Below are 55,566 nucleotides of genomic sequence, written 5' to 3'. Positions count from 1 at the left end.
TCTGTACCCGTCGGGCAAACGTTTTCTGTAGACGCGGGATCTGCGCCGGGACGAACCCGTCAACCTGAATCCAGTCCGCCAGGCTGGTCAGTACCAGGTCGGCTTTCATGAATGTGTCTTCAGCCTGCTGGGCCATGGCGCGGGTGAGGTTCGAAGACGCCACTTCGGCCACCGCCAGATCGTGCCGGCGCGATTGCTCCAGTTGCAGATAAAGCAAACCGCACAGGCACAGACACACCACGACAATAAACAGCACCGCCGCCTTGCGCAGGGGTAACCGTTTCAAATTGACGCCACTGGCGTCGCGCGGGTCGTCACCGGAGATAGGCAAAAGCTCGTCCTGCAAGGGTAAGGCATGGGCGAAGGCCCAAAACCCTTAATGTTTGCGAGCTTAGTCTACGGGATGGTGCGGGGCAATTGTCCTTTGGGCAGGCGTCGCATTGCACTGCGCAAATGTGCTTGAGCACTTTCTGCATCTCCCAGGCGCATTTGTTCGTAGGCACGTTGCGCAACGGCGGGAGGCACTGGCTTGAGATCGCGCTGGGTCGCCATCGCCATCAATTGCACCTGGGCGGCGCGTTCCAGGTAATACAGATCATCCCAGGCTTCGGCGATGGTCGGCCCTGCGACGATCACGCCGTGGTTCTTCAAAAACAGGACGTCGGCATTGCCCATGACGCTGGCAATCCGGTCACCTTCGGACTCATCGAGGGCCAGGCCGTTGTAATCCTCGTCCACCGCCGTACGCCCGTAGAATTTCAACGCTGTTTGCCCCAGCCACAATAGCGGCGGGCCTTGCAGCAAACACAACGCCGTGGCGTGGGGCATGTGCGTGTGGAACGCCACTTTGACCCTCGGCAGCAGTTTGTGCAGGCGCGCATGGATGTAAAACGCGGTCGCCTCGGGCTGGCCTTCGCCGGCCACGACGTTGCCGTGGAAGTCGCAGACCAACAGGTTGTCCGCAGTGACTTCTGCAAACGCGTAGCCGTAGGGGTTCACGAAAAACAGATCATCGCGCCCCGGCACCATGGCGGAAAAGTGATTGCAGATCCCCTCCTCCAGCCCATGCAGTGCCGCCAGTTGAAAGCACGCCGCCAATTCCGAGCGCGCCGTGATGACAGCCGGCAAGTCCAGGTTCAGGTCGGTGTAACGGGCGGAACGGGAACCGCCTGCAAGAGTGTGTGCCATGGCAATGACTCCGGGGTTTACCAGCCAAGGGATTCGAACAAGGGCAGGACTTGATCCAGCGTGCTCAATATCGCATCGGGTTGATAGTCGGGCAGCAATTGGCGACCGGTGCCGCGGTCGATCCACACGCAGCGAAAATGCATATCGCGCGCGGCGGTGTGGTCCAGCGTCGGGCTCGCGCAGATGTGCACCACCTGATCACGACTGACGCCCAGCTGCGCGTGAGCGTAGTCGAACAACCGCGGATCGGGCTTGTAGGCACCGGCCTGCTGGGCGGTGATGACCCGATCGATGTGGCCACCGAGTTGCGCCACATTGCCGGCGATGATGTCGTCATCGGTGTTGGACACGATGCACAACTTGAAGCCCATCGTCTTGAGCCGGGCAAGCGTGTCGATCACCTCGGGAAACGGCGGCATTTTCGGGATCGCCGCTGCCAGCCGTTGACTGTCTTCGTCCGAGCTCGCCAACCCCAGATCCTCCAGCGCCATTTGCAACCCAAGGGTGCTCAACTGCCGGAACGCACGATGCGGCGGTGTCTGCTCCAGCCGGTGTTCGTGCCGGTCATACACCTCGATCAGGCGATCGACATCGACGGTGTGATCACCCTTGTCGCGCAGGATCTGCGCGACCACGGCTTTCAAACCTTCATCCCATTGAATCAGCGTGCCGTAGCAATCGAAGGTCAGCCACTCGGGGCGTGGAGCGTTTTTGAGTGCCATGGTCATATCCTCTGAAAAGTGATCTTCAGGTTACGAGCGAACGGTGATAGTGTGAAATTAAATTAATATCGACTCGTCAGTGATAAATCAAATATCAAAGGAGCCCGCCATGCTCGATCTCGAACTGCTCAAGAGCTTCGTCTGCGTGGTGGACGAAGGCAGCTTCACCCGCGCTGCCGAACGTGTACACCGCACCCAATCCACCGTGAGCCAACAGGTTCGCAAACTGGAAGAACTGGTCGGGCATGCGCTGCTGCTTCGCGACCGCACAGGACAGAACATCAGCGTCACCGAGCACGGCGAGCTGCTGATTCACTATGCCCGGCGGCTGTTGGCCCTGTCCTCGGAGGCGGTGGAAGCCCTCGCCAGTGATCTCGACCTGGAAATACTGCGCATTGGCGTACCGGAGGATTTCGATGCACGGCGTATGGCTGTGATCCTCGCCGGCTTCAACCGCAGCCGACCTGAAGCGCGGCTGGAAACCGTCAGCGGCATGAGCACCGATCTCAAGCAAAAGCTCGCGACGGGCGCCATCGACATTGCACTGGTCAAGCGTGAACCGGACAGCGGCCCAAGCTGGGCGGCGTGGCCGGAAGCGCTGGTGTGGGTCAAAGGTGCGGGGGTCGACTCCGCCCAGGGCGTCTTGCCATTGGCGCTGTTCCCACAAGGCTGCATTTATCGGCAACGGGCAATCCGCCTGCTGGATGTGGCACAGCGACCGTGGCGGGTTGCGTTTGGCAGCCACAGCCTGACGGGGATTCAGGCGGCGGTGGCGTCCGGATTGGGCCTGTCAGTGCTGCCCGCTTCGGCGGTGTTGCCAGAGCACACCGTGTGCACTGATCTGCCCGAATTACCGCCGACAGAATTGGCGCTGATCAGTCGCGAAGGCGCGCTGACCGGATTGCAGCGAGGGCTGGTGGAGTTTTTGCGGGAGGCGCTGGGCAAGGCATGAACAGGAGAAATGGGCGTGAGATGAACGCCCGTTTCTCTATGCGGCTCAACTTCAAGGCGTCAGTTTCAAGTGCGCGTTGACTCTGCCGCTCTTCGGATCGACAAACCAATACTCATTGTTAGCGGTCTTCACCTGACCGCATTCGGTTGGGTAGCCTTTCGCTTCAATACAAATCACCCCGTCTTTCAGCGTCCACTTTTCCTTCTCCGGTTTGTAGGGCGCCATCTCGAATGTCTCGACTCCGTTCGGCGCAAAACTCATCGAATAAGGGTGACTGCCTTCTCGGGTGGTTCCGTAAAATTTCCTTCCCACCAGCGTGCTGGTTATCTGCGCGTCATCAAGGGCCACCGCCGATGCAGGCACCGGCGGTGGCTCATAGTTACTACGCGGAGTGGTTGCGCAGCCTGCCAGGCAGACCAACAGGATGGACGCGCCGAACTTTAATGAAGTCATGCCACACCTTCCTTGTAAGTACCGGAAGAATTTCCAGTAAATCAAAGATTAGGCGATGCTGTTTTGGCGCCCCGGCGCAAGTGCCGAACGGTTGACAGCCATTTCCCCTACGGCTGCCCAGTTCCCGCCGATGCTGTCGCCGCATGTAGATTCAACACCGGCATTTGCGAAGGTCGATTCAATGCCCGCAGCAAGGGTTCATCGTAGCCATACACATCCGGTTTGAATGAGACGCGCCCGTCGCTGCCCAGATCGACTGTCCAGTAGGCCAACAACACCGGCACTTTCACCGGTAGCCGAATATTCTCGGTCTTGCCATTGGCCAGCTGTTTCTGAATACCGGCGCTGTTCCACTTAACCGGGTCGTTGAACAGCAACTCCACCAGTTGCAGCGGGTTCTCCACCCGGATGCAGCCCGAACTGGTCGCGCGGACAGTCTTGGCAAACAGCTCGCGATGCGGCGTGTCGTGAAGATAAATCGCGTAGTTGTTGGGAAAGCGGATGACCACCTGGCCCAATGAGCTATCGGGCCCGGCATCCTGGCGCAAACTGATGCCACGCGGGTTGGTCCAGTCAACGGCCGCAGGATCCAGTTCGTGGCCTTCGCGATCGATCACACGAATACGGTTGGCGGCCAGGTAGCCGGGATTGCTCTGGATCTTCGGCAGCACGTCTTCCTTGAGGATCGTCGGCGGCACCGTCCAGGTCGGATTAAACGTGACGTAGGTGATCTGCGCCTGAAAGATAGGCGTATTGCGCGCCGCTTTACCAACCTGCACCCGGGATCGCCAGATCGGCTGACCATCGCGGTACATCGCTACTTTGTAGCCGGCAATATCAACGATAACGAACGTGCCTTGAAGCTTGTAAAGCAGCCAGCGCGCCCGCTCCATGTTCACCCGAACCTGATCAATGCGTGCGTCAACGGGCACATTCAAAGCCGCCAGCGTCGTCGCACCCGCTATCCCATCCGCTCCGAGGTATTGCTCGTTCTGATACTTTTTCACTGCGGCGGTGACGGCGCCATCGTACTTCGTACCATGGATCAATCGCGGATCGAGAAAACCTGCAGCGACCATCCTCGCGCGCAACTGCGCGACAGCCGGTTCGTCCATGCCAGGCTTGAGCGAATGGTCTACAACCACTTGCGGCCAGCCGCCCCGGTCCCGAATACCACGCAATTGCGCCAGCGCCTGACGCAATCCCACGTACACCGCTTCTTGCGGCGGAGCGATGGCAAATGCCTTCGCTACATCGTGATTGTCGAGCGCCGCGAAGAAAGCATTGACGTCGTCGCGCGGGTCGACGCCATCGGCGTCAAAATTCCAATGAATGTCGAGCCGCGCGGGATCGACCTTGCCCCGCCGCAGCTGCAGCAGCGCGGTAATAAACGTATGCGTCGTCGCCAAATCAAAGGCCGCCCGTTGCTCGGGGGTGACGGGCGTAGTCTGCATCGTGGCCCGGGATCGGATCAGCTCATCAATATGAAAATCCGTCGGGTTCAAACCATCGGCGTCAGTCGCGCTCAAGCTGGCGATCAATTGTGCGACGTCGCGGTCATCGGTCCACGCTGCGCGATAAGCGCGATGCGTATAAAAATCCATCACCAGACGGCTGACATCCACCCGCCGATGACGCGGCGCGGTCAGCAACGGCGGAAACGCGGTTTTCAGCGGCTCAAGCGAGGTCTGAATCGCCTGACCGACGTTATCGCCTGCTTCCGCCTCGATAACGGAGCTAGGCGCAATTGTCGGCTCAATCGGCGAAGTTTCCGCAAGCGCTGTGCCGCTGATCAGAAAGCCCATAAAAAATACGCGGCTTATGACGAATAACCTTGTTAAAAGCACCATGGATAATCCTTAATCTCCCGCATTCAACGCCTGGCTTTCAATGCACTGCTAGACTCGAACTTAACATGATGAGACATCTATATGGCGCCACTACGTATTGGCTATCTGCTGCCGGCCCTGCTATTGACTGCAATGTCCGTACCGTTAGCCTACGCCGATTCGCTCGCGGCCGCCCTCATCAAAGCGGCCCCGAAAGCCAACGCCAACGTCATTAACCTCGCCGTTCGCGCCTCGCAATGCAGCATCGCCCAAGGCACTGCGCCTGTCCAAAGACTTGCGGTGATCGATTATTCCCTGCCCTCGACCGAACAGCGCCTGTGGGTGTTCGATTTGAAGAAGCGCAAGTTGCTGTTTCATGAACTGGTCGCCCACGGCCGCAACAGCGGCGAGAACATGGCCGTCAACTTCTCCAATCAAAATGAAAGCTTTGCCACCAGTCTCGGGCTGTATCGCACGCAACAGAGCTATGTCGGGCAAAACGGTTATTCGCTGCGCATGGAAGGCCTGGAGCCGGGTTTCAACGACAATGCGTTTGACCGGGCAATCGTGATTCATGGAGCGCCTTACGTCAGCCCGGTGCTTGCACGGGCCAATGGCCGAATCGGCAGAAGCCTGGGCTGCCCGGCGGTACGGCCGGCGATTGCACACAAGCTGATTGATTCGATGAAAGACGGGCAGTTGCTGTTTTCGTACTACCCGGATCAGCGCTGGTTGAAGAAATCTTCGTACATCAATTGCGGTAGCGAGACCGTGGCCACGGCGTCGAAATCCACAACCAACCGTTGACGCTTACTGTCCAAGTGACAACGCGTGACCGGTACCCGCGACGATCCAAGCTCCCCAACACGACAAAAAAATCGGTGGCGGGCAGCCCCTTTGTAGAAGCTGCAGAAGACAGCACCTACGGCGCCAACCCGAAAAACGCCTGTATCAACCTCAAGTCCCTGCGCCGCTCCATACACCCGATCATGTGCCGATTCACCAACCCCTCACCCATGATCGGCACCGCCGCTACCCGAGGGTCATGGCTGACTTCCACCGATGACACGACCCCGACCCCCAATTGCGCCGCGACCGCCTCGGTCACGGCCTCGCGACTGTCCAGCTCCAGCAACACTCGCGGGTTTACCTTGGCCTGAACACAGGCTTCATCAAACGTGCGCCGGGTGATCGAACCTGGCTCGCGCAATACCATGATGACCTGATCCAGTTCCTTGAGCTGCACGCCCTTCGACTTTTGTGCCCACGGATGACCGGCGGGCACCAGCGCACATATCCGCGACTCGCTCAGTGCCTGCAAATGCAAACCCTTGCGCGGCTCGACCTCCGTCAGCACTGCCACGTCGGCATGTTCCGATAACAACGCCGCCAGGGTTTCCTGGGCATTGCCCAGGCGCAGGTTCACGGTGATCCCCGGATAACGCACGCGCAAACTGGCCAGCATCGGCATGACCATGTGCGGCCCGTCCGCCGCCACTTCCAGGCGGCCGGTGAGCAACTGACGATTGGCCTCCAGCATTACCTGCGCTTCTTCGGCCAGACCAAACATCGCCCGAGTGATCGCTGCGAGTTTGGTGCCCTCCTCCGTCAGCTCCACCCGTCGGGCGGTGCGCCGCAGCAAAGTGATCTGGTAGTGCTCCTCCAACGCCTTGATGTGCCCGGTGACTGCCGGCTGGCTAATGAACAGCCGCGCGGCGGCCCGGGTGAAGCTGCCCTCGCGGGCCACCGCATCAAAGGCGCGGAGCTGGAACAGGTTCATGAATAACCCTCACTGATGGCTGGCATAACAACAAACAATTTGATTGATAGCACGGCAAATTGCAATTTAAGCCCCGTAGCTTCATCCCATCGATTGCGAGGACACGAGAATGAGTACTGCCGAACCCATCCTGCTCACCCCCGGCCCGTTGACGACTTCGGCCCGCACCCGCCAGGCGATGATGGTCGACTGGGGTTCATGGGATGACCGCTTCAATCAACTGACCGCCAGCCTCTGTGAGCAATTGCTGGCGATCATCAACGGCGGCGACAGCCACCACTGCGTGCCTCTGCAAGGCAGCGGCACCTTCGCGGTCGAAGCGGCAATCGGCACGCTGGTGCCGCGTGACGGCAAAGTCCTGGTGCTGATCAACGGCGCCTACGGCAAACGCCTGGCGAAAATCTGCGAAGTGCTCGGCCGTCCCTTCAGCACGTTTGAAACCGCCGAAGACGAACCCACCACTGCCGCCGACGTTGACCGTCTGCTGCGGGCCGACGCCAGCATTACCCACGTCGCGCTGATTCACTGCGAAACCAGCACCGGCATCCTCAACCCGCTGCCGGAAATCGCCCAGGTCATTGCGCAACATGGCAAACGCCTGATCATCGACGCCATGAGTTCTTTCGGCGCGCTGCCGGTGGATGCGCAACAGGTGCCGTTCGACGCGCTGATCGCCGCTTCGGGCAAATGCCTGGAAGGCGTACCGGGGATGGGTTTCGTCTTCGCTCGCAAAGCATCGCTGGCCAATGCCGCCGGTAACTCGCACTCGCTGGCGATGGACCTTTTCGACCAGCACACCTACATGGCCAAGACCGGCCAGTGGCGCTTCACACCGCCGACCCACGTGGTCGCCGCGCTGCACGAGGCCCTGCTGCAATACAACGAAGAAGGTGGCTTGCCGGTCCGGCATCAGCGCTACGCCGACAACTGCAAAGTGTTGCTCGATGACATGGCGAAACTTGGCTTGCGCAGCTTCCTGCCCGCCGCCATCCAGGCGCCGATCATCGTCACTTTTCACGCGCCGAAAGACCCGCGCTACCAGTTCAAGGAATTCTACGAACGCGTCAAGGCCAAGGGTTTCATTCTGTACCCCGGCAAATTGACCCAGGTCGAAACCTTCCGCGTCGGCTGCATCGGCCACGTCAACCAGACCGAGATGCACGCCGCCGTGGCGGCTATTGCCGAAGTGCTGCGCGAGATGGAAGTGTTAGAGATCTAAACCACACCGATTTCCCCTGGAGGAGCGGGCTTGCTCGCGAATACGGACTGACATTCAACATAAATGTCGCTCGCTGCACCGCTTTCGCGAGCAAGTCGAATCGTCGCACCGCCGCTCCCACCAAAAGCAGCTCCTCATTTATCAGTTGCCACAGGATTTGATCACCATGAACTACACAAACCCAACCAAACTCCAGGCCGCCATCCTCGACTGGGCCGGTACCGTCGTCGACTTCGGTTCCTTCGCTCCCACGCAGATTTTTGTCGAGGCCTTCGCCGAATTCGACGTCCAGGTGTCCATCGAAGAAGCCCGTGGTCCCATGGGCATGGGCAAGTGGGATCACATCCGCACCCTGTGCGATCAGCCGGCAGTCGCGGAACGCTATCGCAAGGCATTCGGCCGCACGCCGACCGATGATGACGTCACCGCCATCTACCAGCGCTTCATGCCGTTGCAGATCGAGAAAATCGCCGAGCACTCGGCACTGATTCCGGGCGCGCTGGACACTATTGCCAACCTGCGCCAGCAAGGGATCAAGATCGGCTCGTGCTCCGGTTACCCGAAACAAGTCATGGACAAAGTGGTCGAGCTGGCTGCCACCAACGGCTACATCGCTGATCACGTGGTGGCTACCGACGAAGTGCCTAACGGCCGTCCATGGCCGGCTCAGGCGTTGGCCAACGTCATCGCCCTGGGCATCGACGATGTTGCTGCTTGCGTGAAGATCGACGACACCGTGCCCGGCATTCTCGAGGGCCGTCGCGCCGGTATGTGGACCGTCGCGCTGATCTGCTCGGGCAACGCGCTGGGCCTGGACTACGAAGGTTATCGCGCCCTCGGCAGCGATCAACTGGCCAGCGAGCGCAAGCGTATCCACGCGCTGTTCGAAGGTTCGCGCCCGCACTACATGATCGACACCATCACCGACTTGCCGGAAGTGATCGCCGACATCAACAAGCGTCTGGCCAAGGGTGAAATGCCGCAAAGCTACTGATTCACCAGCCAAAGTGCCGCGTTCCTACAAGGGAACGCGGCGCTTTTTTTTTGCTCGATCACCTGATCTAGAGCATTGAACCGCCACTGGCGTCAGGCAAACCCGGCGAAACAGGATTACAGTGAAAGTGCACCGTCGACCAAGAACGGTGGCTTGACCCGACCTGTGAGGAACACCGAATGCCGTGGAAAAACTCCGATTCACGCTACAGCACCGTCTCGATCACCCTGCACTGGTTGATGCTGGTCCTGCTGGCGCTGGTGTATGCCTGCATCGAATTTCGCGGGATCTTTCCTAAAGGCAGCGGCGGCCGAACGCTGATCACCGAATCGCACTTCATGCTGGGGCTGACTGTATTCGTGCTGGTCTGGCTCAGATTGTTCGCCCGCAGCCTCGGCCCGGCACCGCAGATCTTCCCCGCCTCACCGCACTGGCAAACCATCCTCGCCAGGTTGATGCACTGGGCGCTGTACATTTTCATGATCGCGATGCCGATCCTCGGTTGGCTGGTCACCAGTGCCAAGGGGCATCAGGTGATGTTCTATGGCTTTGACTTGCCGCTGCTGGTGTCAGAGGACAAGGCGCTGGCCAGGCAGATCGAAGGCTGGCATGTGCTCGGCGGCACCATCGGTTATTGGCTGATCGGGCTGCACGCCGTGGCGGGGCTCTATCATCACTATGTGGTGGGCGATAACACCTTGTTGCGGATGATGCCCAAGCGCGGTTGAACGCCTTTTATTGAAGCCCGCGGCGGCCCTGCAAGCCGCCGGTGTGGACAAAGATCAGGCGAGTGCCCTTGGCAAATCGACCCGCCTCGACGTGCTGTTTGAGCGCCAACAGCGCTTTGCCCGTATACAGCGGCTCGAGGGGAATGCCGCTGGCCTGTTCGGTCTGCGCGATGAAGTCCAGTAACAACGGATCGACTTTGGCGAAGCCGCCGCGACTGGCGTCAAACAGTTCACACACCGGGTCGCGCAAGCCGGCTTCTTGCACAATCGATTCGACCTGCTGCGCCACACCATGGTCGTCGGGCACAGCAAGCGCGCCGTAAACCGGATGCTCCCCCGCTTCGGCCAGCACCAGGCCGGCCAGCGTGGTGCCGGTTCCACAGGCGAGCCACCAACCGTCGTAGCCGCTCCAGCCCAGACTGTTCAGTTGATCACTGACCATCACCTTCAGCCGCATGCAGCCCTTTGCGCCGGGCAATCCTCCGCCACCTTCGGGCACCGGAAGCAGATCGGGATATTGCGCCCGCCAGGGTTCCCAGAAACCCGCCTCGTGCCGCGCGCGATAACCGCCATAACCGAGCCAGTGCAACTGCATGCCGAATGCTTGCAAGTCTTTGACCGTAGGGGTTTCTTGCGGATGACCGCGCAACAAACCCACCGTTTTGAACCCGAAGCGTTTGCCGGCAGCCGCCAGTGCATGCAGATGATTGGAATGAGCACCGCCCAGGCTGATGATGCCTTCGGCACCGGCGAGGTCGGCGGCTTTGAGGTGTTCGATGAGCTTGAACCACTTGTTGCCGCTGATCAGTGGGTCGATCTGGTCGAGGCGCAGGATGGCGAGTTCGATGCTCGATCGGCTTAGCCAATCAAGACGAAGGGGTTCGAGCGGGGCTTGGGGCAGCCAGTCACTGGGAGGGAGAAACATCGATGCCGGCTCTGGGTAAACAGCCAGCATCTTAGCAGCCAATTTGTGGCGAGGGAGCTTGCGCCCGCTGGAGTCCGAAGGACTCCTTTTATCAGCAATGGTGTTGTGTCAGGTTAATCACCAGCACTGATTTACGCCTGCTGCGCAGCCGAGCGCGAGCAAGCTCCCTCGCCACAGGGATTGCGGTGATTACAACTGCGCAGCCAACCGCGAGCCCTGATTGATCGCCCGCTTCGCGTCCAGCTCTGCCGCCACGTCCGCGCCGCCAATCAAATGCACGTTCTGCCCGGCCGCGACCAACCCGTCGTGCAACTCACGCAACGGATCCTGCCCGGCGCAAATCACGATGTTGTCCACCGCCAGCACTTGCGGCTCGCCGGTTTCACCAATGCGAATGTGCAAGCCTTCGTCATCGATCTTCAAGTATTCGACGCTGTTGAGCATCTGCACCTGCTTGTTCTTCAGACCCGTGCGGTGAATCCAGCCGGTGGTCTTGCCCAGGCCGTCGCCGACCTTGGATTTCTTGCGTTGCAGCAGGAACACTTCACGGGCCGGCGCATGCACTTCGGCCTTGACGCCGGCCACACCACCACGGGCTTCCAGATGCGTGTCGATGCCCCACTCTTTCCAGAACGCTTCGCGGTCGAGGCTGGTGGCCACGCCTTGATGCACCAGGAATTCCGACACATCAAAACCGATACCGCCCGCGCCGATGACCGCGACACGTTTACCCACCGGTTTGCGTTGCAGAATCACATCGAGGTAGTTCAGCACCTTGGCGTTCTCGACACCCGGAATCGCCGGCGTTCTTGGAGCAATACCGGTCGCCAGAATGATCTCGTCGTAACCGCCTTCCACCAGTTTCGCCACGTCAACGCGGGTGTTCAGGCAGACCTCGACGTTGGTGGTCTGCAACTTGCGGTTGAAGTAGCGCAGGGTTTCAAAGAACTCTTCCTTGCCCGGCACGCGCTTGGCGATGTTGAACTGGCCGCCGATTTCGCTGGCCGAATCGAACAGCGTCACCTGATGGCCACGTTCGGCAGCCACGGTTGCAGCCGACAGACCCGCAGGGCCGGCACCGACCACCGCGACCTTCTTGATCTGCTGCACCGGCAGGTAATTGAGTTCGGTCTCATGACAGGCCCGCGGGTTGACCAGGCACGTGGTCAACTTGCCGCCGAACGTGTGATCGAGGCACGCCTGGTTGCAACCGATGCAGGTGTTGATTTCATCGGCACGGCCCGCGGCGGCCTTGTTGACGAAGTCCGGGTCGGCCAGGAATGGCCGCGCCATCGACACCATGTCGGCATCGCCTTCCGCCAATATCTGCTCGGCCACTTCCGGGGTGTTGATACGGTTGGTGGTGATCAGCGGAATGCTCACCGAGCCACGCAATTTGGCGGTGACCTTGCTGAACGCCCCACGCGGCACTTTGGTGGCGATGGTCGGAATCCGCGCTTCGTGCCAGCCGATACCGGTGTTGATGAGGGTCGCGCCGGCCTGCTCGATGGCCTTGGCCAGCGTCACGATTTCTTCCCAGGTGCTGCCGCCCTCCACCAGGTCGAGCATCGACAGACGGAAGATAATGATGAAATTCGGGCCAACGGCTTCGCGCACGCGACGGACGATTTCCACCGGCAGGCGCATACGGTTTTCGTAGCTGCCGCCCCAACGGTCGGTGCGGTGGTTGGTGTGGGCCGCGAGGAACTGGTTAATGAAATAACCTTCGGAGCCCATGATCTCGACGCCGTCGTACTCGGCTTTTTGCGCCAGGGCCGAGCAGGTGACGAAATCGTTGATCTGCTTCTCGATGCCCTCCTCGTCCAGCTCCTTGGGCTTGAACGGGTTGATCGGCGCCTGGATGGCGCTCGGCGCAACCTGTTTCGGGCTGTAGGCATAACGTCCGGCGTGAAGAATCTGCATGCAGATCTTGCCGCCCGCCTCGTGCACCGCTCGGGTCACGATCTGGTGTTTGAGCGCTTCTTCTTCAGTGGTCAGCTTGGCCGCGCCGGAGTACACGCCGCCTTCGTCGTTCGGGCCGATACCCCCCGTGACCATCAGGCCAACGCCGCCACGGGCACGTTCGGCAAAGTAGGCAGCCATACGCTCGAAACCGCCGGGTTTCTCCTCCAGACCGGTGTGCATCGAGCCCATCAGGGTACGGTTGCGCAGCGTGGTAAAACCCAGGTCCAGCGGGGCCAACAGGTGCGGGTAATGAGCGGCGGTCATCGGTAACTCCACAACGAGCGATCACGGAAAAAGTGTGGGCGCTCTTTGGCGCCCCTCTGTCTTGTGTAACAGACTATGAGCACTCCCCCGGCCGCTCAATGACCGTAACTGACAACTTAATGATCGAAATGCGCAACACCTCGTGCATCGGACTGTTGCACCGGCGCCTCGACAATTAACGACAAAGAGTCAGGGGCGGCTGTCGGAAGGCAGCGCAAGAGCACTGAGCCCAGCGAAAATTCGTATACCATATCTCCAACTCAATCCGAACGACTGCCGCCGTGACCCTACCCAAATTCAACGCTCCAGACTTGGGCAATGCGCCTTCGACCTCTGAAATCATAACCCGCCATCTGCGTGACGCCATCGTCGCCGGGCATTTCGCCGAGGACGAGCCGATTCGTCAGGACGACATCGCCCGACAGTTCAACGTCAGCAAGATCCCCGTACGAGAGGCCCTCAAACGCCTGGAAGCCGAAGGTCTGGTGATGTTCCAGCGCAATCGCGGGGCGATGGTCACACGGGTGTCCGATGCCGAACTGGCGCAGATGTTCGAAGTGCGCATGTTGCTCGAAGACAAGGTGCTGCGCCTGGCCATTCCCAACATGACGGAAGAGACCTTCGCCCGCGCCGAACGTATCTGCCAGGAGTTCGTCGGCGAAGATGACGTGGGCCGCTGGGCCGAGCTTAATTGGGAACTCCACGCCTGCCTCTATGAACCGGCACAACGTCCGTTTCTGGTGAGTTTGATCCGTTCGGTCAACGACAAACTGGAACGTTACCTGCGGATGCAGATGAGCCTCTCGGCGGGGAAGGAGCGCGCCGATCACGAACACCGGGAGATCCTCGAAGCCTGCCGCGCCGGTGACGTCGACCGGGCGGTAAAGCTGCTGGACGAACACATCGCCGGGGTCTGCAAAACCCTGTTCGAGCACCTGCCCCACCACCACTGACCGCTCGCGGGACTGTGCCGATTTCGTCATCGGCACCGGATAAAACCATCAAGCCTGCAAGCCCCCGCACGGGCCACTCTTGCGTTCACTCATCTGAACGGACGTGGCCCATTCATGAAACGTATCACCGTGATTGACTCCCACACCGGCGGCGAACCCACCCGCCTGGTGACCGCCGGCTTTCCCGACCTGGGCACCGGCAGCATGGCCGAACGTCTTCAACGGCTGGCTGAACACCACGACCAATGGCGCACCGCCTGCGTGCTCGAACCGCGGGGCAGCGATGTGCTGGTCGGCGCGCTGTTGTGTGAGCCGGTCGACCCTGCGGCCTGCGCCGGGGTGATTTTCTTCAACAACACCGGTTACCTCGGCATGTGCGGCCACGGCACCATCGGCCTGGTGGCGTCACTTGCTCACCTGGGCAAGATCGGCCCGGGCGTGCACAGCATCGAAACGCCGGTCGGCACGGTGCAGGCAACCTTGCACGACGACCGTTCCGTCAGCGTGCGCAACGTGCCGGCCTACCGTTATCGCAAAGCCGTGGCGTTGCAGGTGCCGGGGATCGGTGAGGTGGTCGGTGATATCGCCTGGGGTGGCAACTGGTTTTTCCTGGTCGCCGACCATGGCCTGCGCGTCGCCAGCGACAACCTGGATGCGTTGACCGCTTACACCTTCGCCGTGCAGCAGGCATTGGACGTTCAGGGGATACGCGGCGAAGACGGCGGCGTGATCGACCACGTCGAACTGTTCGCCGAGGATGAGCAGGCCGACAGCCGCAACTTTGTACTCTGCCCCGGCAAGGCCTACGACCGCTCGCCCTGCGGCACCGGCACCAGTGCAAAACTGGCGTGCCTGGCAGCCGATGACAAATTGCAGCCGGGCCAGATCTGGCGACAGGCCAGCGTCATCGGCAGCGAGTTCGAAGGCTCCTACGAACCCCACGGCGAGCGCATCGTACCGACGATTCGCGGCCGTGCCTTCATCAGTGCCGAGGCTAGCCTGATCATCGAACAGGACGACCCGTTCGCCTGGGGCATTCGCCCATGAGCCAAGGCCTGGTGGCCGATGTGATCGTGATCGGTGCCGGCATCATCGGCGCTGCTTGCGCTCAGGCGCTGGCGCGGCGCGGCTTGCGCGTGCTGGTGCTGGACGCCGGCTTGCACGGCGCGACGGCCGCCGGAATGGGCCACTTGCTGGTGCTCGACGACAACCCGGCCGAGCTGGCCCTGAGCCAATACTCACTGCAACGCTGGCGCGAACAGGCACCGGACTTACCGGATGGCTGCGCCTACCGCTGCAACGGCACTTTGTGGCTGGCAGCCAATGCCGAAGAAATGGCCGTGGCCCACAGCAAATATCTGAACCTTCAGACCCAGGGCGTTGCCTGCGAGTTAATCGCTCGCCACGCGTTGCGCGCCCGTGAACCTGAATTGCGCGAAGGCCTTGAAGGTGGTTTGTTGATCAACGGTGATGGCATTCTCTATGCCCCGGCAACCGCCAACTGGATGCTCGACACCGCCGACATAGAACAACGCAGGGCGCGAGTCTGCGAGGTCGATGGCAATCGCGTGCGACTCGACGACGGCCAGTGGTTGAGCGCTGAGGCCGTCATATTGGCCAACGGTATCCAGGCCAACGACCTGTGCCCCGAGTTGCCGATCGAGCCGAAAAAAGGCCACTTGCTGATCACCGACCGCTATCCCGGCAAGGTCACCCACACGCTGGTGGAACTGGGTTATGTCACCAGCGCCCACAACGCCACAGGCCCCTCGACCGCCTGCAACATTCAGCCCCGGCCGACCGGGCAACTGTTCATCGGTGCCTCGCGACAATTCGGCACCACCGACCCGCAGGTCGAGGGCTGGATGCTGGCGAAAATGCTCAAGCGCGCCACCGAGTACATGCCGGGCCTGGCTCAGCTCAACGGCATCCGCGCCTGGACCGGTTTTCGCGCCGCCAGCCCGGACGGGCTGCCATTGATTGGCCAACACCCACAACGCAAAGGCCTGTGGCTGGCCGTCGGACACGAGGGTCTGGGGGTCACGACGGCCCCCGGCACCGCCGATTTGCTGGTCGCGCAACTGTTCAATGAAACGCCGCCATTAGCGGCGCAAGCCTATCTGCCGCAACGCTTTCTCGGGGAGGCCGTGTATGCCTGATTTGATCCTGGACGGCCGCACCCTGCGCGTCGCCGAAGGAACGACGGTGGCCGCGGCACTGGCCCTGGCCGGTGACGGTTGCAGTCGGACTTCGATCAGTGGTCAGCGGCGCGCACCGCTGTGCGGAATGGGTATTTGCCAGGAATGCCGGGTGACCATCGACGGACGCCGCCGACTGGCCTGCCAGACGCTGTGCCATGACGGCATGCAGGTGCGGACCCGACCATGAACGAATACGCCGACTTGCTGATCATCGGTGCCGGCCCCGCCGGCATGAGCGCCGCCCTCGCTGCCGCGTCCAGTGGCGCACGCATCATCGTGCTCGACGACAACCCACTGCCGGGAGGCCAGATCTGGCGCGACGGGCCTCAGGCCAGCCTGCCGAATCAAGCGCGACAGATGCGCGAGCGACTGCTCGCCAACCGTAACATCCGCCACCACGGTGGCACCCGTGTGATCGCCTGTTCCGGCCCCAAACAATTGCTGGTGGAAGACGCCGATCACGGATGGCTGATCGGCTACGACAAACTGATTTTGTGCACCGGTGCCCGTGAGTTGCTGCTGCCCTTCCCCGGCTGGACATTGCCAGGGGTGACCGGTGCGGGAGGCCTTCAGGCGCTGATCAAGGGCGGCCTGCCGGTGCAGGGTCAGCGTGTGGTGATCGCCGGCAGCGGCCCGTTGTTACTGGCCAGCGCGGCCACCGCGAAACACAGCGGTGCCGACGTATTGCGCATTGCCGAGCAGGCCTCGCCCTCCGCAGTCGCCGGGTTCGCCCTGCAACTGCCGCGCTGGCCGGGCAAGCTTGTGCAATCTTTTAGCCTGTTTAATCGTCATTACCGCACCGGCTCCCACGTCGTGGCCGCCCTGGGTAATGAACGGCTGGAAGGAGTGCGCCTGCGCCAACAGGGCAACATCGTCGAACTGGCCTGTGATCGCCTGGCCTGTGGTTTCGGCCTGATTCCCAATACCCAACTCGGTCAAGCGCTGGGCTGTGCGCTCGACGGCACGGCGCTCGCGGTCAATGCCTGGCAAGCCACGAGCCGGGCCGACCACTACGCGGCAGGTGAATGCACCGGTTTCGGCGGCAGTGAACTGGCGTTGGTCGAAGGGGCAATTGCCGGGCATGCCGCCGTCGGCAACATCGCAGCGGCGCGTCAATTGCGGCCACGTCGGGCGCGCTGGCAAGGTTTCGCCAAGGCGTTGAATAGCGCCTTCAGCCTCGACCCGCAACTCAAGTCGCTGGCGCAGGCCGACACGCTGGTCTGTCGTTGCGAAGACGTGCCCTACGCTGCACTGGCCGGGCACGTTGACTGGCGCACGGCAAAACTGGCCAGTCGTTGTGGCATGGGCGCCTGTCAGGGACGCGTGTGTGGCGGCGCGGTGCAGTATCTGTTCGACTGGCAACCCTCGGCCCCGCGACCGCCGTTCAGCCCGGCACGTATCGAAACCCTGATGTGCCTGGACGACACCCCGCCCGCGTAAACGCTCGCGCCGGGGTTTCGGGGGCGCTGCCGAGTCTTTATGATCCCGGTAGTTGCCACCAGGCCCCCAGTACTATGTTCCCCTCACTCAATCAGTTCAAACCCTGCGATTTGCCGACGCTGCTGAGCAGTCTGCAACCCATCGCGACGCTGCTCGACACCCTGGCGGACGTGGTGTTCTTCATCAAGGACCGCGAGGCGCGCTACATCTTCGTCAACCAGACTCTGGCCCGGCGCTGTGGCTTCAAGCACAGCGAACAACTGCTCGGCTTGACCGCCGACCAAGTCTTTCCAGAGCGTTTCGGCCCGCTGTACACCGCGCAGGATCAACGCGTGTTGTCCACCGGCCGTGAACTGGCCGATCAACTGGAAATGCATCTGTATTTTGGCAACCAGCCGGTCTGGTGCCTGACCCATAAACTCGCGCTGCGTGACGAACAAGGGCGGATCGTCGGCCTCGCCGGCATTTCCCGCGACCTGCAACTGCCCCAGTCCAACCATCCGGCTTTCCAGAAACTGGCGGCCGTAGACGCGCACATCCGCCGCCATTTCGCCCGACCGATCAGTCTTGCTGAACTGACAGCCATCGCCGGATTCTCTGTGGCGCAACTGGAACGCCATTGCAAACGGGTGTTCCAGCTCACGCCACGGCAGATGATCCACAAGTCCCGCCTGGAAGAAGGCTCGCGTCTGTTGCTTGACACCGACTTGCCGATCACCGAAATCGCTCTGCGCTGCGGATACACCGACCACAGTGCCTTCAGCCGCCAATTCCGCGCCCTCACCAGTCTGTCGCCCAGCGAGTACCGCGATAGCCGTCGTTAAAATGTTCCTTTAAGGGGCGCTGAGCCCCCGCTGTGCTCCCTTCCGTAACACCTCCTTGATCGACACCCTCGCGCCGTTGCCCATTCGCTTGCGCTGAGCCGCCCTGCTTCAAGGATTGGCAAAAATTCGGCGATAAAAGCAAAACCGGCACGGCCATTGCTATAGTTAATATCGTATACGAAATCCTCAATACGATATTTAACAGCACTTTCCCAGAACGAGGCCTCTATGAAAAACCCCGCATTTGCCGTAGCCCTCAGCGCTGTTCTCAGTACCTCCTTCATTGCCACCGCGCACGCCGACAAGCTCGACGACATTATCGGTTCTGGCAAGCTGCGCTGCGCCGTGACCCTGGACTTCCCGCCCATGGGTTTCCGCGATGCCAGCAACGCGCCTGCCGGTTTCGACGTGGACTATTGCAACGACCTGGCGAAGATCCTCGGGGTCGAGGCCGAAGTGGTGGAAACGCCGTTCCCGGACCGCATTCCGGCACTGATCTCCGGACGGGCTGATGTGATCGTCGCCTCGACCTCCGACACCCTTGAACGGGCCAAGACTGTCGGCCTCACCGTGCCGTACTTCGCCTTCCAGATGGTCGTGCTGACCCGCGACAACACCGGCATCAATAGCTTCGATGACATCAAGGGCAAAGCGCTGGGCAACACCAGCGGCACTTTTGAAGCCATCGCCCTGGAAGGCGATGTGAAGAAATGGGGCAGCGGCACCTTCCGCGCCTACCAGTCACAAAACGACACACTGCTGGCGGTGGCGCAGGGCCACATCGACGCCACGGTGGTGACCAATACCGTGGCCGCCGCGACGATCAAGTCGGGCAAATACAAAAACCTGAAAATCGCCGGCAACGCGCCTTACACCATCGACTATGTGTCTCTGGGCGCCAAACGCAGCGAGTACGGCCTGCTCAACTACCTCAACTTGTTCGTCAATCAGCAGGTGCGCAGCGGTCGCTATAAAGAACTGTTCGTCAAATGGGTCGGCACCGAGATCCCGCCGACCGACCTGACCGTACCGAAGGTTTATTACTGAGGTGTCCGACATGCCTGGGTCCACTGCTCTCATCGGTCGTAACCTGGTCTCGGGCTCCGCCCAGGGCGCGCTGCTGTTTGCCGATGTCGGGCTGAGCTTCTGGGGCGGTGTCGACCCTTGCACAGGTGAAGTCATCGACCGTCACCATCCGCTCAGTGGCGAACATCTGAGCGGTCGTGTGCTGGCCATTCCCAGTGGCCGCGGTTCGTGTACCGGCAGCAGTGTGCTGATGGAGCTGATCAGCAACGGTCATGCACCTGCCGCTTTGGTTCTGGCCGAAGCCGATGAGATTCTGACGTTGGGCGTGCTCGTGGCACAGACTATTTTCGAGCGTTCTCTGCCGGTGCTGTGCATCGGCCAGGAGGCCTTTGCGACCTTGCGCGGCAAAGCCTTCGCCCGAATCGAAGGCCCCTCGCTGGCGACGTTCGATCACGTGCCCATCGATGGCTGGCGGCCCACCGAAACACTGATGCACACAGGCAAATCCAACGAGCCGATCGAGCTCACCAGGTTCGACCGTTCGCTGCTCGACGGCGAGCATGGCAAAGCTGCGCAGGTGGCCATGCAGATTGTTCTGCGCATGGCCGAACTGCAAGGTGCCCACCAACTGGTGGATATCTCTCAAGCCCACATCGACGGTTGCATTTACACAGGACCTGCGAGCCTGCGCTTTGCCGAACAACTGGTGCACTGGGGCGCAAAGGTTCGCGTGCCCACCACCCTCAATTCAATTTCCGTGGACCAGCGTCGCTGGCGAGAGTTGGGCATCGACCCGTTGCTCGGCGAACCGGCCAGTGCCTTGGGTGATGCCTACATGGCGATGGGCGCGCAGCTCAGTTTCACCTGTGCCCCCTACTTGCTCGACACCGCACCGAAGGCCGGCGAGCAGATCGTCTGGGCCGAATCCAACGCGGTGGTCTACGCCAACAGCGTGCTTGGCGCACGCACTCTGAAGTACCCGGACTACCTGGATATCTGCATCGCCCTGACCGGCCGCGCGCCCCTGATCGGTTGTCATCTGGACGCGCCACGCAAGGCCCGTCTGCGCGTCGAATTGCCGGAACTGGGCGAGCTGGACGATGCGTTTTACCCCTTGCTCGGCTACCACATCGGTGCCCTCGCAGGCAGCCGGATTCCAGTGGTGCTGGGGCTGGAACAGCGCCAGCCAGACCTCGACGACCTGAAGGCTTTCGGGGCGGCGTTCGCCACCACGTCGGCCGCGCCGTTGTTTCATATCGCCGGGATCACACCCGAAGCACTCGACCCTGCAAACGTGCTGGAAGCCGACGTCCCGGTGCCTGTGGAAACAATCCGCCTGGAGGACTTGCTGCGCAGTTGGCGCGAGCTCAACAGTGCCCGTGACAACCACGTGGAGGTGGTCTCGCTGGGCAACCCGCATTTTTCGCTCAGCGAGTTCGCCTACCTCGCACGGCTGTGTCGCGGCCGGAACAAACACCCTGAGGTGGTGCTCGCCATCACTTGCGGTCGTGCAGTGCTGGAACAGGCGCGTGACGCCGGACACATCGGCGTGATTGAAGCCTTCGGCGCCACCCTGGTGACCGACACCTGCTGGTGCATGCTCGGCGAGCCGGTGATTCCGCCGAACGCCACAACGTTAATGACCAACTCGGGCAAATACGCCCATTACGCGCCCGGTCTGGTGGGACGCAAAGTGCACTTCGCCAGTCTCGCCGAGTGCGTTGACGCCGCTTGCACTGCCAGCGCCAGCGGGCGACTGCCGAACTGGTTGCAACCCGCCCTGCTGATGGAGAGCCTAGCGCATGTTTGATTACACCTTCCAATGGCGCGCCACCCTGCGCGCCTTGCCGGACATGCTCGCCGGTGCCTGGGTCACTTTCGAGACCGCCGCGCTGTCGATGATTTTCGGCGTACTGATCGCCCTGGCCCTGACAGTCATGCGCGAAACCAGACACCCGCTGCTGCGCGTTATCGGCAACGGCTGGGTGTCGATTGCCCGCAATACCCCGTCGCTGTTCCAGATCTACGTTCTGTACTTCGGCCTCGGTTCACTGGGTCTGCACGTCAGTTCCTGGTTCGCTCTGCTGGCCGGGATCACCTTCAACAATGCGGGCTATCTCGCGGAAAATTTCCGCGGCGGGCTCAAGGCGGTGCCTGGCACGCAAGTGCGTGCCGCGCGCTCGCTGGGCATGAGTGCCTTCCAGACCTACCGCATGATCGTCGTTCCGCAGCTGTTGCGGATTGTGTTCTACCCCTTGAGCAACCAGATGGTCTGGGCGGTGTTGATGACGTCTCTGGGAGTGATTGTCGGGCTCAACAATGACCTCACCGGCGTGACCCAGGACTACAACGTCAAGACGTTCCGCACCTTCGAATATTTCACCATCGCCGCGGTGCTGTATTACCTGATTGCCAAGGCGATCGTCGCGACGGCCCGGCTGATGGCCTGGCGGCTGTTCCGTTACTGAGGACGTGACTATGTTTTCCACCAGTTTTTCCTGGAACGACCTGCAGTTCCTGCTTAACGGCGCCTGGGTCACGCTGCAACTGACTTGCTGGGCAATCCTGCTCGGCACGTTCGCCGGGCTGGTGTTCGGCCTGCTGCGTGCGCTGTTGCCACGGGCCAGCCTGCCACTGGCGTGGGTGCTGGATGTGTTTCGCAGCGTACCGCTGCTGATCCAGTTCGTGCTGTTCAACTCACTCAAGAGCATCGTCGGCCTGAACATCAGTGCTTTCAGCGTGGGTTGCATTGTGCTCGGGGTTTACGCCGCCGCGTACTTCACCGAAATCGTGCGCGGCGGCGTGCTGTCGGTACCGCTGACCGTGCGCCGGGCCAGCCGTTCGCTGGGCCTGAGTTTCTTCCAGGACCTGCGCTGGATCGTCCTGCCAATGGCTTCGCGGGTGGCCTTCCCCGGCTGGCTGAACCTGGTGCTCGGGGTGATGAAAGACACCGCGCTGGTGATGTGGATCGGCATCGTCGAACTGCTCCGCGCTTCGCAAACCATCGTGACCCGAATTCAGGAACCGCTGCTGGTGCTGTGCATCGCGGGCCTTATCTACTACGTCATGAGCCTGGTGGTCGCACGCCTCGGCGCTCGTCTGGAAAGAAGGTGGCAAGAAAATGATTGAGATCGACAACGTACACAAATCCTTCGGCGACCTTGATGTGGTCAAGGGTGTCAGCCTGACGGTGAACAAGGGTGAAGTGGTGTCCATCATCGGCGGCTCCGGCTCGGGCAAATCGACCCTGTTGATGTGCATCAATGGCCTGGAGCCGATCCAGAAAGGCAGCATCCGCGTGGATGGCGTCGAGGTGCATCACCGCGCAACCGACCTCAATCACCTGCGACAGAAAATCGGCATCGTGTTCCAGCAATGGAACGCCTTCCCGCACCTGACCGTCCTGGAAAACGTGATGCTCGCGCCGCGCAAGGTCCTGGGCAAAAGCAAGGCCGAAGCCGAGGCGCTGGCCGTGCAGCAACTGACGCACGTCGGCCTTGGTGACAAGCTCAAGGTGTTCCCTGGCAAGCTCTCGGGCGGTCAGCAACAACGCATGGCCATTGCCCGCGCCCTGGCGATGTCGCCGGACTACATGCTGTTCGACGAAGCCACCTCGGCCCTCGATCCACAGTTGGTCGGCGAAGTGCTGGACACCATGCGCATGCTCGCCGAAGACGGCATGACCATGGTGCTGGTAACGCACGAGATCCGCTTCGCCCGGGACGTGTCGGACCGCGTGGCGTTCTTTCGCAACGGTCTGGTGCACGAGATCGGCTCACCGGATCAAGTCATTGGTAATCCGGTGCATGCTGAAACCGCAGCGTTCCTCAAATCGGTGAAGTAGCTAATGGCCCCATCGCGGGCAAGCCCGCGATAGGGCCCTGACAGACAAAACAAGGAGCAAACCATGCGCTCATCAAAAGTGATTCACGTCGTCAGCTGCCACGCCGAAGGTGAAGTCGGCGACGTGATTGTCGGCGGGGTCGCACCACCGCCCGGCACCACGGTGTGGGAACAGTCGCGCTGGATCGCCAGGGATGAAACCCTGCGCAACTTCGTGCTCAACGAACCGCGTGGCGGGGTGTTCCGCCACGTCAACCTGCTGGTGCCGGCCAAGGACCCACGGGCGCACATGGCCTGGATCATCATGGAACCGGCGGATACCCCGCCGATGTCCGGCTCCAACTCCTTGTGCGTGGCCACCGTGTTGCTCGACACCGGAATTGTGCCGATGACCGAACCTCAAACCCGATTGGTACTCGAAGCCCCCGGCGGCCTGATCGAGGCCGTCGCCGATTGCCGTGACGGCAAGGTCGAACGGGTAGAAATCAAAAACGTGCCGTCCTTCGCCAATCGCCTCGACGCGTGGATCGAAGTGGAAGGCGTCGGCACGCTCAAGGTCGATACCGCCTATGGCGGAGACAGCTTTGTGATCGCCGATGCCAACACCCTGGGCTTTGCAATCAGTCCCGATGAAGCCGCCGATCTAGTGGCGGTCGGCCTGAAAATCACCCGTGCTGCCAATGAGCAATTGGGCTTCGTGCATCCGTTGAACCCTGAGTGGTCGCACATTTCCTTTTGCCAGATCGCCGCGCCCATCGTTTATGAGAACGGCATCGCCACCGGCGCCAATGCAGTGGTGATTCAACCGGGCAAGATCGACCGCTCGCCGACCGGTACGGGCTGCTCGGCACGCATGGCGGTGTTGCACGCCAAGGGTTTGATGCGCGTCGGCGAGCGCTTTATCGGGCGCTCGATTATCGGCTCCGAGTTCCACTGTCGGATTGACTCACTGACCGAAGTGGCCGGGCACCCCGCAATTTACCCCTGCATATCCGGACGGGCCTGGATTACCGGCACCCATCAACTGCTGCTCGATCCAAGTGATCCGTGGCCACAAGGCTATCGACTGTCAGACACCTGGCCCGGTGCCTGATCGCTAAAGCACCGAAGATCCGGTCCGACGGCTGGCAAGAAATCCCGCAAACCTGAAAAAAGCACTAGCCGATTCTTTTCATTTTAAATATCGTATACGAAATACAATAAACAACCCGGAGGCAATAATGAGCAAGCGTATTAACTGGAGTGGCGTCTTCCCCGCGGTGACCACTCAATTCAACGATGACTTCTCGATCAACCTGGAAAAAACCCATCAGGTCATTTCCAACGTGATCCGCGACGGCGTATCGGGCCTGGTGGTTTGTGGCTCGGTAGGCGAGAACACCTCGCTGACCGCTGAAGAAAAAATCGCCGTGACCGAAGTTGCGGTCGATGCCTCGCGCGGCCGTGTGCCAGTGATTTGCGGTGTGGCCGAATTCACCAGTGTGCAAGCGGCCAAGGTCGCCAACGCAGTGCGCAAGGTCGGTGTCGATGGCGTGATGCTGATGCCGGCGCTGGTCTACGGTTCCAAGCCGTTCGAAACCGCCGAGCATTACCGCTACGTGGCAAAAAACGCCGACGTGCCGCTGATGGTCTACAACAACCCGCCGATCTACAAAAACGACGTGACCCCGGACATCCTGATTGCCCTGGCCGACTGCGACAACGTGGTGTGCTTCAAGGATTCCTCTGGCGACACCCGCCGCTTCATCGACATTCGTAACGAAGTGGGTGACCGTTTTGTGCTGTTCGCCGGCCTCGACGATGTGGTGCTGGAAAGCCTTGCCGTGGGCGCTGAAGGCTGGGTGTCGGGCATGTCCAACGTGTTCCCGAAAGAAGGCGAAACCATCTTCCGACTGGCCAAGGCCGGACGCTATGCCGAAGCCATGCCGATTTACGAATGGCTGATGCCGATCCTGCACCTCGACGCCCGTGCCGACCTGGTGCAGTGCATCAAGCTGTGCGAAGCCATAGCCGGTCGCGGCAGCGCGCTGACCCGTCCGCCACGCCTGGCCCTGCCAGAAGAAGATCGGGTCTTCGTCGAGCAGATCATGGCCAAGGCCTTGGCCAACCGTCCGCACTTGCCGGACGTCGGTCTCTGAGTGATTGCCGGGCGGGGCTTCGCAGGCCCGGCCCGGCTACCTGTTTTTTGCGCCCTTACAGGAAACGCCAGCATGCCCAACGCTCAACACACCCAAAGCGCAACCACACCCTCGGGACTCAAGCGTGTCGTGGCCGCCGCCATGGCCGGCACCGTCGCCGAATGGTATGAATTCTTCCTTTATGGAACTGCGTCGGCACTGGTCTTCGGCCAGTTGTTCTTCCGTCAGACCGACAGTCCCATCGACGGCATCATCGCCGCCTTCGCCCTGTACGCCGTAGGCTTTCTCGCCCGCCCACTGGGTGGCCTGGTGTTCGGTCACTACGGCGACAAATACGGCCGCAAGCGCCTGCTGCAACTGAGCCTGGTGGTGGTCGGTATCACCACCTTCCTGATGGGTTGCCTGCCCGGCTTCAACCAGATCGGCTATGCCGCGCCGGTGTTGCTGGTGCTGCTGCGGCTGATCCAGGGTTTTGCCTTTGGCGGCGAATGGGGCGGTGCGATTCTGCTGGTGTCCGAGCACTGCCCGGACAATCGTCGAGGTTTCTGGGCCAGTTGGCCGCAGGCCGGTGTCCCGGCCGGCAACCTGGTGGCGACGGTTGCGCTGCTGCTGTTGTCGTCGAACCTGTCGGAGGAGCAATTCCTCGCCTGGGGCTGGCGCGTGGCGTTCTGGTTCTCGGCCATCGTTGTGCTGATTGGCTACTGGATTCGCACCAGCGTCGATGACGCGCCGATTTTCAAGGAAGCCCAGGCCCGTCAAGCGCAGACCAGGCAACAGCAACTGGGCGTGGTTGAAGTGCTGCGTCACCACTGGCGCTCGGTGCTGGTCGGTATCGGTGCGCGGTTTGCCGAGAACATCCTCTACTACACCGTCGTAACCTTCTCGATTACTTATCTGAAACTGATAGTGCACAAAGACACTTCCGAAATTCTGTTGCTGATGTTCGGCGCCCACCTGCTGCACTTCTTCATGATTCCGCTGATGGGCTATCTGTCCGATCTGGTCGGGCGCAAGCCGGTGTACCTGACAGGCGCGGTGCTCACGGCGTTCTGGGGTTTCATCGGTTTCCCGATGATGGACACCGGCAACAACTGGCTGATCATGGCCGCCATCACCCTGGGCCTGGCGATCGAGTCAATGACCTACGCACCCTACTCGGCGCTGATGGCGGAAATGTTCCCGACCCACGTGCGCTACACCGCGTTGTCCCTGTGCTACCAGGTGGCGCCGATCTTCGCCGGCTCCCTCGCGCCGCTGATTGCGATCACTTTGCTCAACAAGTATCACAGCTCGACACCGATCGCGTTTTACCTGGTCGGTGCATCGCTGATCTCGATTGTCGCTGTCGGTCTTACTCGGGAAACACGGGGTAAATCATTGCATCTGGTGGACAGCGAATCCGCCGCGCGCATCGCCGCCTTGACCGACGCCGAACCTGCGCCTGTGCGCCGCAGCGATTCACTGGCCTGACACGATCCCCCTGTAGGAGCCCGCTTGCTCGCGATGGCAGTGTGTCAATCAACATTGATGCCTTAGGACACACCATCGCCAGCAAGCTGACGCCTACAGGGCCACTACATTCCGACAGGAGCTTTTCATGCCCGAGATCATCGGACACAACTACATCGGTGGTGCGCGCAGCGCCGCCGGCAAGGTCATCGTGCGCAGCCATGACGCCAGTACCGGTGAGGCGCTGCCCTACGCGTTCATGCAGGCCACCGCCGAAGAGGTCGACGCTGCCGCCCAGGCCGCAGCAGCCGCCTACCCGACCTTTCGCACGCTGTCGGCCATACGCCGCGCGGAGTTTCTCGAAGCCATCGCCACACAACTGGAGGCACTGGACGATGATTTCATCGCGCTGGTGACCCGCGAGACGGCGCTGCCGAACGGACGCATTCTGGGTGAGCGTACTCGCACAAGCAGCCAGATGCGCCTGTTCGCCCAAGTCCTGCGTCGTGGCGATTTTTATGCTGCACGCATCGACCGGGCCCTGCCTGATCGCAAACCGCTGCCACGGGTTGATCTGCGCCAATACCAGATCGGCGTCGGCCCGGTCGCTGTGTTCGGTGCGAGCAATTTCCCGTTGGCTTTCTCCACCGCTGGTGGCGACACCGCTGCTGCGTTGGCCGCCGGTTGCCCGGTGGTGTTCAAGGCCCACAGCGGGCATATGGCAACCGCTGAACGGGTGGCCGACGCGATCCTGCGCGCGGCCGAGCAAACCGGTATGCCCAAAGGTGTGTTCAACATGATCTACGGCGCGGGGGTCGGCGAAGCGCTGGTCAAGCATCCGGCCATCCAGGCGGTGGGCTTTACCGGCTCACTCAAGGGTGGCCGCGCGCTGTGCGACATGGCCGCAGCACGACCTCAACCGATTCCCGTGTTCGCCGAAATGAGCAGCATCAATCCGGTGGTGCTATTGCCCGACGCACTGCAACTGCGGGGCGCAAAAATTGCCAGCGAACTCGCCGCCTCCGTGGTGCTCGGCTGCGGCCAGTTCTGCACTAACCCCGGACTGGTGATCGGTATTCGCTCGCCAGCGTTCAGTGCCTTTACCCAATTGTTCAGCGCATTGATGGCCGAACAACCGGACCAGACCATGCTCAACCACGGTACGCTGAACAGCTACGCCAACGGTGTGCAGGCGTTGTACGCACATCCGAAAATCACTCATCTGGCCGGCCGCGATTATCAAGCCCAGCAAGCACAGCCACAACTGTTCAAGGCTGACGTCAGTCTGTTGCTCGATGACGACCCGCTGTTGCAGGAAGAAGTGTTCGGCCCCGCGACGATACTGGTAGAAGTGGCCGACAAAGCCGAACTGCAGCAGGCACTTCAGCATTTGCACGGGCAACTCACGGCTACACTGATTGCTGAAGCCGACGACCTGCACAATCACAGCGAGCTGTTACCGCTGCTGGAACAAAAGGTCGGCCGAGTCTTGTTCAACGGCTACCCGACCGGCGTCGAAGTCTGCGATGCGATGGTACACGGAGGCCCCTACCCGGCCACTTCCGATGCACGTGGCACCTCGGTCGGCAGCCTGGCCATCGAGCGATTCCTGCGCCCGGTGTGTTACCAGAACTGCCCGGACGCGCTCTTGCCGGACCCGCTGAAAAACGCCAACCCGCTGGGCATCGCCCGCCTGGTGGATGGCATTGGCCAGCGGGCCCCACTGTAAAAAAAACGCCACCGGGTTTTCCGGTGGCGCATTCGTTCACTCATTCCAGCAGTGCTTTGAGGTCGTTGTACAAGCCCTCGGGAATCTCCACGCCCTCCACCAGGCTAAGCGCTCGAGCCTCGTAGCGCCGTTGCGATGGCAACCGTGCGCCCTGCCCTTGAATGCTCTCGAACAAGACTTCGGCGCGGGCCAGATGCTGCTCGGTGGAGTCGCCGAGAAAGCGTCGCGGATCAAGAGCGATGATCAACTCGCCATGATACGGCGACGATTTGCTCCCGGCGTCGTAAGCCAGTGACTCGGCACTGGTCAGGTCGCCGATCAGCGGCCCGGCGATCAGCTCCACCATGGCCGCCAGTGCCGAGCCTTTGTGCCCGCCGAACGTCAGCATCGCGCCCGCATCAAGCACCACGCTGGCGTCGGTACTGGGCAGTCCCTGACCGTCTACGCCCCAGCCCTCGGGAATCGCTTTGCCGGCACGCCGGTGCAACTCGATATCGCCACGAGCAATCGCGCTGGTGGCGAAGTCAAACACAAACGGGTCCTTGCCCGAGCGTGGCCAGCCGAACGCGATGGGATTGGTGCCGAACACCGGCTGACTGCCGCCCGCAGGCGCCACCCAGGCATGGCTGGGATTGCAGGCCAACGCCACGAGACCGGCCGCCGTCAGTTGTTCGATCTCCACCCACAGCGCAGAGAAATGCACACAGCGATTGATGGCCAACGCAGCAACACCATTTGCCCGGGCTTTGTGCGCCAGCACCGGCAGCCCTGCCTGGAATGCCAATTGTGAAAAACCACCCGCCGCATCCACACGCACAATCGATGGCGCCTGATCGATGACTTGCGGCTGTGCATCAGCCGCCACTTTGCCGGCCCTTAGCGAGTTGACACAGCCCAGAATCCGATACAAACCATGGGAGGCACAGCCATCGCGTTCGCCGGCAATCACCGTGGCAGTCACCGCTTGAGCGTGGGCAAGGTTGAAACCGTTATGCAGCAAAATCGATTCGGCCAACTCACGAGCTTCGGCCAGAGACAGTCGGATCATAATCACCTCCTTGAACAGACCGTCCAGACTGGCCCATTCCCCCACCAACGGCTTGATCGCTTTAGGCCAAGGCGATGACGAATTCAGCACATATCGATCATGGCGACACGACTTTGCGTTCGTTTGGCGTCATCGGCCATCATTCCGCCAAGAACCGCAAAAAAATCAAAAAAACAGCCCCTTGATCCGCTGTTTTACCGTAGCCTCGTTCCTTATCTGCACGCCAATCATGAAACCTGCAAACGGCCGTCGACTGTTTTCCCATGCGCAAACTTCTGTACCTGACTTTCTCCATGGCATTGATTGCCGCCCTGACAACCTACGCCATGTGGGCCGCGGACCGTCCGGTGGGTCATTACCTGTCGGACCTGCGAATCGATCTCGCCATCGATCAAGGCACCCCTGCCGATCGCGGCAACCTGCTAGGCATCCAGCCGGAACTCTTCCCCACCGACTATCAAAGCGCCGAGCGCCTGCACCGCAAACTCGCGGCCTATCTGCAGAAAGCCCAGGAACAGGGCTTGTTGAATGAAAAAACCATCGTCGTGCTGCCTGAACATGTCGGCACCTGGTTGATGGTCAGTGGCGAAAAAGACGAGCTGTACCAGGCCACCACCATCAAGGAAGCCATGAACTGGCTGGCGGTGAGCAATCCCTTGCAGTTCGTCCGCGCCCTGATCAGCGCCAAGGGCGACAACCGCCTGGACGATGCGCACCTGCGCATGAAAGCCAAAGGCATGGCCAAGGAGTACCAGGCGCTGTTCGGTGGTCTGGCGAAAGAATTTCACGTGACACTGGTGGCGGGCTCCATCGTGCTGCCTGAGCCGAGCATCATCGACGGCACCCTGAAAATCGGTCGCGGCGCGCTGTACAACAGCAGCGTGGTATTCGGTCGCGATGGTCTGCCGATTGGCCAGCCACAGCGCCAGATGCACCCGATTTTCGCCGAGCATGATGTAATCGAAGCAAATGGCGAACACACGCTCAGCGTCGTCGACACCCCGGCCGGCCGCCTGGGCGTGCTGATCGGTAGCGACAGTTGGTACCCGGGCAACTACCGCAAACTCGACGATCAGGGTGCGCAGTTGGTCGTGGTACCGGCGTTCGTCAGTGGTCGCGGGACCTGGGACAAGCCATGGCGCGGTTACAAAGGTTTGTCGACGCCCGGCTCCGTCAGTCTCAAGGCTGGCGAGCTCAGCGAAGGCCAGGCCTGGCATCGCCTGACACTGACCGCTCAACCGCCCAGCAGCCAGGCCATTGCCGGCGTGAGTGTGTTCCTGCGCGGGCAATTCTGGGATCAGGGCAGCGCCGGGCAGAGCTTTCTCAGCAGCAACGGCCAGCATTTCGTCGGTGGAAATGTCCGTGGCGCGCGCTTGCTGAATCTTTGGTTGTAAGCCATGAAACCGTTGCCGATGCGTCTGGGCGATTTGTCGGTCGGCTTTGTTCATAGCCTGGCCGACGCGGTGCGCAGTCACGGCATCGATCCTCAGCCCCTGCTCGACCAGTATGGCCTCGACCCCGCGCGGCTTGGCGAAGCCTGCGCCCGGTTGTCGATCCCGCGTTACATGCGCCTGGGCCACGGCGCGATTCAACTGACCGACAACCCGGCGCTGGGTTTGCGCATGGGCCAGCTCAGCCGTCTGAGCCAGGCCGGCCTGGCCGGAGTCACCGCCGCGCAGGCGCCGACAGTACGGGAAGCGGCACGTTGCCTGATTCGCTTCGAAGCCTTGTACGGCTCCAACTATCGCGGTCAATCGAGCTTCCACGAAGACGCCCAAGGCGCCTGGCTGCGGTTCTATTCCATCAGTCCTTACAACGCCTACAACCGCTTCGTGGTGGATTCGATCATCGCCGGATGGTTGCAGCAATTGTCCAGCGTCAGCCCTGTTCCCTTGAGCGCCGAACGCATCGAAATCGAATTCGACGAACCGGATTACCACGACGCTTATGCGGTGCTGGGCGATTGCCCAATCCAGTTCAGCGCCGAACAGAACCAGCTGCGCATGAGCCTGGACAGCCTCGCCCAGCGCAACCCGCTGCACTGCCCGAGTACGTGGCGGCACCTGTTGCAACTGTGTGAACGGGAACTGGAACAACTGACACGCACCCGCAGCCTGCGTGAACGCATCACTCAGTTACTGGGGCCGTTGCTCAATGGTGGCCGGGAACCCGACCTGGAAGAAGTGGCGGCACGCCTGAAGCTGCCTACCTGGACCTTGCGTCGCAAACTCGCCGAGGAAGGCACGCAGTTTCGTGCAATTCTCAACGACACCCGTCGCGACCTGGCCATGACCTACATTCGTGACACCGAACTGGCGTTCGGTGAAATCGCCTACCTGCTGGGCTTTGCCTCAGCCGAAGCGTTTCAACGCGCTTTCAAACGCTGGAGCGGCCAGACTCCCGGCGAATTTCGCCGCAGTCACCGCCAATCCGCCTGACGCTTACAGCTCGGTAGCGTCTTCGGCGGGTTCCAGCGGGTCCAGTTCAAACGCCTGAAACTCGAGCAGCTCTTCTTGATAATCGTCCATTGTGAATCTCCCACAGCTCATTGAAAAAACGCTTGAATAAATGACCAGCGCCTTGAGCATAAAGTGCCCGAGTGAAAGAAAAATGACGCAGGCACGACGCTTCGTCGCTACTGAATAAAACGTAGCAGGCGGTCAGGAATTTATCACAGGATTTTTTCGATACAGGCTGCAGGAATACGGCCTGGGTTGACGCGGATCAATTGAACGCTGTTCCGGGATCAACGAGCTGTGGGCTGATCCCGGAACGTCAGGAGCGATTACTGGCTGGTGACCGGCATGGCTGGAATCGGTTCGCTCGGAGGAGGCAAATCCGACTGCGGCGGTGGCGTGACGTTTTCCGTCGACGGCGCCGATTCAGTGTTTTCGGCCGGGGCGACCGGTGCGGGTTCAGGTGGGGGTGCAACCGGCTCCGCGGCAGGTGCCGGTGCAGGTTCAGCGGCGGGCGCAGGCTCCGGCGCCAATGCCGCCGGTGCGGCCTTGGTTTCAGGCACGCCCAGGTCGGTTTTCGGCTTCTCGACGATGTGCGCGGCTTTTTTCGCTTCCGGCGGCAGGAACAATTCCACCAGGGTGAAGAAGCGCTCGTAGAACTTCGCCGACGATACGGTTTCGCTGGCAACCTTGACCATCGAATCATCGGACGAGCCGATCGGCATCGATACCGAACCCAGCACGCCCACGCCAAGGCTGGCGGAATTGTTGGTTTTCTTCAGCGCATAGCGATCCTGCAGTGCGTTGGCAAACATGGTGGCGTGGTGACCTTCGCTGCCATCATCGGCACAGACCACACTGAAACTTATCTCCATGTGGGTATCGCCAGTCTGCTGGAAGCTTTTGTGACCACTGATCAGTTTCGGATCGCTGCTGGTAATGATGTAGCCCTGACTGAGCAGCGCCCGACGGGCGGCTTCGCAGGTTTGCGCATCGGTCACCGGATAGTTGCGCGAAAACGTTCCGGAGTCGTCGAAGTTCTCATGCTCATAGATGGGGGCTTTTTTCGACGAGCAACCGGCCGCGGCCGCCAGCACCAGAGCCAGCCCGACAACCCGCACGGGAAATGATTTAAACATTGAACATCCTGAAGAAAACGGTCCGGGGCGTATTGTGCAACAGATCGATGCTTAGCGTCGCACCGATTAGTGTCTTGAAACAGTTACAAGTGTAATGACTGCCATTTACAGGAAAAAGTCGTTCAGTAAAAAACCAGGCGACGGGGAGCGTCTGCCCACTTTTCCGTCACCCACAAAAAACCCCGGATTTTCGGCCGGGGTCTTTGTGTTGCGCGGGAAACTCAGTCAGGCATCAGAAACGCTTGATGTCCGCTTCGGCTTCCAGCTGCTTGCGGTAAGCCGCAAAGTCTTGCTGGCCAATGCGCGAGGCGAGGAAGCGACGGTATTGAGCCTTCTCTTCTTCGGTCGGCGCAGCGGCTTCATTGACGCCGTTCAGGCGCACGATCACCAGGCTACCATCGGCCAGGGTCACGCTGCCGAAGGTCGGCTTGTCTTTGGCGGCTGGTTTAGGCATGCGGAACAGCGCTTGCAGCACAGTCGGGTCGATCCCTTCCTGAGCGCGTGTCGCTGCTGCGGTGACTTTCCAGCTCTGACCCTCAATCGCCTTGTCCAGTGGCGCCTTGCCTTCGCGCAGGCTGGCGATCAGCTCGTCAGCCTTGGTCTTGGCGGCAGCACTGGCGTGCTCCTTGGCCAATTGCCCTCGGATGGCGGCAGACACGCTTTCCAGCGGCAATTGCGCAGGCTTCAAGTGCTCCTTGGCGCGCAACACGATCACGGTTTCCGGATCGAGTTCGATGGCGGTGCTGTTGGCACCCTCATCCAGCACTTCAGGACTGAACGCGGCAGTGATCACCGCACGGTTGGCTGTAACGCCTTCGCCACCTTCCCGGCCGAACGGCTTGGAGGTGTGAATGGTCAGTTTCAGGTCCTGTGCCGGCTGAGCCAGATCGGAGGACTCAAACGACGAGTCTTCCAGCTGCTTGGTCGCCTCGACGAAACGCTGCTCGACCTGCTGGGTTTTCAGTTCACGTGTCAGCTTGTCTTTCAGGCTGGCGAGGGTCGGAACTTCCGGAGCCTCGACGCCCAACAGCTTGATCAGGTGGAAACCGAAATCAGTGCGGACCGGTGCCGAAACCTGATCCTTGGCCAACGCGTACAGCGCTGTTTCGAAGGCCGGATCGTAGACACCAGGACCTGCGTAGCCGAGGTCACCACCGTTGTTCGCCGAACCCGGGTCCTGGGAGAACTCCTTGGCCAGGGCTTCGAACTTCTCGCCTTTGGCCAGACGGGCCTGGACTTCTTCGATTTTGGCCTTGGCTTGCGCCTCGGTCACCTTATCGTTCACTTCGATCAGAATGTGCGCCGCCCGGCGTTGCTCGGACAGGTTCGCGATTTCTTTCTGATACGCCGCCTGCAGGTCTTCGTCCTTGACGGTGACCTGATCGAAGAAGGAAGACTTCTTCAACTCGAGGTAATCAATGATCACCTGATCCGGCGTCATGAACTCCTTGGCGTGTTCGTCGTAATAGGCCTTGACCTCATCGTCGGTCAGCTTCACAGCCGCCGGGTCAGCCTTGACGTTCAGGGTCGCGAAATCGCGGGTCTGTTTTTCCAGACGGGCGAAGGCCAGAACCTGTGCGTCGGTGACGAAACCGCTACCTGCCAGACCCGCGCGCAGCTGACCGATCAGCATTTCCTGAGCCAGCATCTGGCGGAATTGCATGCGGCTGTAGCCGAGCTGACGAATAACCTGATCGAAACGCTCGGAGCTGAACTTGCCGTCCACCTGGAACTCAGGGGTTTGCAGGATCACTTGGTCCAAAGCCGCTTCGGAAAAAGCGAATTTCGAGTTTTCTGCGCCTTGCAGCAGCAGTTTGCGGTCGATCAAGCCTTTGAGGGCCGATTCGCGCAGCATTTTTTCGTCGAGCAAGGAAGCATCGAAATCCTTGCCCAGCTGTTGCATGAGCTGACGGCGTTGCATATCGACCGCCTGGCTCAGCTCGTTCTGGCTGATTTCCTCGCCGTTGACCTTGGCCGCATCGTTACGATGGGTAGTGGCCTGAAAAATGGCGTCGAAACCGGTCAAAGCCATCAGTGCAACGATGACCCCGATAATGGTCTTGGCAATCCAGCCTTGTGAATTGTCCCTGATATTCTGCAGCATGCGTCCCCCAGAAACGGTTGAACTTCAAAATTAGGCAACCGTGGAGCGTGGGTAGAATCCGGATAGAAGAAAGGCGCATCCGAGGATGCGCCTTCTCGTAACTGGCGGAACGGACCAAGGGTTCGAACTTGCGACCCTCGGCGTCTCGGACCGGCGACTCGCCGACTGGACTACCGCTCCGCTGCCAGGTCAGGCATGACCCCGACCCGGATAGGCAAAAACCTGAATCGAACTTAGTTGACAGCTTCTTTCAGTGCTTTACCGGCTTTGAAACCTGGTTTTTTGGCTGCTGCGATTTCCAGTGTCTTACCGGTCTGTGGGTTACGACCAATGCGAGCTGGACGATCAGTCACGGAGAAAGTACCGAAACCAACCAGAACAACAGAGTCGCCAGCCTTGAGAGCGCCAGTGACGGATTCGATTACAGCGTCCAGCGCACGGCCAGCAGCAGCTTTCGGGATATCAGCGGATGCAGCGATAGCATCAATCAGTTCCGACTTGTTCACTCTAAGTCCCCTTATATCTATTTGAGTATGATTCTAAGTTTTTTGGTGAAAGCAAAAACGAGTGCTGAATGGCCTACAGACACTTAAGAGCCGCTTTATAACAAGGGCTCTAAAAAGCTGTCAACAAGCCCCCCAGGCAAATGCGTACTAATGCGTGCTAATTCTTTCCTTAGAGTCAGACTCGCGTTTTTCATCCTTTGCAACTATCTCCGGAGCTACATCGGGCAAGGGCTCCGGCGCGTATTGCAGCGCAATTTGCAGGACCTCGTCAATCCATTTAACCGGTTTAATCTGCAGATCTTGCTTGATATTGTCAGGAATTTCCTTCAGATCGCGTACGTTCTCTTCAGGAATGATCACCGTCTTGATCCCGCCACGGTGAGCCGCAAGCAGTTTTTCTTTCAGACCACCAATCGCCAGCACTTGACCGCGCAGGGTGATTTCACCCGTCATGGCCACGTCAGCACGCACCGGAATGCCGGTCAATGCCGACACCAGGGCCGTGCACATGCCTACACCGGCGCTAGGGCCATCCTTCGGGGTGGCCCCTTCCGGCATGTGGATGTGCGTGTCGCGCTTCTCGTGGAAGTCCAGGGGAATCCCCAGGCTCTTCGCGCGGCTGCGGACAACGGTCAACGCGGCAGTGATCGATTCGACCATCACGTCACCCAGCGAACCGGTCTTGATCAGTTGCCCTTTGCCTGGTACCACAGCGGCTTCGATGGTCAGCAACTCGCCGCCCACTTGAGTCCATGCCAGCCCGGTCACTTGACCGATCTGATCCTGCGATTCAGCCAGGCCATAGCGGAATTTGCGCACGCCAAGGAAGTGTTCCAGCATGTCGGCAGTGACCTTCACCGAGAAGCGTTTTTCCAGCGCATGCTCTTTGACCGCCTTGCGGCAAACCTTGGCAATCTGGCGCTCCAGCCCACGTACACCGGCTTCGCGGGTGTAGTAGCGGATGATGTCGCGGATCGCTTCGGCGTCGAATTCCAGCTCGCCTTTCTTCAGACCGTTGGCCGTGATCTGCTTCGGCGAAAGGTATTTGACGGCGATGTTGATCTTTTCGTCTTCGGTGTAGCCCGGCAGACGAATCACTTCCATCCGGTCGAGCAGCGCCGGCGGAATGTTCATGGAGTTCGAGGTGCACAGGAACATCACATCGGACAGGTCGTAGTCGACTTCCAGATAGTGATCGTTGAAGTTGTGGTTCTGCTCCGGATCGAGCACTTCCAGCAACGCCGACGCAGGATCCCCGCGCATGTCGCTGCCCATTTTGTCGATTTCATCGAGCAGGAACAGCGGGTTGCGGACGCCCACTTTTGTCATTTTTTGAATCAATCTTCCTGGCATCGAACCGATATAAGTCCGGCGATGACCACGGATTTCCGCTTCATCGCGCACACCGCCGAGGGCCATGCGTACGAATTTGCGGTTGGTCGCGTGGGCAATCGACTCCGCCAGGGAGGTTTTACCCACACCAGGAGGACCGACCAGGCACAACACAGGACCCCGAATCTTCTTCACGCGCTTTTGCACGGCGAGGTACTCGAGGATCCGCTCTTTGACTTCTTCCAGACCGTAGTGGTCCGCGTCGAGGATGTCTTCTGCACGTGCCAGGTCCAGGCGCACTTTGCTCTGCGCCTTCCACGGCACCTGAACCAGCCAGTCGATATACGAACGCACCACGGTGGCTTCCGCGGACATTGGCGACATCTGTTTCAGCTTGTTCAGTTCGCCCTGGGCCTTGGCCAGGGCATCTTTCGGCAGGCCAGCAGCATCGATGCGCTTTTTCAGCTCTTCGATTTCGTTGTGGCCTTCGTCGCTGTCGCCGAGTTCTTTCTGAATGGCCTTCATCTGCTCATTCAGGTAGTACTCGCGCTGGCTGCGCTCCATTTGTTTTTTGACGCGGCCGCGAATGCGTTTTTCGACTTGCAGCAGATCGATCTCGGCATCCAGCAACGCCAGGACGTGCTCGACCCGGGCCGACAAATCGATGATTTCGAGGATTTCCTGCTTCTGCTCGATTTTCAGGGCCATATGTGCGGCCATGGTGTCGACCAGGCGGCCTGGTTCGTCGATGCTGTTGAGCGACGACAGGACCTCAGCGGGGACTTTCTTGCCCAGCTGCACATATTGTTCGAACTGAGCCAGCAGGCTGCGGACAAACACTTCCGACTCGCGTTCAGGCGCGTCGACTTCGTCGATCAATGAGACTTCGGCACGGCAGTGGCCGTCCACTTCGCTGAAGCGCTCCACAGCGCCCCGCTGCTCACCTTCGACCAGAACCTTGACCGTGCCGTCAGGCAGCTTGAGCAGCTGCAGAACGGTAGCAATCGTACCTACGCGATAGAGTGCATCTTCACCGGGATCATCGTCAGCAGGATTTCTCTGAGCCAGCAGAAGGATCTGCTTGTCGCCCGTCATCGCAGCCTCGAGGGCTTCGATGGATTTCTCGCGCCCCACGAACAGCGGGATAACCATGTGCGGATAAACCACAACATCACGCAATGGCAGGAGAGGCAATTCGATGGTTGTCTTCATGATTTCGCCTCTACGGCGGCCATAAGGCCGTAAACAGATGGAAGTAAGCTTGAAACCAAGATGGGGGCTGCCTTCAAAAAAAACAAGCGCAAAGACAGGGTTAAAACGCGCAAAAAGCAAAGGGGCCCGAAGGCCCCTTCTTTATTCCAGCTGCGTGACGCTTAAGCGTCTGGCGCGGCCTTGGCAGCCGGCTCACTGTTTTCGTAGATATACAGTGGCTTGGACTTGCCTTCTATAACGCTTTCATCGATCACTACTTTACTCACCTCGGACTGCGAGGGGATTTCATACATAGTGTCGAGCAATACACCTTCGAGAATCGAACGCAGTCCACGGGCACCGGTTTTGCGTTCCAGGGCACGTTTGGCGACCGATTTCAGTGCGTCGGCCCGGAATTCCAGGTCCACACCTTCCATCTCGAACAACTTGGCGTACTGCTTGGTCAGAGCATTTTTCGGCTCGGTGAGGATCTGCATCAATGCAGCTTCATCCAGCTCGTCCAGCGTGGCAAGGACCGGCAGACGACCGACGAATTCCGGGATCAGACCGAACTTGACCAGATCGTCAGGCTCGACTTCACGCAGGGATTCACCGACTTTCTTGCCTTCTTCCTTGCTGCGCACTTCTGCGTTGAAACCGATGCCGCCCTTGGTGGAACGGTTTTGAATAACCTTTTCCAGACCGGAGAACGCACCGCCACAGATGAACAGGATGTTACGGGTGTCGACCTGAAGGAATTCCTGCTGCGGATGCTTGCGACCACCTTGGGGCGGAACAGAAGCAACCGTGCCTTCGATCAACTTGAGCAGGGCCTGCTGCACGCCTTCACCGGAAACGTCCCGGGTGATCGACGGGTTGTCAGACTTGCGCGAGATCTTGTCGATCTCATCGATGTAGACAATGCCCATCTGGGCTTTTTCCACGTCGTAATCGCACTTCTGCAGCAGCTTCTGAATGATGTTCTCGACGTCTTCACCCACGTAACCCGCCTCGGTGAGGGTGGTTGCGTCGGCGATGGTGAACGGAACATTCAACAAGCGGGCCAGTGTTTCGGCAAGCAGGGTTTTACCCGAGCCTGTCGGGCCGATCAGCAAGATGTTGCTTTTGCCGAGTTCGACGTCGTCATTCTTTTTGTCACGCTGGTTCAGGCGTTTGTAGTGGTTGTACACCGCTACGGCCAGAACCTTTTTCGCACGCTCCTGACCAATCACGTACTGATCAAGGATGCCGCTGATTTCTTTAGGCGAAGGCAATTTATGCGCGCTGCTTTCAGCCTGGGCTTCCTGCACCTCCTCTCGGATGATGTCATTGCACAGGTCGACGCACTCGTCGCAGATAAAGACCGAGGGGCCGGCAATCAATTTGCGCACTTCATGCTGGCTTTTGCCACAGAAGGAGCAATAGAGCAGCTTGCCGTTGTCCTCGCCGTTGCGGGTGTCAGTCATTCGTTCGATCCAAATCCGATAGGCTTGCAACACAAGATGAAGGCTATTGCGGGCTTTTTCAAGCCCGCTGGTGATCGGACCAGCCGACCCACCTTATTTTGAGCTGCTTATTTTAAGCGGGGCGCTGGGTGATCACTTCATCGATCAAGCCGTACTCACGCGCGGCTTCTGCGCTCATGAAATTGTCGCGGTTGGTATCGCGCTCGATTTCTTCGAGCGTGCGCCCGCTATGCTTGGCCATCAGCGTGTTGAGACGCTCGCGAATGAAGAGGATTTCCTTGGCATGGATTTCGATATCCGATGCCTGGCCCTGGAAACCGCCCAGTGGCTGGTGAATCATCACACGCGAGTTCGGCAGGCAGAAACGCTTGCCCGGAGCACCGGCCGTCAGCAGGAACGCGCCCATGCTGCACGCTTGACCGATACAGGTGGTCGACACGTTTGGCTTGATGAACTGCATGGTGTCGTAGATCGACATGCCCGCCGTCACCGAACCGCCCGGGGAGTTGATATAGAGATGGATGTCCTTGTCCGGGTTTTCCGCTTCAAGGAACAGCAGTTGCGCACAAATCAGGTTGGCCATGTAGTCCTCTACCGGACCAACCAGAAAGATCACTCGCTCCTTGAGAAGACGCGAGTAAATATCGTAGGCGCGCTCGCCACGAGCGGACTGCTCGACAACCATCGGGACCAGGCCGCCTGCGGCCTGGATATCAGAGTTCTGCTGAATATACGAATTACGGAACATGCTCTGCAGTCACTCCCAAATAGTTATGTCTTGAATACGCATAAGCCAGCACGAAGGCTGGCTTATGGTGTGTAGTTCCTACCGCAAAAACGATCAGTCGGCTTGTGGAGCTTCTACCGGCTTGACTGCTTCTTCGTAAGAGACCGATTTGTCGGTCACGCTAGCTTTCTGCAGAACAGTATCCACAACTTGTTCTTCCAGCACAACCGAACGGACTTCGTTCAGTTGCTGGTCGTTCTTGTAGTACCAGGACACAACCTGCTCAGGCTCTTGATAAGCCGAAGCCATTTCCTGAATCATTTCGCGAACGCGGGCTTCGTCAGGCTTGAGGTCGAATTGCTTGACCACTTCAGCCACGATCAGACCCAGTACAACGCGGCGCTTGGCTTGTTCTTCAAACAGCTCGGCCGGCAGTTGGTCCGGCTTGATGTTGCCGCCGAACTGCTGAACAGCCTGCACGCGCAGACGGTCAACTTCGTTGGACAGCAGAGCCTTTGGCACTTCAATCGGGTTGGTGGACAGCAGACCGTCCATTACCTGATTCTTGACCTTGGATTTGATCGCCTGACGCAGTTCACGCTCCATGTTCTTGCGAACTTCGGCGCGGAAGCCTTCCAGACCGGTTTCCTTGATGCCGAATTGAGCGAAGAATTCTTCGTTCAGTTCTGGCAGTTTCGGCTCGGAAACAGTGTTCACGGTCACGGTGAACTCGGCGGTTTTGCCCGCCAGGTCGAGGTTCTGATAGTCCTCTGGGAACGTCAGGTTCAGAACGCGCTCTTCGCCGGCCTTAGCGCCAACCAGACCGTCTTCGAAACCAGGAATCATGCGGCCGGAACCCAGGACCAGCTGAGTACCTTTGGCGGAACCGCCAGCGAACACTTCACCGTCTACCTTGCCGACGAAATCGATGTTCAGCTGGTCATCGTTCTGGGCAGCGCGATCGGCCACTTCGAAACGGGTGTTCTGCTTGCGCAGGACGTCCAGCATTTTGTCCAGGTCAGCGTCAGCCACGTCAGCGCTCAGGCGCTCTACGGTGATGCCTTCGAAACCGGCAACGGTGAACTCAGGGAACACTTCGAAAATCGCGACGTATTCCAGGTCTTTGCCAGCTTCCAGGGATTTTGGCTCGATGGAAGGAGCGCCAGCCGGGTTCAGCTTTTGCTCGACAACAGCTTCGTAGAACGAGGACTGGATGACGTCGCCGACAGCTTCCTGACGCGCATCAGCACCAAAACGGCGCTTGATTTCGCTCATTGGCACTTTGCCCGGACGGAAACCAGCGATCTTGGCCTTTTGGGCGGTCTGCTGCAGACGCTTGTTGACCTGAGTCTCGATGCGCTCAGCCGGCACGGTGATGCTCATGCGGCGCTCAAGAGCAGAAGTATTTTCAACAGAAACTTGCATGGATATTCCTCGTTGCACAGACGTTGGCCGGCCGTTTCCGACCCCAGAATCAAGGGCATGCATTCTAGTAGGTCAAACTCAAGAAGTCACCCTACTGAAAACGGGTAAAAACGCAGCAGGCAATTTAGAGGGACGAATGCACGAATGCATCTCGCCCCGGTGGCAAATACAACCCATCACGCCAAGGCTCTGCGCCAACCCTTCTATATATAGAAGCGGTTGCCGATTATCCCCCTGACAGCCAACCCTGCAAGCAAGGCCGGCGGGCAACGCGGCATCATCGAGAAACATAAATACGACGAAACGCCCTGCCCTTGCGACCCGGAACCGCAGCCGCCGATACTCAAAACACTGAAACAAAAAAGGCGCCAGACTGTTAAATCTGGCGCCTTTCGAAATATGGGGTGGACGATGGGGATCGAACCCACGACAACGGGAGTCACAATCCCGTGCTCTACCAACTGAGCTACGCCCACCATATTGCGTAACAAAAAAGCCAAACAACTTCTTTGTTGAGCTCCAACCAGGCCAACCGGCATGAGAGAAGCTTTATTTGGTGCGGATGAAGAGACTCGAACTCTTACGCCTCGCGGCGCTGGAACCTAAATCCAGTGTGTCTACCAATTCCACCACATCCGCGTATAGCCGTTAAAGCAAAGGCGCCAGACTGTTAATCTGGCGCCTTTCGAAATATGGGGTGGACGATGGGGATCGAACCCACGACAACGGGAGTCACAATCCCGTGCTCTACCAACTGAGCTACGCCCACCATATCGCGCTACTTGTGCCAAAGCTGCCTAATGGCGCACCCGGCAGGACTCGAACCTGCGACCATCCGCTTAGAAGGCGGATGCTCTATCCAGCTGAGCTACGGGCGCCTTATTAATCTGTACTCTTGGAGGACTACAAACTAAGTGCTTTTCAGCTTTGCAGAACCGTAATTCTGCGCAGCCTTCTTAACCAGTGCTAGGCTGTGCCCGACAAGTGCGACGAATAGTATAGAGCCCCCTGGGGGTCGTCAAATCCTTTTTAAAAAAAATTCATTTAATTAAAGGGGTTAGGGGAATTTGCAGACCAAGCGCCTTTGCCCTCACCTCATGACATGCGAGAATGCGTTCTCTTTTTTTCCCCTCTCGATGGTTAATCACGCGCAATGACTGCACAACTAATCGACGGCAAATCGATCGCCGCCAGCCTGCGCCAGCAGATCGCCAAACGCGTTACCGAGCGTCGCCAGCAAGGCCTGCGCACGCCGGGCCTCGCGGTGATCCTGGTCGGCAGCGATCCCGCCTCTCAGGTTTATGTCTCGCACAAGCGTAAAGACTGTGAAGAGGTCGGCTTCATTTCCCAAGCCTACGACCTGCCTTCCGAAACCACTCAAGAAGCGCTGACCGATCTGATCGATCGCCTGAACGACGACCCGGCAATCGACGGCGTTCTGCTTCAGCTGCCTTTGCCTGAACACCTGGATGCTTCCAAATTGCTGGAGCGCATCCGTCCAGACAAAGACGTCGACGGCTTCCATCCTTATAACGTCGGCCGCCTCGCCCAGCGTATTCCGCTGCTGCGCCCGTGCACGCCAAAAGGGATCATGGCACTGCTGGAAAGCACCGGTGCCGATCTTTACGGGATGGACGCCGTGGTTGTCGGCGCCTCCAACATTGTTGGCCGTCCGATGGCAATGGAATTGCTGCTGGCCGGTTGCACCGTGACTGTCACCCACCGTTTCACCAAGGATCTGGCGGGCCACGTCGGTCGCGCCGATCTGGTGGTTGTCGCCGCCGGCAAACCGGGCCTGGTCAAGGGTGAGTGGATCAAGGAAGGGGCCATCGTGATCGACGTCGGCATCAACCGTCAGGAAGACGGCAAACTGGTCGGCGACGTCATCTACGAAACCGCCCTGCCCCGCGCTGGCTGGATCACGCCAGTACCCGGTGGCGTGGGCCCGATGACCCGCGCCTGCCTGCTGGAAAACACGCTGTACGCGGCAGAAACCCTGCACAGCTGAGTTCACGCTTGAGCATCAGCGATGAACAAAAGAACCCCGCCAATGGCGGGGTTCTTTTTGCCCGGAGAATGAACGCTACCATTCGCCGGAAACCCGCTGTTTTGTGGGGGGTTTCAAGGACTTTCACCGGTTGATTGAACAACCATCGACAGTTCTTCAGCCATACTCCTAAAATGCGTCGGTTTTCAAGAAACAGCCCGTTACAGAACGGCAAATCCACACCTTATGAGTCTGCCAGCGTGAAAATCCGTCTTTCCATCCTGAGCCTATTTTTTGCAATTACAGGGACGTTCATCACGCCAACGGTCAATGCTGCCGATACCACCGCGGCACCTCGAGATACGAAACAACTCAAGCTGGCTTCCGGCAGCTCGTTGCTGCTGGATATGCAGACCAACAAAGTCATCTATGCCAGCAACCCCGATGTGGTTGTCCCTATCGCCTCCGTCAGCAAATTGATGACCGGTCTCGTGGTGGTCGAAGCCAGGCAGAACATGGACGAGTACATCAATATCAACATCAGCGATACGCCAGAAATGAAAGGCGTATTTTCCAGGGTGAAACTCAAAAGCGAATTGCCGCGCCGGGAAATGCTGCTGATCGCCCTGATGTCCTCGGAAAACCGCGCCGCCGCAAGCCTGGCCCACCACTATCCGGGCGGCTATGTCGCATTCATTGCCGCGATGAACGCCAAGGCCAAGGCGTTGGGCATGACCAGCACCCACTTCGTCGAACCAACCGGCCTCTCCCCTCGTAACGTCTCTACCGCCCGCGACCTGAGCAAATTGCTGATCGCCGCGCACAAGTACCCGTTATTGACCGAGTTGAGCACCACCAAGGAAAAAACCGTCTCGTTCCGCAAACCCAACTACAGCCTGGGCTTCCGCAATACCGACCATTTGGTCGGCAAGCCGAACTGGGACATCAAGCTGACGAAAACCGGCTTCACCAACGAGGCCGGCCATTGTCTCGTGCTGGTGACCAGCATGGGCAATCGTCCGGTGGCGCTGGTGATTCTCGACGCCTTCGGCAAGTACACGCACTTTGCCGATGCCAGTCGCATTCGCAACTGGGTCGAGACCGGCAAGGGCGCAGACGTTCCTTCCGTGGCCCTGCAATACAAATCGGAAAAGAACCTCAAGCACCGTCAGAGCGGTGTGGTTGAAGCCTCGAAGTAACGACGCTGACAGCAAAAGCCCCGATCAGTCGGGGCTTTTTTTCGTCCGCGTTAATCATTCGGCAGCGGCATCTGGTCGTCATCCGGAATGCCATCGCCGGCACTCGGATCCCTTCTGCCCTGAGGATGTTCGGTCGGCACCACCACAGGCCTGGCCAATGGGTCGCGCATCGGGCTGTCAGGGTCCATCACCGGATCAATGTCGTCTTCGGGGGTGGTGGGAACACTGTCCGGACGCTTGTCGTCAAAACTCGAATCGGTCGACATATACACCTCGCACTGAACGTCAGGGTTTCAGATTTGCCAGCGGGTCGTAAGGTTTCGCGGGGGCCTTGGTATCCTCGCCAGGCTTTACATCCTTGGGCGCCTTGGCCGGGCCGACAGGATCGACCTGCGGATCGGCGAGGTCCGGCGAATCAGGGTCAAAACCCAATTCGTCGCCTGATGAATGCTCAGACGAGTGCGGGCCGGTGGGTGCAGTGGGATTTGTCATGAATGCCTCCTTGGAACTGGCCCGGAAAAATCCGGGCCCTTATTCCTCAGAGGCCAACCGCGCGCTGCAGTGCAATGCAGATGACGAACGGAAAATTACTGAGCGCCCAGTGCCTTCTTCGCACGAGCCGCCGCTTGCTCCTGACCGGCCTGAGCCAGGTCACTCGCCGCTTTTAACCAGCGTTGCTGATCGACATTGGCCGGAATCTGGTTCGGCTTCTGGATCAGCACCGCCCAACCGCCGGCGTCCTTGAAAGCCGACTCAAACGAACCGAAGCTCATCAATTCCCGACGATTCATCCCGGCGCGCAGCAGGACGGTCCGCTTCTGACGGTTGTACCCGGCGAGAATCGCGTAACGCGGTTCCGCCCAAAAGGCCGAGCCCTCGGTGAAACGCACCATCACCGGATAGCCTGCCGCGACCTGGGTCAGCAGCGCAGGCAAATGGCTGTCGAGGGGATAAACGACCATGCCGTACTCGCGGGCGAGGTTTTGCATGTTCTGTTGCAATTGCGCTTCGGCGCCCGGTACGTGCAGGGGTTTTTCGAGCAAACCCGGTGTAATCACAATGCCCTGTTGCGACAGCATGCTCGCCAGGACCTGCGGTCCGCATTGATAATCTTGCCCGCGGTAGAACGTGCCGCTGAGCTCAACCCGTTCCGGCAGCCGCTTGACCTCAGGCGCAACGCTTCCCGCGCAGCCGGCCAGACCCGCAACACAACCGGCAATCAGTGCTGCCATTCGAATTCGCGACATTACCCGCACCCTCATCACTCCGTTGTTCAATCGCCGTCATTCTGCTCCCGGCCTGGCCGTCGATCATAGGACGCCACGCAGCAGCGGTATAGCCTTAACCGGCAGTTCAGTGCATTCGATAGAGCGAACTGGTTGATGAAGGCGACCTTTGGTCAATAGCCTGAAACATGGCAGCGACTAGACTGTCACTTGCAGAGAGTGTGTGCCCGCAGCAGGGCAAAGAGGAGGCACCGATGAGCCTGACAATGACCATAATCATGTTGATTTCCGGCTGGCTGGCCGTTGCCGCCGCCATGTTGTGGGGCGTCCTGCGAATTACGCGCCGGCACCATCACCCTGCCCACCCCCTTCAGGTAGCGAAGACCGATAAACCGGCTCCCCGCCACGCGACGGCACATTGACCCGCGCATTCAAACGGCCCGAACAAAAAAGGCCGCCTGAGCTCTTGCGAGCGCAGGCGGCCTTTTGTTTATCGCAGGTTACGCTTCAGCGGCGATGCGCTTCTGCTTGGCCCGCCGGGACATCATGTTCAAGCCCTCGATCGTGGCCGAGAACGCCATGGCCGCGTAGACATAGCCTTTCGGTACGTGGGCGCCGAAGCCTTCGGCGATCAACGTCATGCCGATCATGATCAGGAAGCCCAGCGCCAGCATCACCACCGTCGGGTTGTCGTTGATGAACTTGGCCAACGGGTCCGCCGCGAGCAACATCACCAGCACCGACACCACCACCGCGATGATCATGATCGGCAAATGCTCGGTCATGCCGACAGCGGTAATGATGCTGTCGATGGAGAACACCATGTCCAGCATCAGGATCTGACCGATCGCTGCGGCAAAGCCCAGGGTCACGGTCGAGGTGGCCGACTTCGGATCATCCGGCGCAGGGTCCATGCTGTGGTGGATTTCAGTGGTCGCTTTCCACAACAGGAACAGGCCACCGGCGATCAGGATCATGTCTTTCCAGGAGAACGCGTGGCCGAGGATCTCGATCACAGGCTCAGTCAACTGGACGATGAACGCAATGGTGCTCAGCAGTGCCAGTCGCAGGATCAGCGCCATGCCGATACCAATGCGCCGCGCTTTCTGCCGATGCTGCTCCGGCAGTTTATTGGTCAGGATCGAGATGAAGATCAGGTTGTCGATGCCGAGCACGATTTCCATCACCACCAACGTAGCCAGGGCAACCCAGGCGGTGGGGCTTGCAGCAAGTTCTAAAAGGTATTCCATGGGTCAGTCCTGACTCGTTTAAGACGGTTTAGATTTCCTGGGACGAAGATTCGGATTTCTCTTTGTCGTCGCCCGATGGTTCTTTCTTGCTGATCAGCCCGCCGGTGGCATCGCTGATCGCTTGCTCGGCGGCCTTGTGGGTGTCGTCAATCGCCTGCTTGGCGGATTCGGCAGCCTTGCCCATCAGTTGCTGAGCGCTTTTTTCAGCCTGGTCGCAACCGGCCAATACCAGTAAAGACGCGATCAGCAGTGCCGTGGTTTTAAGCTTCATGATGCTTTCCTCGATAGAACCGAACAGGCCGAAACGATGGCCCGTTGATAGCGAGGCATTCTAGGGAGGCAAACACTTCAGGAAAATTCGTATTTTTGGCGGTTATACTTCGATTTTAACGAACTGTAGGTCGCCATGCTCAACTATCGACAACTGCATTATTTCTGGGTGGTGGCCAAGACCGGCAGCATCGTCCGTGCCTGCGAGCAGCTGAACCTGACGCCGCAGACCATCAGCGGGCAGATATCCTTGCTCGAACAAACGTATGGCATCGAATTGTTTCGCCGGGTTGGCCGACAGTTGGAGCTCACCGAAGCCGGGCGTCAGGCCCTGCCCTACGCCGAACAGATGTTTCAGCTCGGCGGCGAACTGGAGTTGATGTTGCTGGCGCAACCCAACGAGCAGCAGATTCTGTTTCGGGTCGGCGTGGCCGACGTTGTGCCCAAATCCATCGTTTATCGCCTGATTGCGCCAACCATGGAGTTGAGCGAGCCGCTGCGTATCACCTGTCGCGAGGACAAACTCGAACGCTTGCTCGCCGACCTGGCGATTCAGCGCCTCGACCTGGTGATCTCCGACAGCCCGATGCCGTCGCACCTGGACATCAAGGGCTACAGCCAGAAACTCGGGGAATGCGGGATCAGCTTCTTCGCCACCCCTGAACTGGCGGCACAGTACGGTCGGGACTTTCCCCGCAGCCTGCACGGCGCGCCACTGCTGATTCCGGGACCGGAAACCGTTGTGCGCAGCCGCTTGCAGCGCTGGTTTGCCGAGCAACAGATCCAGCCGCGGATCGTCGGCGAGTTCGATGACAGCGCCCTGATGCAGGCGTTTGGCCAATCCGGCAGCGGGATTTTCATCGGCCCGAGCGTGATTGCCGATGAAGTGAAACGCCAATGCAGCGTGGAACTGATTGGCCAGACCGACGCCGTGACCGAATCGTTCTACGCCATTTCGGTGGAACGCAAGGTCAAGCACCCCGGCATCGTTGCGATTACCGAAGGTGCCCGGCGCGAACTGTTCACCGCGATGTAAGGTGTCAGGCGCAGATTTCGCGGGGCTTGAAGGTCATCAGCGCCATGGCCAGCAGAATCGAAGCCAGGATGAAAGCCGCCGCCGCAAAGCCAAGCCCGCCCAAGCCAACGCTGTCGATCACGCGCCCGCCGACCATCGCACCCAAACCGATCCCGAGGTTGGCCCCGGCAATGTTCAGCGACGCGGCAAAGGCCGGCGCCTCAGGCGCTGCCTTCATCAAACGCACATGACTGACCAGGAACAACGCAGCCTGCGTCACGCCCCAGATCCCCATCGCGGCCGCCAGCCCCAGTGGCGAATGAATGTTCGGCACCAGCGCCACCATGCCGGCAATCATGAAGGCGCAGAACGTCACGGAAGCGATCAGCGGATGACGATCCACCGCACGACCGCCCAACGAGTTGCCGATCAAGCCGACTGCGCCGAAGCCCATCAGGCACCAGCCCACCACCGTGCCGTTGAAACCGGCCAACCGCTCAAGGATGTCAGCCAGGTAGGTGTAAGCGGTGAACATGCCGCTGAACACCAGGATCGACAGCAACACGTGCCCAATCATCAGCGGACTGCGCAGGATCTTGAACTGTGAACGGAAACTCACCTGATGCTGGTGCAGGCTGGTTTTCGGCAAGTAGATAAACAGCAACAACGCCTTGGCAAACGCGATGACCGCCAGAATGCCGAAGGCACTGCGCCAACCGAATGCATCGGAAATCAGCGTGCCGACCGGAATCCCAAACACCGTGGCGCAGACGATGCCAAAACCGATCTTGGCGATGGCGCGTCCTGCGTAATCCGGCCCGACGATGTCCACCGCTGTCTCACTGGCCAGCGCCCAGAACACCGGCAGCCCGAGCGCGGGGATCAACCGCGCAATGGCCATCACCCAAATGTTCGGCGCAAACGCTGCGAGGGTGTTGGCCAGGCCGAACATGATCAACACCGAGATGAACAGCTTGCGCCGTTCGAATCGGGCGAAGTACGCAGTCAGGAATGGCCCGAACGCGGCGACGGTGAAGGCGAACAAGGTCACCAGCAAACCCGCTTGCGGGATGGTGACTTCGAGGTCTCGGGCAATCGCCGGCAACAGGCCGACGATGACGAATTCCGTGGTCAGCACCGTAAAACCGGCAGCGGACAACAGAAGGATGGGCAACAGCATGCAGAACTCCAGAAAACGGCGACACCAGCGATAGCCCGAAGGCCCACTGGCAGAGATGAAAATGAGGATGCGCAATGTTAACAGAGTGTTTCCGAAGGGGGTTGCACGAACCTGCAATTCGCGTTTAACCGGCGGGCGGCAGATCGTCACAGGTCTGAAGGATGACGACGACGCTGTGATAAAGTCCGCGCCCTGCGATTCGTACACCCTGATCATCGCCCATTTGATGGCCCCGATGTCGCGACAACCCCGCACCTAATAAAATCAGAGATGCCGTTATGACCGCTTCATCCCCTTCGTTACTGCAACGCTTGAAACGCTTGAGCCTGGTTTCGCAAATCATCATCGGCCTGCTCGCCGGGATTGCCCTGGCGCTGGTTGCGCCCGAGGTGGCGAAGTCCACCGCGTTTATCGGCAAAGTGTTCGTCTCGGCGCTGAAAGCCGTCGCGCCGATTCTGGTGTTCGTGCTGGTCATGGCGTCGATCGCCAACCACAAGCACGGCCAGGAAACCCACATCCGGCCGATTCTGTTTCTGTACCTGCTCGGCACGTTCGCCGCCGCAGTGGTCGCGGTCGTGGCCAGTATGATGTTCCCGTCGAGCCTGGTGCTGGCCACTCACGACGTCGCGGTGACGGCGCCGGGCGGTATCAGTGAAGTGCTGAAAAGTCTGCTGCTGAGCGTGGTGGACAACCCGGTCAGCGCGCTGATGAATGCCAACTTCATCGGCATTCTGGCGTGGGCCATTGGCATGGGCATTGCCATTCGCCATGCCGGCGACACCACCCGTGAAGTGCTCGGCGATTTGTCTAACGGCGTGACCCTGATCGTGCGCCTGGTAATTCGTTTCGCGCCGCTGGGGATTTTCGGCCTGGTGGCATCGACGCTTGCCACTTCCGGTTTTGGTGCCTTGGTCGGCTACGCGCATCTGCTGGCGGTTTTGCTGGGCTGCATGCTGTTTGTGGCGCTGGTGATGAACCCGGTAATCGTGTTCTGGAAGCTGCGTCGCAACCCGTATCCACTGGTGCTCATGTGCCTGCGTGAAAGCGGCATCACGGCGTTTTTTACCCGCAGCTCGGCGGCGAACATTCCGGTCAACCTGGAACTGAGCAAGCGTCTGGGGCTGCACGAGGACACTTATTCGGTTTCCATTCCGCTGGGCGCCACCATCAACATGGCGGGTGCTGCGATCACCATCACCGTGTTGACGCTGGCGGCTGTGCATACGCTGGGTATCGCTGTGGATATTCCGACTGCCATTCTGTTGAGCGTCGTTTCGGCGATTTGTGCCTGCGGTGCGTCGGGTGTGGCGGGTGGCTCGCTATTGCTGATTCCATTGGCGTGCAGTCTGTTTGGTATTCCCAGTGAAATCGCCATGCAGGTGGTGGCGGTCGGTTTCATTATCGGGGTGTTGCAGGATTCGGCGGAGACTGCGTTGAATTCGTCTACTGATGTGCTGTTTACGGCGGCGGCTTGTTTGGGGGAGAAGGAGAAGGTTCAGCAGTTGGCGTGATGCGCTAATGCCTACACATGAAAAAGCCCCCGCAACCTGAGGCTGCGGGGGCTTTTTTGTACCCGGGCGGTTTAGAACGCGCCCATGTAATCGCGCTTGCCCACTTCCACGCCGTTGTGGCGCAGCAGCGCATAAGCGGTGGTGACGTGGAAGAAGAACTGCGGCAAGCCGTAGCTCAGCAAGTAAGCCTGGCCGCTGAAGCGCTTCTCTTTCGGCGTGCCTGGACGAGTAACGATCTCGATGCCTTCCTTGCCGTTGATCTGCTCAGGCTTGATCTCACCGATGTAACCCAGAACCTTGGTCAGCAGCGCTTGCAACTCGGCGAAGGTGGTTTCAGTGTCGTCGTACTTCGGCACTTCGATCTCGGCCAGACGCGAAGAAACACCCTTGGCGAAATCCACCGCGATCTGCACCTGACGCACCAGCGGGAACATGTCAGGGAACAGACGGGCTTGCAGGAAAGCATTTGGGTCAATGTTCTTGGCGGTGGCGTGGGCTTCGGCCTTGTTCAGAACATCGCTCAGGGCAGTGAGCATTTGTTTGAAAACCGGAACGGAAGCGTCATACAGGGAAATGGTCATGGCAGTCTCGTGTGGTGACAGATGTAAAACGTGGGGTCGATTATAGCGATGCACGGTCCCAGGTGAAGCGATAGATATGGCCGGGCGGGCCGGGATGACAATTGCCGTTATCGGCGTCGGCACCGACGATCGACCACTGCGCCCGGGAGGTTTCACCCAGCTCGCGGGCGGCCTGAGAATTGAAACACCGGGCGAGCTGATCATCCGGGACCAATGCGTACGCCTGCGGATGTTCGCGCAGCCACCGCGCCGCCTGCTCGACCGTTGAACCCGCCATTCCGAAATGCACGATCGGCTGCCTTGCGAACAACCAATGGCCCTCACGCCAATTGACCAACACCAGGTCGGCGCCCTGGGTCATGGCAGCCGCCTGCGCCATCAACGCCTCGTGGGGATTGGCACCGTCCTTGACCGGCTCGATGAAACCGCGGGCGAACCACAGCGCAAACCAGGTCACGGCCACCCCCTGAAAGATCCGCCAGCCGAGCAGGCGTCGACGGAACCAGCGCTTGAACAGCCACGGCATCAGCGGCGCGGCAATCAGCACCAGCCCCGGTAATGCCGGGTAGATGTACAACTTGCGCTTGCCGCTGCTCAGGCAGAAAAAAAGCACGACCAGCAGCACCCACCCCAGCAGCACCAGCACTCGACCGTCGCGCTTGCGCAATTGCCGGCCCCAGGCGGGAATCAGCCATGGCAACGCGAGCACCAACGGCAGCCAATATTGCGGAATAACGCTGATGAAGAAATACCAGAACGGCTCGCGATGGTCCCAGGCTGCGGCATAGCGCCCCGCCGTCTGGCGCAGCAGGATTTCCCGCGCATAGGCGATCTCGTCAGCACCGCCATTGAGCGCGATGGACAGCGCCAAGGGCAGCAGCCAGATGGCAACCGCGCCCAGCACCACCACAACACCCATACACCATTTGCGCGCCTCGCCCGGCATCGCCACCACACCGGGCCAGCCTTTGCGCACCGCGTAGGCATACGGAATCAGCATCAACGCCGGCACGAAGCCGACCCCTTTAGTGATCACGCCGATCCCCATGGCGCCGCATCCGGCGTAAAACCAGCGCCAGGCAGGCCCGAGCAGCAGATGACGGGCCAGGCCATACAGGCCCAGCGAGGTGAACAGAATCAGAAAACTGTCGATCTGGCCGGTGCGCAGAATGCTGTACGTCTGATAGGTCGCCAGGTACAACAGCGCCGCCGTTCGACCGGCTCGCCGGTTCCAGAGTCGGCGGCCCAGGTCGTAGAGCATGGCCGTGACCGAAGTAGCGGACAGCAGCCCCGGAATATACAGGGCAATGGCGGGCATCCCGGTGATCCAGGTGAAAAACGCCACGGTCCACATGAATATTGGGGGTTTATCGCCGTAAATCTCCGCGGCGCGATGGGGAATCAACCACGAACCGTTGTGCAGCATCTCCAGCGCCACACCGAGGAAGCGTTCTTCATCGACATTCTGCGGCTGGCGCAATCCCAGTCCCGCGCCAACCAACAACAGAGCAAGCAGCATCAGCCCCAGGCATTCGACGCCGGGTGACAGGGTTCGGCGCATGGGTCAGTCCTTCACGGTTTTGCTGCGGGCAATCAATTGCAGGTTGCGCAAGTAAACGATGGAGCCGAACGCCTGGCCGGCGATGAACACCGGGTCCTGCCGGTAAATCGCATAGGCGAACAACAGCGTGCTGCCGATGATGCTCAGGTACCAGAAGCTCACCGGGATCACGCTGCGTTTTTTGTATTCGCTGTACAGCCACTGCAGGACGAAGCGACCGGTGAAGGCGATCTGGCCACTGAAACCGACCACCAGCCACAGGGTTTCGCGGGACAGGTTCATCCTTCGATCTCCTGCGCTTGGGTATTCAGACGCGTGCGCCGGATCAGCCACCAGACACCGATCAGGTCGAGAACACCCACCAGCGCACGGTCAATGTTGCCGTACTTGGAAACCCCGGCCGTGCGCGATCGGTGGTTGACCGGGTGGGTGATCATGCGGCCGTTGTGGCGCTGGATCAGCGCAGGAATGTAGCGGTGCATATGGTCGAAATACGGCAAACGCAGAAACGCCGCGCGCTGGATCAGTTTCAGCCCGCAACCAGTGTCCGGCGTCTGGTCCTTGAGCATGCGCCGGCGTATGCCGTTGGCAAACCGCGAAGCCCAGCGCTTGCTCGCGGTGTCGCGGCGGTTGACCCGATGCCCGGCCACCAATTGCAGGTCGACGCCTGCGCGCTCACTGCGCACCAGTGCCAGCATGCCGGGGATGTCCGCCGGGTCGTTTTGACCGTCGCCATCGAGGGTGGCCAGCCATTGGCCCCGGGCGGCGAGCGCGGCGTGGTAGAGCGAAGTGCTCTGCCCCAGCGATTGCTCATGCCGCAGGATGCGCAACGTGCTCAGGCCGCTGTGCCGGGTGTCGCGCAATGCCTGCAAGGTGGCGTCAGTGCTGCCATCGTCGACAACGATGACTTCGTACGCTTCATCCGCCAGTGCGATGCGGATTTCTTCCAGCAGCGTGGTGAGATTGCTCGCTTCGTTCTTGGCCGGAATCAGCACCGATACAAATAGGTCTTGGCTCATAGAGGCCCCTGTTTCCCTGGATTTTTCATGATCGAGGGCCAATGTTTCAAATCTGATAAAAGTGGCGATACCACTTCACGAATTGCGCAACGCCGGTCTCGACCGACACCTGCGGAAGAAAATCGACCCATTGCGCCAATGCCGACACGTCTGCCCAGGTCTTGAGCACATCGCCCGCCTGCATCGGCAGCAAATTGCGCCGGGCTTGCCGGTCCAGGGCCGACTCCAGACAATCGACGAAATCCAGCAGTGCCACAGGCATGCCGCGTCCGATATTGAAAATCCGGTTGATGCCCTCGCCAGCCGACTCCGGCAACGGCGGACGCGGACGCAGGCGCGCGATGCTTTCGACGATGTCATCGATGTAGGTGAAATCCCGCGACATCAAGCCCTGGTTGTAGAGTTCGATCGGCCTGTCGTTGAGGATCGCTTCGGTGAACTTGAACAGCGCCATGTCAGGGCGACCCCAAGGTCCGTATACGGTAAAGAAGCGCAGGCCGCTGGCCTTGATTCCATACAGATGGCAGTAGCTGTGGGCCATCAGCTCATTGGCGCGCTTGGTCGCGGCGTACAGCGAAACCGGATGATCGACGGCATCTTCGACGCAGAACGGCATTTTGCTGTTGGTGCCGTACACCGAGCTGCTCGAGGCATAGATCAGATGCTCGGGGCGATGGTGTCGGCAGGCTTCCAGCACATTCAGAAACCCCGTCAGGTTCGATTGCGCATACACGTCCGGGTTGTCCAGCGA

53 protein-coding genes, 4 tRNA genes and 1 pseudogene (2 of these 58 only partly in view) are annotated in these 55,566 nt (G+C 59.8%); 27 read left to right on the top strand and 31 right to left on the bottom strand.

The genetic code is table 11. The features are described from left to right. The 3 genes from ACM6IQ_RS10530 to ACM6IQ_RS10520 all read right to left on the bottom strand — a co-directional run. Window positions 1-331, bottom strand: the 5' portion of a protein-coding gene (locus ACM6IQ_RS10530; protein ID WP_017339679.1) for a GGDEF domain-containing protein. 1,241 nt of this gene lie to the left of the window's left edge; only the first 331 of its 1,572 coding nucleotides appear in the window; its start codon is at window positions 329-331; the stop codon falls past the left edge of the window. A gap of 65 nt (window positions 332-396) precedes the next feature. Further along, window positions 397-1,188 carry an aldolase gene (locus ACM6IQ_RS10525; protein WP_414878684.1) on the bottom strand — a complete coding sequence of 264 codons (792 nt, stop codon included), beginning with the start codon at window positions 1,186-1,188 and terminating at the stop codon, window positions 397-399. A gap of 17 nt (window positions 1,189-1,205) precedes the next feature. Then, complete coding sequence (locus ACM6IQ_RS10520) at window positions 1,206-1,910, bottom strand: haloacid dehalogenase type II (protein WP_414878683.1); 705 nt, start codon at window positions 1,908-1,910, stop codon at window positions 1,206-1,208. Between the two features lie 109 nt (window positions 1,911-2,019). Between ACM6IQ_RS10520 and ACM6IQ_RS10515 the strand changes: the two genes are divergently transcribed. Further along, window positions 2,020-2,862 carry a LysR family transcriptional regulator gene (locus ACM6IQ_RS10515; protein ID WP_414878682.1) on the top strand — a complete coding sequence of 281 codons (843 nt, stop codon included), beginning with the start codon at window positions 2,020-2,022 and terminating at the stop codon, window positions 2,860-2,862. A gap of 51 nt (window positions 2,863-2,913) precedes the next feature. Here ACM6IQ_RS10515 and ACM6IQ_RS10510 read toward each other — a convergent pair whose 3' ends face one another. Further along, window positions 2,914-3,315, bottom strand: coding sequence for a hypothetical protein (locus ACM6IQ_RS10510; protein ID WP_017339683.1), 402 nt, complete (start codon window positions 3,313-3,315; stop codon window positions 2,914-2,916). 107 nt (window positions 3,316-3,422) lie between these two features. Next, window positions 3,423-5,165: a L,D-transpeptidase family protein gene (locus ACM6IQ_RS10505; protein ID WP_414878681.1), complete on the bottom strand. Its 1,743-nt coding sequence runs from the start codon at window positions 5,163-5,165 to the stop codon at window positions 3,423-3,425. An 81-nt stretch (window positions 5,166-5,246) separates the two neighbouring features. On the opposite strand from ACM6IQ_RS10505, the gene ACM6IQ_RS10500 reads away from it, so the two are divergent. Then, window positions 5,247-5,951 (top strand): murein L,D-transpeptidase catalytic domain family protein, encoded by a 705-nt coding sequence (locus ACM6IQ_RS10500; RefSeq protein WP_414878680.1) that lies wholly within the window; start codon window positions 5,247-5,249, stop codon window positions 5,949-5,951. Between the two features lie 115 nt (window positions 5,952-6,066). On the opposite strand, the gene ACM6IQ_RS10495 is transcribed toward ACM6IQ_RS10500, so the two are convergent. Further along, window positions 6,067-6,924, bottom strand: coding sequence for a LysR substrate-binding domain-containing protein (locus ACM6IQ_RS10495; RefSeq protein ID WP_017339686.1), 858 nt, complete (start codon window positions 6,922-6,924; stop codon window positions 6,067-6,069). A 109-nt stretch (window positions 6,925-7,033) separates the two neighbouring features. Here ACM6IQ_RS10495 and ACM6IQ_RS10490 point away from each other — a divergent pair, with 109 nt between their 5' ends. From ACM6IQ_RS10490 to ACM6IQ_RS10480, 3 genes are all read left to right on the top strand, one after another. Next, entirely contained in the window at window positions 7,034-8,143 is a 1,110-nt protein-coding gene (locus tag ACM6IQ_RS10490; RefSeq protein WP_414878679.1) for a 2-aminoethylphosphonate--pyruvate transaminase, read from the top strand. Between the two features lie 166 nt (window positions 8,144-8,309). Continuing rightward, window positions 8,310-9,137, top strand: a complete 828-nt coding sequence (gene phnX, locus ACM6IQ_RS10485) for a phosphonoacetaldehyde hydrolase (protein WP_017339688.1) — start codon at window positions 8,310-8,312, stop codon at window positions 9,135-9,137. Between the two features lie 179 nt (window positions 9,138-9,316). Beyond that, window positions 9,317-9,865, top strand: coding sequence for a cytochrome b (locus ACM6IQ_RS10480; RefSeq protein ID WP_017339689.1), 549 nt, complete (start codon window positions 9,317-9,319; stop codon window positions 9,863-9,865). Between the two features lie 7 nt (window positions 9,866-9,872). On the opposite strand, the gene ACM6IQ_RS10475 is transcribed toward ACM6IQ_RS10480, so the two are convergent. Next, the gene (locus ACM6IQ_RS10475; RefSeq protein ID WP_414878678.1) at window positions 9,873-10,790 is read right to left on the bottom strand and encodes a 1-aminocyclopropane-1-carboxylate deaminase/D-cysteine desulfhydrase; all 918 of its coding nucleotides are present in this window, start codon (window positions 10,788-10,790) and stop codon (window positions 9,873-9,875) included. A 189-nt stretch (window positions 10,791-10,979) separates the two neighbouring features. Continuing rightward, the gene (locus tag ACM6IQ_RS10470; protein WP_017339691.1) at window positions 10,980-13,019 is read right to left on the bottom strand and encodes an FAD-dependent oxidoreductase; all 2,040 of its coding nucleotides are present in this window, start codon (window positions 13,017-13,019) and stop codon (window positions 10,980-10,982) included. A 281-nt stretch (window positions 13,020-13,300) separates the two neighbouring features. Here ACM6IQ_RS10470 and ACM6IQ_RS10465 point away from each other — a divergent pair, with 281 nt between their 5' ends. From ACM6IQ_RS10465 to ACM6IQ_RS10395, 15 genes are all read left to right on the top strand, one after another. Next, on the top strand, window positions 13,301-13,972 hold the full coding sequence (locus ACM6IQ_RS10465; protein ID WP_223451005.1) for a GntR family transcriptional regulator: 672 nt from the start codon (window positions 13,301-13,303) through the stop codon (window positions 13,970-13,972). A gap of 114 nt (window positions 13,973-14,086) precedes the next feature. After that, complete coding sequence (locus tag ACM6IQ_RS10460) at window positions 14,087-15,019, top strand: 4-hydroxyproline epimerase (RefSeq protein ID WP_414878677.1); 933 nt, start codon at window positions 14,087-14,089, stop codon at window positions 15,017-15,019. Next, complete coding sequence (locus ACM6IQ_RS10455; protein WP_414878676.1) at window positions 15,016-16,131, top strand: NAD(P)/FAD-dependent oxidoreductase; 1,116 nt, start codon at window positions 15,016-15,018, stop codon at window positions 16,129-16,131. The genes ACM6IQ_RS10460 and ACM6IQ_RS10455 overlap by 4 nt, the downstream gene beginning before the upstream one ends. Continuing rightward, on the top strand, window positions 16,124-16,360 hold the full coding sequence (locus ACM6IQ_RS10450; RefSeq protein ID WP_414878675.1) for a 2Fe-2S iron-sulfur cluster-binding protein: 237 nt from the start codon (window positions 16,124-16,126) through the stop codon (window positions 16,358-16,360). The genes ACM6IQ_RS10455 and ACM6IQ_RS10450 overlap by 8 nt, the downstream gene beginning before the upstream one ends. Further along, window positions 16,357-17,613: an FAD-dependent oxidoreductase gene (locus tag ACM6IQ_RS10445; RefSeq protein WP_414878674.1), complete on the top strand. Its 1,257-nt coding sequence runs from the start codon at window positions 16,357-16,359 to the stop codon at window positions 17,611-17,613. Before ACM6IQ_RS10450 ends, ACM6IQ_RS10445 begins: the two co-directional genes overlap by 4 nt. A 74-nt stretch (window positions 17,614-17,687) precedes the next feature. Then, the gene (locus ACM6IQ_RS10440) at window positions 17,688-18,437 is read left to right on the top strand and encodes a helix-turn-helix domain-containing protein (RefSeq protein WP_414878673.1); all 750 of its coding nucleotides are present in this window, start codon (window positions 17,688-17,690) and stop codon (window positions 18,435-18,437) included. A 228-nt stretch (window positions 18,438-18,665) separates the two neighbouring features. Beyond that, on the top strand, window positions 18,666-19,484 hold the full coding sequence (locus tag ACM6IQ_RS10435; protein WP_414878672.1) for a transporter substrate-binding domain-containing protein: 819 nt from the start codon (window positions 18,666-18,668) through the stop codon (window positions 19,482-19,484). Window positions 19,485-19,494: 10 nt separating this feature from the next. Next, window positions 19,495-21,273 carry an aconitase X gene (locus tag ACM6IQ_RS10430; RefSeq protein ID WP_414878671.1) on the top strand — a complete coding sequence of 593 codons (1,779 nt, stop codon included), beginning with the start codon at window positions 19,495-19,497 and terminating at the stop codon, window positions 21,271-21,273. After that, window positions 21,266-21,931, top strand: a complete 666-nt coding sequence (locus ACM6IQ_RS10425) for an amino acid ABC transporter permease (protein ID WP_414878670.1) — start codon at window positions 21,266-21,268, stop codon at window positions 21,929-21,931. The genes ACM6IQ_RS10430 and ACM6IQ_RS10425 overlap by 8 nt, the downstream gene beginning before the upstream one ends. Before the next feature lie 10 nt (window positions 21,932-21,941). Beyond that, entirely contained in the window at window positions 21,942-22,592 is a 651-nt protein-coding gene (locus ACM6IQ_RS10420; protein ID WP_414878669.1) for an amino acid ABC transporter permease, read from the top strand. Further along, complete coding sequence (locus ACM6IQ_RS10415) at window positions 22,585-23,307, top strand: amino acid ABC transporter ATP-binding protein (RefSeq protein WP_414878668.1); 723 nt, start codon at window positions 22,585-22,587, stop codon at window positions 23,305-23,307. Before ACM6IQ_RS10420 ends, ACM6IQ_RS10415 begins: the two co-directional genes overlap by 8 nt. A gap of 63 nt (window positions 23,308-23,370) precedes the next feature. Continuing rightward, entirely contained in the window at window positions 23,371-24,399 is a 1,029-nt protein-coding gene (locus tag ACM6IQ_RS10410; RefSeq protein ID WP_414878667.1) for a trans-3-hydroxy-L-proline dehydratase, read from the top strand. Window positions 24,400-24,526: 127 nt separating this feature from the next. Then, window positions 24,527-25,444 (top strand): dihydrodipicolinate synthase family protein, encoded by a 918-nt coding sequence (locus ACM6IQ_RS10405; protein WP_150632559.1) that lies wholly within the window; start codon window positions 24,527-24,529, stop codon window positions 25,442-25,444. A 72-nt stretch (window positions 25,445-25,516) separates the two neighbouring features. Beyond that, window positions 25,517-26,914: a fosfomycin efflux MFS transporter AbaF gene (abaF, locus tag ACM6IQ_RS10400; RefSeq protein WP_414878666.1), complete on the top strand. Its 1,398-nt coding sequence runs from the start codon at window positions 25,517-25,519 to the stop codon at window positions 26,912-26,914. Window positions 26,915-27,041: 127 nt separating this feature from the next. Next, the gene (locus ACM6IQ_RS10395; protein WP_414878665.1) at window positions 27,042-28,622 is read left to right on the top strand and encodes an aldehyde dehydrogenase (NADP(+)); all 1,581 of its coding nucleotides are present in this window, start codon (window positions 27,042-27,044) and stop codon (window positions 28,620-28,622) included. Between the two features lie 40 nt (window positions 28,623-28,662). Here ACM6IQ_RS10395 and ACM6IQ_RS10390 read toward each other — a convergent pair whose 3' ends face one another. Beyond that, the gene (locus ACM6IQ_RS10390; protein ID WP_414878664.1) at window positions 28,663-29,670 is read right to left on the bottom strand and encodes an Ldh family oxidoreductase; all 1,008 of its coding nucleotides are present in this window, start codon (window positions 29,668-29,670) and stop codon (window positions 28,663-28,665) included. 263 nt (window positions 29,671-29,933) lie between these two features. Here ACM6IQ_RS10390 and ACM6IQ_RS10385 point away from each other — a divergent pair, with 263 nt between their 5' ends. Both ACM6IQ_RS10385 and ACM6IQ_RS10380 read left to right on the top strand, forming a co-directional pair. Continuing rightward, complete coding sequence (locus ACM6IQ_RS10385) at window positions 29,934-31,064, top strand: carbon-nitrogen hydrolase family protein (RefSeq protein ID WP_414878663.1); 1,131 nt, start codon at window positions 29,934-29,936, stop codon at window positions 31,062-31,064. 3 nt (window positions 31,065-31,067) lie between these two features. After that, a complete protein-coding gene (locus ACM6IQ_RS10380) occupies window positions 31,068-32,108 on the top strand; it encodes an AraC family transcriptional regulator (protein WP_414878662.1) in 1,041 nt (346 codons plus the stop codon). A 347-nt stretch (window positions 32,109-32,455) separates the two neighbouring features. Here the strand turns inward: ACM6IQ_RS10380 and ACM6IQ_RS10375 are convergent, their stop codons facing one another. The 11 genes from ACM6IQ_RS10375 to ACM6IQ_RS10325 all read right to left on the bottom strand — a co-directional run bounded on the left by ACM6IQ_RS10375 (window position 32,456) and on the right by ACM6IQ_RS10325 (window position 42,894). Beyond that, window positions 32,456-33,265 (bottom strand): DUF2242 domain-containing protein, encoded by an 810-nt coding sequence (locus ACM6IQ_RS10375; protein ID WP_017339694.1) that lies wholly within the window; start codon window positions 33,263-33,265, stop codon window positions 32,456-32,458. A 232-nt stretch (window positions 33,266-33,497) separates the two neighbouring features. Further along, window positions 33,498-35,369: a SurA N-terminal domain-containing protein gene (locus ACM6IQ_RS10370; RefSeq protein WP_017339695.1), complete on the bottom strand. Its 1,872-nt coding sequence runs from the start codon at window positions 35,367-35,369 to the stop codon at window positions 33,498-33,500. Window positions 35,370-35,602: 233 nt separating this feature from the next. Next, window positions 35,603-35,875, bottom strand: coding sequence for an HU family DNA-binding protein (locus ACM6IQ_RS10365; RefSeq protein ID WP_002552737.1), 273 nt, complete (start codon window positions 35,873-35,875; stop codon window positions 35,603-35,605). Between the two features lie 147 nt (window positions 35,876-36,022). Beyond that, window positions 36,023-38,419, bottom strand: coding sequence for an endopeptidase La (gene lon / locus ACM6IQ_RS10360; RefSeq protein WP_052909694.1), 2,397 nt, complete (start codon window positions 38,417-38,419; stop codon window positions 36,023-36,025). 161 nt (window positions 38,420-38,580) lie between these two features. Beyond that, window positions 38,581-39,864 carry an ATP-dependent Clp protease ATP-binding subunit ClpX gene (gene clpX / locus ACM6IQ_RS10355; protein ID WP_007946893.1) on the bottom strand — a complete coding sequence of 428 codons (1,284 nt, stop codon included), beginning with the start codon at window positions 39,862-39,864 and terminating at the stop codon, window positions 38,581-38,583. Window positions 39,865-39,976: 112 nt separating this feature from the next. Beyond that, window positions 39,977-40,612 carry an ATP-dependent Clp endopeptidase proteolytic subunit ClpP gene (clpP, locus tag ACM6IQ_RS10350; protein ID WP_017339698.1) on the bottom strand — a complete coding sequence of 212 codons (636 nt, stop codon included), beginning with the start codon at window positions 40,610-40,612 and terminating at the stop codon, window positions 39,977-39,979. A 93-nt stretch (window positions 40,613-40,705) separates the two neighbouring features. Next, window positions 40,706-42,016 (bottom strand): trigger factor, encoded by a 1,311-nt coding sequence (tig, locus tag ACM6IQ_RS10345; RefSeq protein ID WP_017339699.1) that lies wholly within the window; start codon window positions 42,014-42,016, stop codon window positions 40,706-40,708. A gap of 400 nt (window positions 42,017-42,416) precedes the next feature. Further along, window positions 42,417-42,492, bottom strand: a tRNA-His gene (locus tag ACM6IQ_RS10340). A gap of 78 nt (window positions 42,493-42,570) precedes the next feature. Continuing rightward, a tRNA-Leu gene (locus tag ACM6IQ_RS10335) sits at window positions 42,571-42,655 on the bottom strand. 54 nt (window positions 42,656-42,709) lie between these two features. Further along, window positions 42,710-42,785, bottom strand: a tRNA-His gene (locus tag ACM6IQ_RS10330). A 32-nt stretch (window positions 42,786-42,817) separates the two neighbouring features. Further along, window positions 42,818-42,894 (bottom strand) — tRNA-Arg (locus ACM6IQ_RS10325). Window positions 42,895-43,169: 275 nt separating this feature from the next. Between ACM6IQ_RS10325 and folD the strand changes: the two genes are divergently transcribed. Together folD and pbpG are read left to right on the top strand one after the other, a co-directional pair. Beyond that, complete coding sequence (folD, locus tag ACM6IQ_RS10320) at window positions 43,170-44,024, top strand: bifunctional methylenetetrahydrofolate dehydrogenase/methenyltetrahydrofolate cyclohydrolase FolD (protein WP_414878661.1); 855 nt, start codon at window positions 43,170-43,172, stop codon at window positions 44,022-44,024. Between the two features lie 239 nt (window positions 44,025-44,263). Then, window positions 44,264-45,202 carry a D-alanyl-D-alanine endopeptidase gene (gene pbpG / locus ACM6IQ_RS10315; RefSeq protein ID WP_017337582.1) on the top strand — a complete coding sequence of 313 codons (939 nt, stop codon included), beginning with the start codon at window positions 44,264-44,266 and terminating at the stop codon, window positions 45,200-45,202. A 50-nt stretch (window positions 45,203-45,252) separates the two neighbouring features. On the opposite strand, the gene ACM6IQ_RS10310 is transcribed toward pbpG, so the two are convergent. The 3 genes and pseudogenes from ACM6IQ_RS10310 to ACM6IQ_RS10300 all read right to left on the bottom strand — a co-directional run bounded on the left by ACM6IQ_RS10310 (window position 45,253) and on the right by ACM6IQ_RS10300 (window position 46,516). Continuing rightward, on the bottom strand, window positions 45,253-45,468 hold the full coding sequence (locus tag ACM6IQ_RS10310) for a hypothetical protein (protein WP_017337581.1): 216 nt from the start codon (window positions 45,466-45,468) through the stop codon (window positions 45,253-45,255). 19 nt (window positions 45,469-45,487) lie between these two features. Beyond that, window positions 45,488-45,694 carry a DUF6021 family protein gene (locus ACM6IQ_RS10305; protein ID WP_017337580.1) on the bottom strand — a complete coding sequence of 69 codons (207 nt, stop codon included), beginning with the start codon at window positions 45,692-45,694 and terminating at the stop codon, window positions 45,488-45,490. Window positions 45,695-45,789: 95 nt separating this feature from the next. Further along, window positions 45,790-46,516, bottom strand: a pseudogene (locus ACM6IQ_RS10300) (peptidase C39 family protein). A gap of 166 nt (window positions 46,517-46,682) precedes the next feature. Between ACM6IQ_RS10300 and ACM6IQ_RS10295 the strand changes: the two are divergent. Further along, the gene (locus ACM6IQ_RS10295) at window positions 46,683-46,850 is read left to right on the top strand and encodes a hypothetical protein (RefSeq protein ID WP_017337578.1); all 168 of its coding nucleotides are present in this window, start codon (window positions 46,683-46,685) and stop codon (window positions 46,848-46,850) included. A gap of 78 nt (window positions 46,851-46,928) precedes the next feature. Here the strand turns inward: ACM6IQ_RS10295 and ACM6IQ_RS10290 are convergent, their stop codons facing one another. Both ACM6IQ_RS10290 and ACM6IQ_RS10285 read right to left on the bottom strand, forming a co-directional pair. Continuing rightward, complete coding sequence (locus tag ACM6IQ_RS10290) at window positions 46,929-47,678, bottom strand: TerC family protein (protein ID WP_017337577.1); 750 nt, start codon at window positions 47,676-47,678, stop codon at window positions 46,929-46,931. Window positions 47,679-47,706: 28 nt separating this feature from the next. Next, on the bottom strand, window positions 47,707-47,949 hold the full coding sequence (locus ACM6IQ_RS10285; protein ID WP_017337576.1) for a hypothetical protein: 243 nt from the start codon (window positions 47,947-47,949) through the stop codon (window positions 47,707-47,709). Window positions 47,950-48,084: 135 nt separating this feature from the next. Between ACM6IQ_RS10285 and nhaR the strand changes: the two genes are divergently transcribed. Continuing rightward, window positions 48,085-48,984: a transcriptional activator NhaR gene (gene nhaR, locus ACM6IQ_RS10280; protein ID WP_414878660.1), complete on the top strand. Its 900-nt coding sequence runs from the start codon at window positions 48,085-48,087 to the stop codon at window positions 48,982-48,984. Window positions 48,985-48,988: 4 nt separating this feature from the next. Here the strand turns inward: nhaR and ACM6IQ_RS10275 are convergent, their stop codons facing one another. After that, window positions 48,989-50,143 carry an MFS transporter gene (locus ACM6IQ_RS10275; RefSeq protein ID WP_414878659.1) on the bottom strand — a complete coding sequence of 385 codons (1,155 nt, stop codon included), beginning with the start codon at window positions 50,141-50,143 and terminating at the stop codon, window positions 48,989-48,991. Between the two features lie 278 nt (window positions 50,144-50,421). Here ACM6IQ_RS10275 and sstT point away from each other — a divergent pair, with 278 nt between their 5' ends. Next, complete coding sequence (sstT, locus tag ACM6IQ_RS10270) at window positions 50,422-51,654, top strand: serine/threonine transporter SstT (RefSeq protein ID WP_414878658.1); 1,233 nt, start codon at window positions 50,422-50,424, stop codon at window positions 51,652-51,654. A 71-nt stretch (window positions 51,655-51,725) separates the two neighbouring features. On the opposite strand, the gene ACM6IQ_RS10265 is transcribed toward sstT, so the two are convergent. The 5 genes in view from ACM6IQ_RS10265 to ACM6IQ_RS10245 are tightly spaced (at most 46 nt apart) and all read right to left on the bottom strand, a layout consistent with a single transcriptional unit that may run on beyond the window. Beyond that, window positions 51,726-52,235: a DUF1993 domain-containing protein gene (locus ACM6IQ_RS10265; RefSeq protein WP_414878657.1), complete on the bottom strand. Its 510-nt coding sequence runs from the start codon at window positions 52,233-52,235 to the stop codon at window positions 51,726-51,728. A 40-nt stretch (window positions 52,236-52,275) separates the two neighbouring features. Next, window positions 52,276-53,796, bottom strand: a complete 1,521-nt coding sequence (locus ACM6IQ_RS10260) for an ArnT family glycosyltransferase (protein WP_414878656.1) — start codon at window positions 53,794-53,796, stop codon at window positions 52,276-52,278. A 3-nt stretch (window positions 53,797-53,799) separates the two neighbouring features. Further along, entirely contained in the window at window positions 53,800-54,078 is a 279-nt protein-coding gene (locus ACM6IQ_RS10255) for a lipid-A-disaccharide synthase N-terminal domain-containing protein (RefSeq protein ID WP_017337570.1), read from the bottom strand. Continuing rightward, entirely contained in the window at window positions 54,075-54,815 is a 741-nt protein-coding gene (locus ACM6IQ_RS10250) for a glycosyltransferase family 2 protein (protein WP_414878655.1), read from the bottom strand. The genes ACM6IQ_RS10255 and ACM6IQ_RS10250 overlap by 4 nt, the downstream gene beginning before the upstream one ends. Before the next feature lie 46 nt (window positions 54,816-54,861). Then, window positions 54,862-55,566 carry the 3' portion of an NAD-dependent epimerase gene (locus ACM6IQ_RS10245; RefSeq protein ID WP_017337568.1) on the bottom strand. 273 nt of this gene lie beyond the right edge of the window, so 705 of the gene's 978 nt are visible here — the last part of the coding sequence; its start codon lies beyond the right edge, outside the window; the stop codon is at window positions 54,862-54,864.

Origin of the sequence: Pseudomonas sp. IT-P100 (assembly GCF_949767185.1) — a bacterium.
In the GTDB taxonomy this organism is placed as follows: Bacteria; Pseudomonadota; Gammaproteobacteria; order Pseudomonadales; family Pseudomonadaceae; genus Aquipseudomonas; species Aquipseudomonas fluorescens_B.
This window is presented reverse-complemented; position numbering and strand designations above follow the sequence as displayed.

Excerpts from the sequence above, each read along its gene's own strand:
- ACM6IQ_RS10525 (WP_414878684.1), bottom strand. The coding sequence starts at position 1,188 with ATGGCACACACTCTTGCAGGCGGTTCCCGTTCCGCCCGTTACACCGAC.
- ACM6IQ_RS10520 (WP_414878683.1), bottom strand. The coding sequence starts at position 1,910 with ATGGCACTCAAAAACGCTCCACGCCCCGAGTGGCTGACCTTCGATTGC.
- ACM6IQ_RS10515 (WP_414878682.1), top strand. The coding sequence starts at position 2,020 with ATGCTCGATCTCGAACTGCTCAAGAGCTTCGTCTGCGTGGTGGACGAA.
- ACM6IQ_RS10510 (WP_017339683.1), bottom strand. The coding sequence starts at position 3,315 with ATGACTTCATTAAAGTTCGGCGCGTCCATCCTGTTGGTCTGCCTGGCA.
- ACM6IQ_RS10505 (WP_414878681.1), bottom strand. The coding sequence starts at position 5,165 with ATGGTGCTTTTAACAAGGTTATTCGTCATAAGCCGCGTATTTTTTATG.
- ACM6IQ_RS10500 (WP_414878680.1), top strand. The coding sequence starts at position 5,247 with ATGGCGCCACTACGTATTGGCTATCTGCTGCCGGCCCTGCTATTGACT.
- ACM6IQ_RS10495 (WP_017339686.1), bottom strand. The coding sequence starts at position 6,924 with ATGAACCTGTTCCAGCTCCGCGCCTTTGATGCGGTGGCCCGCGAGGGC.
- ACM6IQ_RS10490 (WP_414878679.1), top strand. The coding sequence starts at position 7,034 with ATGAGTACTGCCGAACCCATCCTGCTCACCCCCGGCCCGTTGACGACT.
- phnX (WP_017339688.1), top strand. The coding sequence starts at position 8,310 with ATGAACTACACAAACCCAACCAAACTCCAGGCCGCCATCCTCGACTGG.
- ACM6IQ_RS10480 (WP_017339689.1), top strand. The coding sequence starts at position 9,317 with ATGCCGTGGAAAAACTCCGATTCACGCTACAGCACCGTCTCGATCACC.
- ACM6IQ_RS10475 (WP_414878678.1), bottom strand. The coding sequence starts at position 10,790 with ATGTTTCTCCCTCCCAGTGACTGGCTGCCCCAAGCCCCGCTCGAACCC.
- ACM6IQ_RS10470 (WP_017339691.1), bottom strand. The coding sequence starts at position 13,019 with ATGACCGCCGCTCATTACCCGCACCTGTTGGCCCCGCTGGACCTGGGT.
- ACM6IQ_RS10460 (WP_414878677.1), top strand. The coding sequence starts at position 14,087 with ATGAAACGTATCACCGTGATTGACTCCCACACCGGCGGCGAACCCACC.
- ACM6IQ_RS10455 (WP_414878676.1), top strand. The coding sequence starts at position 15,016 with ATGAGCCAAGGCCTGGTGGCCGATGTGATCGTGATCGGTGCCGGCATC.
- ACM6IQ_RS10450 (WP_414878675.1), top strand. The coding sequence starts at position 16,124 with ATGCCTGATTTGATCCTGGACGGCCGCACCCTGCGCGTCGCCGAAGGA.
- ACM6IQ_RS10445 (WP_414878674.1), top strand. The coding sequence starts at position 16,357 with ATGAACGAATACGCCGACTTGCTGATCATCGGTGCCGGCCCCGCCGGC.
- ACM6IQ_RS10440 (WP_414878673.1), top strand. The coding sequence starts at position 17,688 with ATGTTCCCCTCACTCAATCAGTTCAAACCCTGCGATTTGCCGACGCTG.
- ACM6IQ_RS10435 (WP_414878672.1), top strand. The coding sequence starts at position 18,666 with ATGAAAAACCCCGCATTTGCCGTAGCCCTCAGCGCTGTTCTCAGTACC.
- ACM6IQ_RS10430 (WP_414878671.1), top strand. The coding sequence starts at position 19,495 with ATGCCTGGGTCCACTGCTCTCATCGGTCGTAACCTGGTCTCGGGCTCC.
- ACM6IQ_RS10425 (WP_414878670.1), top strand. The coding sequence starts at position 21,266 with ATGTTTGATTACACCTTCCAATGGCGCGCCACCCTGCGCGCCTTGCCG.
- ACM6IQ_RS10420 (WP_414878669.1), top strand. The coding sequence starts at position 21,942 with ATGTTTTCCACCAGTTTTTCCTGGAACGACCTGCAGTTCCTGCTTAAC.
- ACM6IQ_RS10415 (WP_414878668.1), top strand. The coding sequence starts at position 22,585 with ATGATTGAGATCGACAACGTACACAAATCCTTCGGCGACCTTGATGTG.
- ACM6IQ_RS10410 (WP_414878667.1), top strand. The coding sequence starts at position 23,371 with ATGCGCTCATCAAAAGTGATTCACGTCGTCAGCTGCCACGCCGAAGGT.
- ACM6IQ_RS10405 (WP_150632559.1), top strand. The coding sequence starts at position 24,527 with ATGAGCAAGCGTATTAACTGGAGTGGCGTCTTCCCCGCGGTGACCACT.
- abaF (WP_414878666.1), top strand. The coding sequence starts at position 25,517 with ATGCCCAACGCTCAACACACCCAAAGCGCAACCACACCCTCGGGACTC.
- ACM6IQ_RS10395 (WP_414878665.1), top strand. The coding sequence starts at position 27,042 with ATGCCCGAGATCATCGGACACAACTACATCGGTGGTGCGCGCAGCGCC.
- ACM6IQ_RS10390 (WP_414878664.1), bottom strand. The coding sequence starts at position 29,670 with ATGATCCGACTGTCTCTGGCCGAAGCTCGTGAGTTGGCCGAATCGATT.
- ACM6IQ_RS10385 (WP_414878663.1), top strand. The coding sequence starts at position 29,934 with ATGCGCAAACTTCTGTACCTGACTTTCTCCATGGCATTGATTGCCGCC.
- ACM6IQ_RS10380 (WP_414878662.1), top strand. The coding sequence starts at position 31,068 with ATGAAACCGTTGCCGATGCGTCTGGGCGATTTGTCGGTCGGCTTTGTT.
- ACM6IQ_RS10375 (WP_017339694.1), bottom strand. The coding sequence starts at position 33,265 with ATGTTTAAATCATTTCCCGTGCGGGTTGTCGGGCTGGCTCTGGTGCTG.
- ACM6IQ_RS10370 (WP_017339695.1), bottom strand. The coding sequence starts at position 35,369 with ATGCTGCAGAATATCAGGGACAATTCACAAGGCTGGATTGCCAAGACC.
- lon (WP_052909694.1), bottom strand. The coding sequence starts at position 38,419 with ATGAAGACAACCATCGAATTGCCTCTCCTGCCATTGCGTGATGTTGTG.
- clpX (WP_007946893.1), bottom strand. The coding sequence starts at position 39,864 with ATGACTGACACCCGCAACGGCGAGGACAACGGCAAGCTGCTCTATTGC.
- clpP (WP_017339698.1), bottom strand. The coding sequence starts at position 40,612 with ATGTTCCGTAATTCGTATATTCAGCAGAACTCTGATATCCAGGCCGCA.
- tig (WP_017339699.1), bottom strand. The coding sequence starts at position 42,016 with ATGCAAGTTTCTGTTGAAAATACTTCTGCTCTTGAGCGCCGCATGAGC.
- folD (WP_414878661.1), top strand. The coding sequence starts at position 43,170 with ATGACTGCACAACTAATCGACGGCAAATCGATCGCCGCCAGCCTGCGC.
- ACM6IQ_RS10310 (WP_017337581.1), bottom strand. The coding sequence starts at position 45,468 with ATGTCGACCGATTCGAGTTTTGACGACAAGCGTCCGGACAGTGTTCCC.
- ACM6IQ_RS10305 (WP_017337580.1), bottom strand. The coding sequence starts at position 45,694 with ATGACAAATCCCACTGCACCCACCGGCCCGCACTCGTCTGAGCATTCA.
- ACM6IQ_RS10295 (WP_017337578.1), top strand. The coding sequence starts at position 46,683 with ATGAGCCTGACAATGACCATAATCATGTTGATTTCCGGCTGGCTGGCC.
- ACM6IQ_RS10290 (WP_017337577.1), bottom strand. The coding sequence starts at position 47,678 with ATGGAATACCTTTTAGAACTTGCTGCAAGCCCCACCGCCTGGGTTGCC.
- ACM6IQ_RS10285 (WP_017337576.1), bottom strand. The coding sequence starts at position 47,949 with ATGAAGCTTAAAACCACGGCACTGCTGATCGCGTCTTTACTGGTATTG.
- nhaR (WP_414878660.1), top strand. The coding sequence starts at position 48,085 with ATGCTCAACTATCGACAACTGCATTATTTCTGGGTGGTGGCCAAGACC.
- ACM6IQ_RS10275 (WP_414878659.1), bottom strand. The coding sequence starts at position 50,143 with ATGCTGTTGCCCATCCTTCTGTTGTCCGCTGCCGGTTTTACGGTGCTG.
- sstT (WP_414878658.1), top strand. The coding sequence starts at position 50,422 with ATGACCGCTTCATCCCCTTCGTTACTGCAACGCTTGAAACGCTTGAGC.
- ACM6IQ_RS10265 (WP_414878657.1), bottom strand. The coding sequence starts at position 52,235 with ATGACCATTTCCCTGTATGACGCTTCCGTTCCGGTTTTCAAACAAATG.
- ACM6IQ_RS10260 (WP_414878656.1), bottom strand. The coding sequence starts at position 53,796 with ATGCGCCGAACCCTGTCACCCGGCGTCGAATGCCTGGGGCTGATGCTG.
- ACM6IQ_RS10255 (WP_017337570.1), bottom strand. The coding sequence starts at position 54,078 with ATGAACCTGTCCCGCGAAACCCTGTGGCTGGTGGTCGGTTTCAGTGGC.
- ACM6IQ_RS10250 (WP_414878655.1), bottom strand. The coding sequence starts at position 54,815 with ATGAGCCAAGACCTATTTGTATCGGTGCTGATTCCGGCCAAGAACGAA.